Origin of the sequence: Nocardioides bigeumensis (assembly GCF_039531755.1) — a bacterium.
Classification (GTDB): domain Bacteria; phylum Actinomycetota; class Actinomycetes; order Propionibacteriales; family Nocardioidaceae; genus Nocardioides; species Nocardioides bigeumensis.
Window position 1 is genome coordinate 568,126 of the sequence record NZ_BAAAQQ010000002.1, and the last position, 57,671, is coordinate 625,796.

The 57,671-nt window shown below is 72.4% G+C and carries 53 protein-coding genes and 1 pseudogene (1 of these 54 running past the window's edge); 38 read left to right on the forward strand and 16 right to left on the reverse strand.

The genetic code is table 11. The features are described 5' to 3' along the window. A protein-coding gene (locus tag ABD295_RS03995) for a class II 3-deoxy-7-phosphoheptulonate synthase (protein ID WP_344302334.1) crosses the window boundary here: on the forward strand, positions 1-164 show its end. It extends 1,174 nt beyond the left edge of the window; only the last 164 of its 1,338 coding nucleotides appear in the window; its start codon lies off the left edge, out of view; its stop codon occupies positions 162-164. On the opposite strand, the gene ABD295_RS04000 is transcribed toward ABD295_RS03995, so the two are convergent. Beyond that, positions 151-648 carry a mismatch-specific DNA-glycosylase gene (locus ABD295_RS04000; RefSeq protein WP_344302336.1) on the reverse strand — a complete coding sequence of 166 codons (498 nt, stop codon included), beginning with the start codon at positions 646-648 and terminating at the stop codon, positions 151-153. The genes ABD295_RS03995 and ABD295_RS04000 overlap by 14 nt on opposite strands. A 40-nt stretch (positions 649-688) precedes the next feature. On the opposite strand from ABD295_RS04000, the gene ABD295_RS04005 reads away from it, so the two are divergent. Continuing rightward, the gene (locus ABD295_RS04005; RefSeq protein ID WP_344302337.1) at positions 689-1,693 is read left to right on the forward strand and encodes a threonine aldolase family protein; all 1,005 of its coding nucleotides are present in this window, start codon (positions 689-691) and stop codon (positions 1,691-1,693) included. Positions 1,694-1,700: 7 nt separating this feature from the next. On the opposite strand, the gene ABD295_RS04010 is transcribed toward ABD295_RS04005, so the two are convergent. From ABD295_RS04010 to ABD295_RS21140, 6 genes and pseudogenes are all read right to left on the reverse strand, one after another. Further along, positions 1,701-2,579: an NADase-type glycan-binding domain-containing protein gene (locus ABD295_RS04010; protein ID WP_344302338.1), complete on the reverse strand. Its 879-nt coding sequence runs from the start codon at positions 2,577-2,579 to the stop codon at positions 1,701-1,703. 72 nt (positions 2,580-2,651) lie between these two features. Further along, positions 2,652-3,698, reverse strand: a complete 1,047-nt coding sequence (gene aroF, locus ABD295_RS04015; protein ID WP_344302339.1) for a 3-deoxy-7-phosphoheptulonate synthase — start codon at positions 3,696-3,698, stop codon at positions 2,652-2,654. A 72-nt stretch (positions 3,699-3,770) separates the two neighbouring features. Further along, positions 3,771-4,667, reverse strand: coding sequence for a DMT family transporter (locus tag ABD295_RS04020; RefSeq protein ID WP_344302340.1), 897 nt, complete (start codon positions 4,665-4,667; stop codon positions 3,771-3,773). A gap of 34 nt (positions 4,668-4,701) precedes the next feature. Next, on the reverse strand, positions 4,702-4,968 hold the full coding sequence (locus tag ABD295_RS04025; RefSeq protein ID WP_344302342.1) for a hypothetical protein: 267 nt from the start codon (positions 4,966-4,968) through the stop codon (positions 4,702-4,704). Positions 4,969-5,007: 39 nt separating this feature from the next. Next, complete coding sequence (locus tag ABD295_RS21135) at positions 5,008-6,291, reverse strand: Stk1 family PASTA domain-containing Ser/Thr kinase (RefSeq protein ID WP_425573982.1); 1,284 nt, start codon at positions 6,289-6,291, stop codon at positions 5,008-5,010. Next, positions 6,283-7,074: pseudogene (locus ABD295_RS21140) on the reverse strand (protein kinase domain-containing protein); the annotation flags it as partial. The gene ABD295_RS21135 and the pseudogene ABD295_RS21140, both read right to left, overlap by 9 nt. A gap of 240 nt (positions 7,075-7,314) precedes the next feature. Between ABD295_RS21140 and ABD295_RS04035 the strand changes: the two are divergent. Continuing rightward, on the forward strand, positions 7,315-7,707 hold the full coding sequence (locus ABD295_RS04035) for an Rv2175c family DNA-binding protein (protein WP_344302344.1): 393 nt from the start codon (positions 7,315-7,317) through the stop codon (positions 7,705-7,707). Positions 7,708-7,824: 117 nt separating this feature from the next. Further along, positions 7,825-8,259 (forward strand): barstar family protein, encoded by a 435-nt coding sequence (locus tag ABD295_RS04040; protein ID WP_344302345.1) that lies wholly within the window; start codon positions 7,825-7,827, stop codon positions 8,257-8,259. Positions 8,260-8,283: 24 nt separating this feature from the next. On the opposite strand, the gene ABD295_RS04045 is transcribed toward ABD295_RS04040, so the two are convergent. Beyond that, entirely contained in the window at positions 8,284-9,375 is a 1,092-nt protein-coding gene (locus ABD295_RS04045) for a polyprenyl synthetase family protein (RefSeq protein WP_344302346.1), read from the reverse strand. A 99-nt stretch (positions 9,376-9,474) separates the two neighbouring features. On the opposite strand from ABD295_RS04045, the gene metF reads away from it, so the two are divergent. After that, complete coding sequence (gene metF / locus ABD295_RS04050) at positions 9,475-10,365, forward strand: methylenetetrahydrofolate reductase [NAD(P)H] (protein ID WP_344302347.1); 891 nt, start codon at positions 9,475-9,477, stop codon at positions 10,363-10,365. An 84-nt stretch (positions 10,366-10,449) separates the two neighbouring features. Further along, complete coding sequence (locus ABD295_RS04055; RefSeq protein ID WP_344302348.1) at positions 10,450-11,055, forward strand: SIMPL domain-containing protein; 606 nt, start codon at positions 10,450-10,452, stop codon at positions 11,053-11,055. 1 nt (position 11,056) lies between these two features. Here the strand turns inward: ABD295_RS04055 and ABD295_RS04060 are convergent, their stop codons facing one another. Genes ABD295_RS04060 through ABD295_RS04080 form a run of 5 tightly spaced genes read right to left on the reverse strand, consistent with a single transcriptional unit; the run spans position 11,057 to position 17,167 of the window. Beyond that, positions 11,057-12,361: a phytoene desaturase family protein gene (locus tag ABD295_RS04060; protein WP_344302349.1), complete on the reverse strand. Its 1,305-nt coding sequence runs from the start codon at positions 12,359-12,361 to the stop codon at positions 11,057-11,059. Between the two features lie 25 nt (positions 12,362-12,386). Beyond that, positions 12,387-14,456 carry a S8 family peptidase gene (locus ABD295_RS04065; RefSeq protein ID WP_344302350.1) on the reverse strand — a complete coding sequence of 690 codons (2,070 nt, stop codon included), beginning with the start codon at positions 14,454-14,456 and terminating at the stop codon, positions 12,387-12,389. Positions 14,457-14,512: 56 nt separating this feature from the next. Next, the gene (locus ABD295_RS04070; protein WP_344302351.1) at positions 14,513-15,976 is read right to left on the reverse strand and encodes a hypothetical protein; all 1,464 of its coding nucleotides are present in this window, start codon (positions 15,974-15,976) and stop codon (positions 14,513-14,515) included. A gap of 48 nt (positions 15,977-16,024) precedes the next feature. Further along, positions 16,025-16,615 (reverse strand): DUF4126 domain-containing protein, encoded by a 591-nt coding sequence (locus ABD295_RS04075; RefSeq protein WP_344302352.1) that lies wholly within the window; start codon positions 16,613-16,615, stop codon positions 16,025-16,027. 48 nt (positions 16,616-16,663) lie between these two features. Further along, the gene (locus tag ABD295_RS04080) at positions 16,664-17,167 is read right to left on the reverse strand and encodes a YbaK/EbsC family protein (RefSeq protein WP_344302353.1); all 504 of its coding nucleotides are present in this window, start codon (positions 17,165-17,167) and stop codon (positions 16,664-16,666) included. A 46-nt stretch (positions 17,168-17,213) separates the two neighbouring features. Between ABD295_RS04080 and ABD295_RS04085 the strand changes: the two genes are divergently transcribed. From ABD295_RS04085 to ABD295_RS04115, 7 genes are all read left to right on the forward strand, one after another. Next, on the forward strand, positions 17,214-17,660 hold the full coding sequence (locus tag ABD295_RS04085; RefSeq protein ID WP_344302354.1) for a hypothetical protein: 447 nt from the start codon (positions 17,214-17,216) through the stop codon (positions 17,658-17,660). A 177-nt stretch (positions 17,661-17,837) separates the two neighbouring features. Continuing rightward, positions 17,838-18,230, forward strand: coding sequence for a DUF6504 family protein (locus ABD295_RS04090; protein ID WP_344302355.1), 393 nt, complete (start codon positions 17,838-17,840; stop codon positions 18,228-18,230). A gap of 12 nt (positions 18,231-18,242) precedes the next feature. Continuing rightward, the gene (locus ABD295_RS04095; RefSeq protein WP_344302356.1) at positions 18,243-18,692 is read left to right on the forward strand and encodes an SAV_6107 family HEPN domain-containing protein; all 450 of its coding nucleotides are present in this window, start codon (positions 18,243-18,245) and stop codon (positions 18,690-18,692) included. Between the two features lie 15 nt (positions 18,693-18,707). Then, a complete protein-coding gene (locus tag ABD295_RS04100; RefSeq protein WP_344302357.1) occupies positions 18,708-22,658 on the forward strand; it encodes a DNA polymerase III subunit alpha in 3,951 nt (1,316 codons plus the stop codon). Positions 22,659-22,716: 58 nt separating this feature from the next. Next, positions 22,717-23,454, forward strand: a complete 738-nt coding sequence (locus ABD295_RS04105) for a methyltransferase (RefSeq protein WP_344302358.1) — start codon at positions 22,717-22,719, stop codon at positions 23,452-23,454. A 71-nt stretch (positions 23,455-23,525) separates the two neighbouring features. Then, on the forward strand, positions 23,526-24,719 hold the full coding sequence (dinB, locus tag ABD295_RS04110; protein WP_344302359.1) for a DNA polymerase IV: 1,194 nt from the start codon (positions 23,526-23,528) through the stop codon (positions 24,717-24,719). Positions 24,720-24,818: 99 nt separating this feature from the next. Next, positions 24,819-25,265, forward strand: a complete 447-nt coding sequence (locus ABD295_RS04115) for a DUF3040 domain-containing protein (protein ID WP_344302360.1) — start codon at positions 24,819-24,821, stop codon at positions 25,263-25,265. 103 nt (positions 25,266-25,368) lie between these two features. Here the strand turns inward: ABD295_RS04115 and ABD295_RS04120 are convergent, their stop codons facing one another. The 3 genes from ABD295_RS04120 to ABD295_RS04130 form a co-directional block, all read right to left on the reverse strand. Next, positions 25,369-27,891, reverse strand: coding sequence for a transglutaminase TgpA family protein (locus ABD295_RS04120; protein ID WP_344302361.1), 2,523 nt, complete (start codon positions 27,889-27,891; stop codon positions 25,369-25,371). Then, positions 27,888-29,213, reverse strand: a complete 1,326-nt coding sequence (locus tag ABD295_RS04125; protein ID WP_344302362.1) for a DUF58 domain-containing protein — start codon at positions 29,211-29,213, stop codon at positions 27,888-27,890. The genes ABD295_RS04120 and ABD295_RS04125 overlap by 4 nt, the downstream gene beginning before the upstream one ends. Positions 29,214-29,289: 76 nt before the next feature. Continuing rightward, positions 29,290-30,306 carry an AAA family ATPase gene (locus tag ABD295_RS04130; RefSeq protein ID WP_344302708.1) on the reverse strand — a complete coding sequence of 339 codons (1,017 nt, stop codon included), beginning with the start codon at positions 30,304-30,306 and terminating at the stop codon, positions 29,290-29,292. A 325-nt stretch (positions 30,307-30,631) separates the two neighbouring features. Between ABD295_RS04130 and mraZ the strand changes: the two genes are divergently transcribed. The 25 genes from mraZ (at position 30,632) to ABD295_RS04255 (ending at position 57,661) form a co-directional block, all read left to right on the forward strand. Continuing rightward, positions 30,632-31,060 carry a division/cell wall cluster transcriptional repressor MraZ gene (gene mraZ / locus ABD295_RS04135; protein WP_344302709.1) on the forward strand — a complete coding sequence of 143 codons (429 nt, stop codon included), beginning with the start codon at positions 30,632-30,634 and terminating at the stop codon, positions 31,058-31,060. 294 nt (positions 31,061-31,354) lie between these two features. Continuing rightward, positions 31,355-31,513: a hypothetical protein gene (locus ABD295_RS04140; protein WP_344302363.1), complete on the forward strand. Its 159-nt coding sequence runs from the start codon at positions 31,355-31,357 to the stop codon at positions 31,511-31,513. Between the two features lie 9 nt (positions 31,514-31,522). Beyond that, a complete protein-coding gene (gene rsmH, locus ABD295_RS04145; protein WP_344302364.1) occupies positions 31,523-32,509 on the forward strand; it encodes a 16S rRNA (cytosine(1402)-N(4))-methyltransferase RsmH in 987 nt (328 codons plus the stop codon). 3 nt (positions 32,510-32,512) lie between these two features. Then, a complete protein-coding gene (ftsL, locus tag ABD295_RS04150; RefSeq protein WP_344302365.1) occupies positions 32,513-33,124 on the forward strand; it encodes a cell division protein FtsL in 612 nt (203 codons plus the stop codon). 68 nt (positions 33,125-33,192) lie between these two features. Beyond that, on the forward strand, positions 33,193-34,968 hold the full coding sequence (locus ABD295_RS04155; RefSeq protein WP_344302366.1) for a peptidoglycan D,D-transpeptidase FtsI family protein: 1,776 nt from the start codon (positions 33,193-33,195) through the stop codon (positions 34,966-34,968). A gap of 10 nt (positions 34,969-34,978) precedes the next feature. After that, on the forward strand, positions 34,979-36,544 hold the full coding sequence (locus tag ABD295_RS04160) for a UDP-N-acetylmuramoyl-L-alanyl-D-glutamate--2,6-diaminopimelate ligase (protein WP_486348081.1): 1,566 nt from the start codon (positions 34,979-34,981) through the stop codon (positions 36,542-36,544). After that, on the forward strand, positions 36,541-37,980 hold the full coding sequence (locus ABD295_RS04165; protein ID WP_344302367.1) for a UDP-N-acetylmuramoyl-tripeptide--D-alanyl-D-alanine ligase: 1,440 nt from the start codon (positions 36,541-36,543) through the stop codon (positions 37,978-37,980). The genes ABD295_RS04160 and ABD295_RS04165 overlap by 4 nt, the downstream gene beginning before the upstream one ends. After that, a complete protein-coding gene (mraY, locus tag ABD295_RS04170) occupies positions 37,977-39,083 on the forward strand; it encodes a phospho-N-acetylmuramoyl-pentapeptide-transferase (RefSeq protein WP_344302368.1) in 1,107 nt (368 codons plus the stop codon). The genes ABD295_RS04165 and mraY overlap by 4 nt, the downstream gene beginning before the upstream one ends. Then, positions 39,076-40,578: a UDP-N-acetylmuramoyl-L-alanine--D-glutamate ligase gene (murD, locus tag ABD295_RS04175; RefSeq protein WP_344302369.1), complete on the forward strand. Its 1,503-nt coding sequence runs from the start codon at positions 39,076-39,078 to the stop codon at positions 40,576-40,578. The genes mraY and murD overlap by 8 nt, the downstream gene beginning before the upstream one ends. Before the next feature lie 40 nt (positions 40,579-40,618). Beyond that, positions 40,619-41,905: a putative lipid II flippase FtsW gene (gene ftsW, locus ABD295_RS04180; protein ID WP_344302370.1), complete on the forward strand. Its 1,287-nt coding sequence runs from the start codon at positions 40,619-40,621 to the stop codon at positions 41,903-41,905. A 12-nt stretch (positions 41,906-41,917) separates the two neighbouring features. Further along, on the forward strand, positions 41,918-42,997 hold the full coding sequence (gene murG / locus ABD295_RS04185; protein ID WP_344302371.1) for an undecaprenyldiphospho-muramoylpentapeptide beta-N-acetylglucosaminyltransferase: 1,080 nt from the start codon (positions 41,918-41,920) through the stop codon (positions 42,995-42,997). Next, positions 42,994-44,412 (forward strand): UDP-N-acetylmuramate--L-alanine ligase, encoded by a 1,419-nt coding sequence (gene murC / locus ABD295_RS04190; RefSeq protein ID WP_344302372.1) that lies wholly within the window; start codon positions 42,994-42,996, stop codon positions 44,410-44,412. Before murG ends, murC begins: the two co-directional genes overlap by 4 nt. Further along, positions 44,405-45,220, forward strand: coding sequence for a cell division protein FtsQ/DivIB (locus ABD295_RS04195; protein ID WP_344302373.1), 816 nt, complete (start codon positions 44,405-44,407; stop codon positions 45,218-45,220). The genes murC and ABD295_RS04195 overlap by 8 nt, the downstream gene beginning before the upstream one ends. Positions 45,221-45,497: 277 nt before the next feature. After that, positions 45,498-46,778 (forward strand): cell division protein FtsZ, encoded by a 1,281-nt coding sequence (gene ftsZ / locus ABD295_RS04200; protein WP_344302374.1) that lies wholly within the window; start codon positions 45,498-45,500, stop codon positions 46,776-46,778. Beyond that, positions 46,775-47,461 carry a purine nucleoside phosphorylase YfiH/LACC1 family protein gene (locus ABD295_RS04205; RefSeq protein WP_344302375.1) on the forward strand — a complete coding sequence of 229 codons (687 nt, stop codon included), beginning with the start codon at positions 46,775-46,777 and terminating at the stop codon, positions 47,459-47,461. Before ftsZ ends, ABD295_RS04205 begins: the two co-directional genes overlap by 4 nt. Continuing rightward, positions 47,458-48,156, forward strand: coding sequence for a YggS family pyridoxal phosphate-dependent enzyme (locus ABD295_RS04210; RefSeq protein ID WP_344302376.1), 699 nt, complete (start codon positions 47,458-47,460; stop codon positions 48,154-48,156). The genes ABD295_RS04205 and ABD295_RS04210 overlap by 4 nt, the downstream gene beginning before the upstream one ends. A 60-nt stretch (positions 48,157-48,216) precedes the next feature. Beyond that, positions 48,217-48,717 carry a cell division protein SepF gene (locus tag ABD295_RS04215; protein ID WP_344302377.1) on the forward strand — a complete coding sequence of 167 codons (501 nt, stop codon included), beginning with the start codon at positions 48,217-48,219 and terminating at the stop codon, positions 48,715-48,717. A gap of 57 nt (positions 48,718-48,774) precedes the next feature. Beyond that, positions 48,775-49,062 carry a YggT family protein gene (locus ABD295_RS04220; RefSeq protein ID WP_344302378.1) on the forward strand — a complete coding sequence of 96 codons (288 nt, stop codon included), beginning with the start codon at positions 48,775-48,777 and terminating at the stop codon, positions 49,060-49,062. Between the two features lie 160 nt (positions 49,063-49,222). After that, positions 49,223-49,978, forward strand: a complete 756-nt coding sequence (locus ABD295_RS04225; RefSeq protein WP_344302379.1) for a DivIVA domain-containing protein — start codon at positions 49,223-49,225, stop codon at positions 49,976-49,978. A gap of 222 nt (positions 49,979-50,200) precedes the next feature. Continuing rightward, entirely contained in the window at positions 50,201-51,247 is a 1,047-nt protein-coding gene (locus ABD295_RS04230) for a TraR/DksA C4-type zinc finger protein (protein WP_344302380.1), read from the forward strand. Beyond that, positions 51,220-51,813, forward strand: coding sequence for a signal peptidase II (gene lspA / locus ABD295_RS04235; protein WP_344302381.1), 594 nt, complete (start codon positions 51,220-51,222; stop codon positions 51,811-51,813). The genes ABD295_RS04230 and lspA overlap by 28 nt, the downstream gene beginning before the upstream one ends. Further along, positions 51,810-52,748, forward strand: a complete 939-nt coding sequence (locus ABD295_RS04240) for an RluA family pseudouridine synthase (protein WP_344302382.1) — start codon at positions 51,810-51,812, stop codon at positions 52,746-52,748. The genes lspA and ABD295_RS04240 overlap by 4 nt, the downstream gene beginning before the upstream one ends. Continuing rightward, complete coding sequence (locus ABD295_RS04245; protein WP_344302383.1) at positions 52,738-53,448, forward strand: GNAT family N-acetyltransferase; 711 nt, start codon at positions 52,738-52,740, stop codon at positions 53,446-53,448. The genes ABD295_RS04240 and ABD295_RS04245 overlap by 11 nt, the downstream gene beginning before the upstream one ends. Positions 53,449-53,574: 126 nt before the next feature. Further along, positions 53,575-57,123: a DNA polymerase III subunit alpha gene (gene dnaE / locus ABD295_RS04250; RefSeq protein WP_344302384.1), complete on the forward strand. Its 3,549-nt coding sequence runs from the start codon at positions 53,575-53,577 to the stop codon at positions 57,121-57,123. 16 nt (positions 57,124-57,139) lie between these two features. After that, positions 57,140-57,661: a hypothetical protein gene (locus tag ABD295_RS04255; protein ID WP_344302385.1), complete on the forward strand. Its 522-nt coding sequence runs from the start codon at positions 57,140-57,142 to the stop codon at positions 57,659-57,661. The last annotated feature ends 10 nt before the right edge of the window (positions 57,662-57,671 follow it).

The following is a 57,671-nucleotide window of genomic DNA, read 5'->3' on the forward strand; positions in this document are numbered from 1 at the left end:
TGGAGCTGACCGGCGACGACGTCACCGAGTGCGTCGGCGGCGGCGAGCTGCTCGCGGAGATCGACCTGTCCAACCGCTACGAGTCCGTCTGCGACCCGCGGCTCAACAGGGTGCAGTCGCTGGAGCTGGCCTTCCTCGTCGCCGAGATGCTCAGGAAGGCGTAGCCAGCATCGCGAGGTCGCGCCACCACGGCAGCCGACCGACCCGCCCGTCGTAGTCGTGGCGCCGGTTCGCGCCGCTCGTGCCCGGCAGCACGAACACCGCCGTGCCGGCGAGCTCCCAGGACGCCGGCCCCAGGCCGGGACGTCGCTCGCCAAGCGACCGGGCCACGGCGTACGCCGTCGTCTTGCTCGTGAACGCCACCCACTCCGGCTCCCACGAGCGCACCTTGGCCGTGAGCTCATCGAGCGCGTACGTCGAGGCGCCGGTGTGCACGAGGTCGGTGAGCCCGAGCCCGAGCTCAGGCACCGACCCGTCGTCCTCAGGTCCCAGTCGCCGGTCGGTGAGACCGCTCTGGTGGAGCATCTCCCAGAAGTTGTTGCCCGGCGTCTCGTAGTAGTGGTCCCTCAGCTTCGTGCTGAGCACGCTCGCCATCCCGCAGAAGACGATCCGCGGCTCAGGTCCGACGATGTCGGGCAACACCTCCACGTGGTCAGTCTGCCTGCGGGTCTGCTGAGAGGATGACCGGGTGCCCGACCTGATCGACCTGCGTTCCGACACCGTCACCCGACCGACCGACGCGATGCGCGCAGCCATGGTGGCCGCCGAGGTGGGCGACGACGTCTACGGCGAGGACCCCACGGTGCGTGCACTCGAGGAGCGGGTCGCCGGCCTCTTCGGCCACGAGGCGGCCCTCTTCACGCCGACCGGTTCGCTGGCCAACGTGCTGGCGGTGGGACTGCTGGTCGCGCCGGGCCAGGAGGTGCTGTGCGAGTCCGCTGCGCACATCGCGCGCGCCGAGCTGGGCGCGCACGGCGCGGTCTCCGGCGTCACGATGCGCACCTGGACCGACCCGCGCGGCCAGGTCGACCTGGCCGCCATCGAGGCGATGTTCGCTCCGGACATGGGGCCGTTCTTCGTGCCCACGGCGACCGTGTCGGTGGAGAACACCCACAACTTCGCGGGCGGGGCCGTGCTGCCGTACGCCGACCTGGTCGCCCTGCGCTCGTGGGCGGACTCCAAGCCCGTGCGGATCCACCTCGACGGCGCCCGGCTCTGGAACGCGCACGTCGCCACGGGCGTGCCGCTGGCGGACTACGGCGCCGTCGCCGACGTGCTCGCCGTGTGCCTGTCCAAGGGGCTCGGGGCGCCGGTGGGCAGCCTGGTGGTGGGTCCGGCCGACCTGATGGCGCAGGCACGGGTCCGTCGCAAGCGACTGGGCGGGGGGATGCGACAGGCCGGGATCCTCGCCGCCGCCGGGCTGCACGCGCTCGACCACCACCTGGACCGGCTCGCTGACGACCACGCGCACGCACGGCTCCTTGCGGAGGCCTGCGGTGTCGACCCGGCGACCGTGGACACCAACATCGTGGTGATCCCGCACGACGACGCCCCGCGCTTCGTCGCGGCGGCTCGCGACGAGGGGGTACTCGTCTCAGCGGTCGGGCCGCGGACGGTCCGCCTGGTCACCCACCTGGACGTGCCGCGTGCAGCCGCCGAGCGCGCGGCCAAGGTGCTCGCCGCCCTGCGGTGAGCTGGGTTCAACCCTCTAAGCCCGCGAACGCGACGTCACTGATCGCGGTGTAGTCGCGACCGGTCGGCTGGGGACCGGGCGCGCTGACCGAGACGATCCGCAGCTCGATGTCGGTCGCCGCGATGGGCTCGATGTCGATCGATTGCACGTCGGTGGTCTCGGTGAGGGTCTGCGGGAACACCTGCCCGCCGATGATCCACTCGACCTGGAGGATGCGCCGGTTGCCGGCGTACCAGTCGAAGCTGCGTCCCGAACCGTCGACGGACACCTTGGCATAGCCGTTGATCAGCCCGACGCGCGCGACGGTGACCTCCTCCGGGTAGGAGAAGGTCAGCACGCTCCCGGACGCGTTGCCGGCGATGCGCCAGCAGGTCGCGGGGTCGCCGTCGAGCATGTTCTCGGCGTCGAAGGTCACCAGCTCACCCGTGACGTCGTTGTTGGCCGGCGCCGCACCGGGCACCGTCACCGTCGGCCCGACGCCGAACGGCGCGACCTCCTGGGCAGGTGGCTCCTCCTCGGGAGCCTCCTCGACGGGCTCCTCCTCCTCGGCGGCAGCCGGACTGCTCGCGTCGTCGGCACCGCTGGCACCCTCGTCCCGCGTGGACGGCCCGCGGTCGACGGCGGTGGTGCTGTCGCCCGGCGGCTGCAGCGCGAGCCGGGCACCGATGACCGCCGCCGCGACGAGCACCGCGGCGACGACGGCCCAGGCGATCCAGGCAGGCGCAGGCGGACGGGGAGTGCGGGGCCTGTCCTGGGGTGCGGCACCCCGCGGGGGGAGCACTGGAGCCACGGGCTGGGTCGGCTCGGGAGGGACGACGACCGCCGGCCGCTCGGCTGTGTCGGTGCGCCAGGCGCGCCCGGACGACCCCACGGCGTCCTCGTCCATCGATCTCCTCCTGATTCCTCCCGCCGTCATGCTAGACGAGGGCCGGTCTCACGCTGAGGTCGAGACCGAGGGTCAGGCGCGCACCAGCTCGGCGGCGTCCACGCGGCCGACCGCGGGCGGCAGCCGGCGCACGGCGGTCGCGAGGTCGCGCAGCTCCTGCCCGAGCAGCGCCTGCGGGCCGTCGCACAGCGCCTTCTCGGGATCGGGGTGCACGTCGACGATGATTCCGTCGGCGCCGACCGCGATCGCCGCCCGCGACAGGGGCACGACGAGGTCCTTGCGTCCGGCGGCGTGGGACGGGTCCACGATCACGGGCAGGTGCGAGCTGGCCTGCACGACCGGCACCGCGCTGAGGTCGAGGGTGTTGCGGGTGCTGGGCTCGAAGGTGCGGATGCCGCGCTCGCACAGCACGATGTCGAGGTTGCCCCGCTGAGCGATGTACTCCGCCGCCATCAGCCACTCCTCGACGGTGGACGTCATGCCCCGCTTGAGGAGCACCGGCTTGCCGGCCCTGCCGACGGCCTGCAGCAGGCTGAAGTTGGACATGTTGCGGGTGCCGATCTGCAGCATGTCGGCGTGGTCGGCCACGACGGGCACGTCGCGGGCGTCGACCACCTCAGTGACCACCGGCATCCCGGTCGCCTCGCGGACGTCGGCGAGGATCTCGAGGGCGGCGACGCCGAGGCCCTGGAAGGCGTACGGCGACGTGCGCGGCTTGAAGGCGCCGCCCCGCAGCAACGTCGCGCCGGCCGACTTCGCCATCGCCGCGGCCTCCATGGTCTGCTCGGCCGACTCCACGGCGCACGGTCCTGCGGCGAAGGTGAACGTGTCGGGCCCGATCGGCACCTGGTGCCCGGCCGGTCCGACCCACACGGTGGTGCGTTCGGGGTGGTGCTGGCGCGAGACCAGCTTGAACGGGTCGGAGATCCGGTGCACGTCGGCGACCCCGCGAAGGGTGCGCAGGTTGAGGTGGTGGAAGGAGTCGATGTCGCCGACCAGTCCGATGATCGTGCGCACGACGCCCTTGCTGACGAAGGCCTCGCCACCCACGCTCTCGACCTTCGCGACGACGGCGGCGACGTCCTCGTCGGTGGCGTCGGGGGCCATGACCACGACCATCGCTGCGCCCCTCCTCGTGTCCGCTCGTCCGACCCGACGATAGGTGCTGACCCGGAGGGTGTGACGGTCGTCTCAGACCGTGAGGTGCTGGACCTCGGCCTCGATGCGCCGCCGCGGGGCCAGCTCGACCATCAGCATCGCGGCGAGCACCATCGCGCCACCGACGGCCATCCGGCCCGCCACCGACTCACCCCCGAGCAGGACCGCGAAGAGCGCGGCGAAGACGGGCTCCGTGCTCATGATGATCGCGGTGCGGGTCGGTGACAGGTGAGCCTGCGCCCACGTCTGCCCGAGCATCGCCAGGCCGGCGGCGAAGAAGGCCATGTAGAGGATCGAGAGCCAGTCACGCGTGGTCGTGGCCAGCTCGATGCCGCCCGGCGCCGCCGCCCCGAAGCACAGGGCGCTGACCATGAACAGCTGGACGATCGACATGCCGAGCGCCTGGTCCTTCCGCGCCCACGCACCCAGACCGACGATGTGCAGCGCGTAGAGCACCGCCGCCACGAGCGTCAGCCCCTCGCCGTAGCCGACCGAGAATCCGTCGAGGGTGAGGACTGCCAGGCCGGCGGTGGCGAGCAGCACCGCAGCCCAGGTGAGCGGCCCGATGCGGGTCTTGAGCAGCACGGCGGCGAGGAGGGGTGTGCACACGACGTACATGCCCGTGATGAAGCCGGACACGCTCGCCGGCGTGTGCGCGAGCCCCACGGTCTGCAGCACCTGTCCGGTGCCGTAGACCGCGCCCAGGACCGCCGCGTGCCGCCACGAGTCGCGCTCCAGGCGCCCGAGAGCACGCGGGAACAGCACGGTCAGGAACACCCCGGCGATGAGGAAGCGGACGGCGAGGAAGTCCACGGCCGGGACCCGGTCCAGCAGGTCCTTGATCAGGAAGAACGTCGAGCCCCAGCAGGCGGTGACGAGCAGCAGCGTGAGCGATGCGAGGAGCGCCACGCGGCGGGACGTCTCGGGCACCGGCCCAGGGTAGGGCTTGGGTGGGTTGGGTAGGTCAGTCGGTGCCGCCCGAGCCATGGCGTCGGTCGAACGCCCGGGTCCGCTGGTCGGCGTAGTCGTCGCCGGCGTTGAGCGCGATGCCCAGCAACATGCCCGGCAGGCCCATCACGCCGCAGACGAGGCCGAGGATCGCGCCGCGGACTGCCCCGTCTGGCCCACCGAGGAGCAGGCCCACCAATGCGAGCCCGGCAACAGCGCAGGCTGTGATCACGAGCAGTCGGCGACCGAGCCGCAGCCAAGCGCTCCGGCCATTCGGCGACATGCGTCAAGGCTAACCGGCTTGAGGTGGGGTCGCCGTCGCTCAGACCAGGATCAGGGTGACGGTCGAGCCCTTGGGCAGCATGGTGCCGCCGCCGGGGTCGACGTCGATGACGTAGCCGAGTCCGATGTACGCCGGGCCGTTGACGACCGACACCTCGAAGCCGGCGGCCTCGACGGCGGCCTTGGCGTTCTCGACCCCCATCGCGATCAGGTTGTCGGGAACCGCGATCAGCTGAGGCCCGAGGGACACCGTGAGGTCGACCCGGTCGCCGCGGTGCAGCGTCCCGGACGCCGGGCTCTGGGCGAGCACGTGGCCCTCGGGCACCGAGTCGTCGTACTCCTCGTCGACGACCTCGACCTCGAGACCCTTGGCATTCATGGCGTCGACGGCCTCGTCGGCGTCCATGCCGGTCCAGTCCTTGACCTTGATCGGCTGCGGGCCCTTGCTCACGATCAGGTCGACGGCGGCGTCGGGCTTCAGCGTCGTGCCCGACTCGGGGTCGCTGCGGATGACCTCGCCCTCGGGGACCGACTCGTTCCAACGCTCCACGGACTTGCCGAAGCCGAGGCTCGTCTCGGCGAGCGCGTCCTGGGCCTGGTCCTCGGTCATGCCCTTGAGCTGCGGGACGTCGTAGCGCTCCTTGCCCAGCGACAGCACGAGGGTGACGGTCCCCGCGTCGACGACGCGCGAGCCGGGCTCCGGGTCGGTGGCGAGGACCTCGCCGGCCGGCACGGTCTCGGAGTAGGCGGGTGTGCCGTCGCGGGCCTCGAGCCCGGCCTCGGCCAAGGTGGCCTCGGCCTTCGCCTGGCTCAGCCCGATGACACCGGGAGTGGTGGTGTAGCGCGCGACGCCGAACCAGTACGCGCCCGCACCGCCCGCGATGACGAGCAGCAGGGCGAGCACGAACAGGATCGGCCCCTTGCGGGACCGCCGCTGCCGGACCGGCCGGAGCGTGGCCGGACGCTTCGGCAGCGGGGTCGGTGACACGGTGACCGGGTCGTGGTCCCGGAGCACGATGCCGGGCCCAGGCTCCGCCGGCGGCTGAGGAGGTCGCCCAGCGACCGTCTCGAAGCCCCCGCTGCCGAACGAGTCGTTGCGGTAGTTGGCCAGGTCGACCGCATCGAACGGATCGCTCGCGGTGTCGTTGCCGACGGCCGACGACGGCAGGATCACCGGGACCGTCGCGTCGGGCCCCCGGTCCGCGCGCTCCTCGAGATCGAGGTCGCGGACGGGACGAGGGGCGAGGTCGGCGGTCAGCTCGGGGTCGTCGTCGACACCGTCGCGCACGGCCTGGGCGACCCGGTGGATCTGGTGGAGCAGCACGCCCGCGTCAGCGGGGCGCTGGGTGCGGTCGCGCGAGGTCGCCCGCGCGACGAGCGCGTCGACGTACGGCGCGATGCCGGGCACCGCCGCCGACGGTGCCGGGACATCGGTGTGCACGTGCTTGTAGGCGACCGCGATGGGGGACTCGCCCTCGTGCGGCTTGGCGCCGGTCAACAGCTCGTAGAGCATCACGCCGGCGGCGTACACGTCGGCGCGGGCGTCCGCGCGACCGTCGACCACGAGCTCGGGGGCGAGGTAGGAGACGGTGCCGATGAGGACCCCACCGGTCACGGTGTGCTGCGTGTCCGCGCTGACGGCCTTGGCCAGGCCGAAGTCGGCGACCTTGACCCGGCCGCCCGCCTCCGGGTCCTCGATGAGGACGTTCTCGGGCTTGACGTCGCGGTGGATCAGCCCGGCCCGGTGTGCGGCGGCCAGCGCCGACACGACGGGCTCGATGAGGGCCAGCGCCCGAGCGGGCCGCATCGGCGCCTCGGCCCGGACCACGTCGCGCAGGGTCTGGCCGGGGACGTACTCCATCGCCAGGAAGACGACACCGTCGTCCTCGCCCTGGTCGAAGACGCCGACGACGTGAGGGTGCGAGAGGCGGGCAGCCGAACGGGCCTCGCGCACGAAGCGGGCGGCGAACTCGTCGTCGTCGCCCAAGCCGGAGTGCATCACCTTGACCGCGACCAGCCGGTCGAGCCGGGTGTCGGTGGCTTCGTACACGCTGGCCATGCCGCCGCGCGCGATCCGTGCGCCGACGAGATAGCGACCATCCAGCAGCCGGCCGGTGAGGGCGTCGTGACGGGTCGCGTCAGCGACCCCCGCGCCCCGATCTCCGCGCGCGGGTGCGTCTCGGTATGACTGCACAGTCGTCCTCCGATGGCCGGACGGGGAAGGGCCCGGCGGGACCATGGTACGGACCGCGGGTGCCCGGGCCCGTCCACGCGGGTCCGGCGTGGCGTGGCGCGGCAGGGTCCTCCGGATTCCGCGTCGGTGGTCCAGGCTGCCAGAGTGGGAGCCATGCACGAACCCGACGAAGGGCAGACCGCGCCCGCACTCGCCGACGTCGACCTCGCCCGCAGGGTGCCCGCCTGGCTCGACTGGGCGGAGGCGGCCCAGCGGCTCGGAGTCTCGATCTCCAAGGTCCGCCAGATGATCAAGGACCACGAGCTGGCCGGTGCCGTGCCCTCGCCCGGCGTGGGCCAGCGGATCCCGGCCGACTTCATCGTCGACGGACTGGTCGTCAAGGGGCTGCCCGGCCTGCTGACGGTCCTGCACGACGGCGGGTACGACGACCGCGAGGCGATCGCCTGGATCTACGACGACCTCGACCTGCCCGGCCGCCCCATCGACGCGCTGCTCGAGAACCGCGGCGCCGAGGTCAAGCGCCGGGCCCAGGCCATGGCCTTCTAGGAAGCCCCGACGACCAGCGATCAGGTGGTCGTCGGAGGTCGCGCAGCGATCGTCACGAGACCCCTTGCCGATCGACATCCCGGCCGATAGAAGAGAACCCCCGAGGAGAGGACCGAGATGAGCGGACTTGCGGCGGTGCTGGCGAAGCGGACACCTCCCGGGATCTATCGCTGGCACGGCGCGTTCGGCATCTCCGAGGTCCAGCACACCGTCGAGCACGCCGGTTGGCGCTTCGCCTACGTCGACGGGTGGCACGGCGGCACCAAGGAAGAGCTGCTCGCGGCGGTCGGCGAGGCACTCGCGTTTCCCGAGTCCTACCGCGAAGGCGGGGGCGCCAACTTCGACGCGATGGCCGACTCGCTGCTCGACATCCACGACGACACGATCTTGTTGTGGGACGGCTGGGGGCCGCTGGCCCGCACCGATCCGCAGGCGTTCTCGGTCGCGCTGAGCGTCCTCGGCACCAGGGTGAACGCCGAGCGCGAGGGTGCGTTCGCGGTGCTGCTGCGCGGCGACGGCCCCGAGCCGGCAGGGGTCCCCAGCCTCGACTGACCGGTGGTCACGAGACCCCTGGAGTCACAAGCTGCGCTGGGTGACGGCCGTGGCCAGCTCGCGCAGCACCACCCGCGCCCCATCGGCGACGGGCGCCTGGTCGAGCGCGTCGAGGGCGCGGCCCGCGAGGGCGTCGATGGCCTCCTCGACCTGCGCGTGCGCGCCCGAGTCGTCGATCACGGTCCGCAGCCGGGTCACGGCGGCGTCGTCGAGCGACGTGCCCAGGGAGCGGTCGAGGTAGGCCGCGTCCTCCCTCCGTCCGGCGTGAGCCAGCCCGTCGAGGGCGAGCGCGACCAGCACGGTCCGCTTGCCCTCGACCAGGTCGTCGCCCGCAGGCTTGCCGGTCTGGGCGGGGTCGCCGAAGACGCCCAGCAGGTCGTCGCGCAGCTGGAAGGCCTCGCCGAGCGGCAGCCCGAAGGCGGTGAGCCAGGCCAGGGTCGCGCTGTCTGCCCCCGCGAGGGCGGCGCCGACGTGCAGGGGGCGCTCGATCGAGTACTTGGCCGACTTGAAGCGAAGCACCCGCATGGCGTCGTCCACGTCGGCCGAGCCGCGCGCCTGCACCGACACGTCCAGGAACTGACCCGTGATCACCTCCGACCGGCAGCGGTCGAAGAGGTCGAGCGCGGGCCCGACCCGGTCCCACCCGAGCCCGCAGCGCCGCAGCAGCTCGTCGGCCCACGAGAGGAGCAGGTCGCCGAGAAGGATGGCCGCCGCGGCGCCGTACTGCTCGGGGTCCCCGCGCCAGCCGGCCTCCCGGTGCGCGGCCGCGAAGGCGCGGTGGGTGGCCGGCCTGCCGCGCCGGGTGTCGGAGGCATCCATGTAGTCGTCGTGCGCGAGGGCGCTGGCGTGCAGGATCTCCAGGGCGGCCGCGGCCCGCAGCACGGCGCGCTCCTCGTCAGCGGTGGGCTCTGGCCCCTCGAGGTCACGCACGGCGTGATGACCCCAGTAGCAGAACGCGGCCCGGAACCGCTTGCCTCCCGAGACCGCCGCCCGGGCTTCGTCGTGCAGCAGCGACGCGTCCGGCCCGAGGGGAGCGAGCCGGTCGGCCTGCTCGACCAGGAACTCGTCGAGCACCTCCTGGAGATCATCGCGGAAGCGGCCCACGTCCCAGTCCATGGCGCCGACCCTAGGGCCGGGCGGCCGCCCCGGTCGCGGCGGGGCGCGCACGGTGGACGGATTCTCGGGAGGGCCGCGACCCGCCCTAGGCTGTTGCGCATGGCGCGACCAGACCCCCGCGACATCGCGGCGCTGCTCCGGGACGGCGAGCGGTCCTTCTCCTTCGAGTTCTTCCCTCCGAAGGACGAGGACGGCGAGCAGGTGCTGTGGCGGTCGATCAGCGAGCTGGAGCCGCTCCACCCGACCTTCGTGTCGGTGACGTACGGCGCCGGGGGCACCACGCGCGACCGGACCGTGGCCATCACCCGGCGGATCGCGAGGGAGACCTCGATGCTGCCGATGGCCCACCTGACCTGCGTCGGGCACACCACCGACGAGCTGGCCGAGGTGGTCACGGCGCTCACCGAGGCGGGCGTCCACAACGTCCTCGCGTTGCGCGGCGACCCGGTCGGTGGGCCTGGCACCCCGTGGCTGCCGACGCCCGGCGGGGTCGACTACGCCTCGGACCTGGTGGCCTTCCTCAAGTCGCGCAGCGACCTGACCGTCGGAGTGGCCGCCTTCCCGGAGGGTCACCGCGACACCGCCACCCTCGACGAGGACACCCGCGTGCTCAAGGCCAAGCACGAGGCGGGCGCGGAGTTCGCGGTGACCGAGATGGTGCTGCGCGCGTCGGACTACTTCGGCCTGGTCGACCGGGCCGCCGCGGCCGGCGTGGACTTCCCGATCGTGCCCGGCATCATGCCGATCCTGAACCTCGCCTCGATGCGCCGGATGGTCGAGCTGTCCGGTCGCGAGGTGCCCGACGAGGTGCTCGACCGGATCCTGCCGTTGCAGGACGACCCCGCTGCCCTGCGTGCCGAGGGCGTGCGGATCGCCAGCGAGCTCTGCGAGACGCTGCTGGAGGGTGGCGCGCCGGGCCTGCACTTCTACACGCTCAACAGGTCGCGCGCGACGCGCGAGATCTTCGAGGCGCTGCGACTGCCCGTGTGAGCCGTCTGCCCCTGTGAGCCCGCTGCCGTGTGGGTCGTGCCGAGCTCGTCGTGCCGTCCGTCGGGTGAGTCCTAGGCTCGCCGCATGAGCCGTACCGTCACCGTCACCGGCCAGGGGTCCTCGCGCGTCGTCCCGCAGGCTGCCATCGTCCGTCTAGGCAGCGTGCACCGCGCGCCGGAGGTGGACCGGGCTCTCTCGGGTGTCGCGTCCTCCGCGGCGACCGCCGCCGAGGTCGCGCGGCGATTCGTCGACGCACGGCAGGTGTCCAGCACCGACTTCTCCGTGTGGCCGGCGTACGACCAGCAGGGCGCGCCGTCGGGGTTCGAGGCCAGGCACGGGCTTCGGGTCGTGGTGTCGGACGCCTCCGCTGCGGGTGAGCTGCTCTCGGCGCTGGCGGCCGAGATCGGCGACGCGCTGCGCATCGACGGGGTCTCCCTCGAGGTGGTCGACGCCGGGCCGGCCGAGCGCGACGCCCGCGAGGCGGCGTACGCCGACGCCCGCGCCCGCGCCGAGCACCTGGCGACGCTGGCCGGGACGACCCTGGGCGACGTGGTCACGGTCGTGGAGGGGGGCAGCGGCGGCTTAGCCGAGGCGCCCGTGGCCCAGGCGGCGCTCGCCAAGGACGTGTCCTTCGAGCCTGGGGAGCGCGCGCTGACCAGCAGCCTGACCGTGACCTGGGCGCTCGTCTGAGTCAGGCGGGCCCGATCACCTGGGCGACCAGGGCTGCGGAGAGCCCGACGAAGGGGAGGCCGGGTCCCGAGGTCGCGTGTGCTCCGGCGGCGTAGACCCCGGGCACCGGCGTGCGGGGTCCCAGTCGGTCGGAGACGGTGCGGCGGCCCGCCCATCGCACGCCCATTGGCGACCCGCCCCACTGCTCCACGAGGTCGCGCGGCGAGAGGTCGACCCTGGTGACGACGCGATCGCGCACGTCGATGCCGGCTCGTGCGAGGGCGACCACGATGTCCTCGGCCAGCCGGCCGTGTCCGTGGATCGTCCAGGCCTTGCCGCCGTCCGGCGCGCGGCCGCCGGTGCGCAACACCAGCATCGGGTCGCCGTGCAGCACGACCTCGTGGGGGAGGTCGTGACCGGCGTCGCCAACGGCGAGGCCGAGGTGGCTGATCGTCGGCGGGAGCGCCGGCTGGGTGCGCCGCACGTGCTCCGCCAGGACGGTGAGCCGGCGCGGGTCGATGCAGCAGACGACGGCGTCGCAGTCGACGTGTCCCGCGCCGGTCGCCACCGCCACCACGCGACCGCCACGGACGACGACGTCGTGCGCCTCCGCGCCGGTCAGCACGTCGACGCCGCGGGTCTCCAGGCGCCGCCCTAGAGCCGCGCCGAGGGCGGCCAGGCCGCCGGCCACGGTCCAGGTGCCGAGCCGCTGCTCGAGGTGGGTCGTCATGCCCAGCCAGGCGGGCACGTCGCGCGGCTCGTGCCCACCGGCGACGACCTCGTGCGTGGCCACGAGCCGCAGCCGGGGGTCGCGGAGCGCCTTGCGGGTCCGGCGCGAGAGCATCTCGCGGCTGCGCAGCAGCGCGGTCAGCTCACGAGACGCCAGGTCGGGGGAGTAGGGCCGCTCGAACAGCTCACGGCGCACGACCTCCCACACCGTCGTGAACGAGTCGGCGTACGTCGTCCACTGGTCACCCAGCCCGGCGCCGAGACCGTCGAACGCGCGGGCCTGAGCAGACCGGGACCCGACAGGGACGTCGACCGCGGACTTGTCGGCGAACCGGTGCCGCCGGGCGACCTCGAGGGGGAGCAGCTCGAGCTCGCGCTCCAGGGGCCGACCGGTCTTGCGGAAGAGGTCGCGCAGCACGGCTGGCAACAGCGTCGCGGTCGGGCCACCGTCCCAGGTGAAGCCGTCTGCCTGCACCGGCGCCAGCGCGCCGCCGAGTGCGTGCCCGCGCTCGAGCAGGATGACGTCGTGCCCGAGCTTGGCCAGCCGAGCAGCCGAGGCGAGCCCGCCGAACCCCCCGCCGATGACCGCCACGCGCACGGGGGAACACTAGGCGAGCCCGATCTCAGGCCCTGACCACCTTCACCTTCTCCGGTGCCGACGTGGAGCCGAACACCCCGGGCTTGCCCGTGAAGCGCGCGGTGAGCTTGTGCTTGCCCGTCTTCTTGAGCGGCTTCTTGAGCCGCACGACCAGCCTGCCCTTGTCACGCTTGACCAGCTTGGCCTTGCCGACGACCTTGCTGCCGTCGAGGACCACGACCTTGCCCTTGGGCTTCTTGGTGCCGTTGACCTTGACCTTCAGGGTGACCTTGAAGCGCACGCCGGCGCGCACCCGCTTGGGAGCCGCGAGCCTGGTCTTGGAGAGCTTCCCGATCGTCGCGGCCGCTGCGGAGTCGCTGGTGACCGGTGTGAAGGCGCCGGTGGCCGGGCTGCTGCGCAGCACCAGGTTTCCGGGCCGGTCCACGAGGAAGGTCGGGCCGGAGCCGACGACCCGGCCGTCGAGGAGCCAGGTGTAGGCCAGGGGCACCACCGGGCCCGTCCAGGTGCCGGGCGCCGCCGAGACCCGGGCGCCCGCAGTGGGCGAGCCGGCGATCGTGGGGCCGGACAGGGGAGCCGGGACCTGACCTAGGTCGACGACGCCGCTGCCACACACGCCGACCGAGCACTGCGCCCAGTTGGCCACTGCGCTGGTGGGGAACGCGATCACGGCGCTCTTGAGAGCGGTCTCGGCCTGGTCGGGCGTGAAGCCGCCCAGTGAGGCCAGCAGTGCGGCGGCACCCGACACGGCCGGGGCCGCCATGCTCGTGCCCTCGAGCTCCGCATAGCTGTCCGCGGCCGGTGTGGTGAGGCCGGCGTTGTAGGTCGAGAGGACGCCGCGACCGTCCCACGTCGAGTCGCCGCCGGGCGCGGACACGTCGACGACAGGCCCGAAGTTGCTGTAGGCGGCCTTGTCGCCGTACTCGCTCGTGGCGCCGACGGTGACGACGCCGGCGCAGCTCGCCGGGCTCTTGTCGGACGCGCTCGCGTTGTCGTTGCCCGCCGAGACCACGATGGTCGTGCCGCGGCTGCGGGCGACGTCGATCGCGCTCTGGTAGGTCGACGAGCACACGCCCACACCGCCGAGCGACATGTTGACGACGCGCGCCGGCGTGGCATTGGCCGGGAGGCCGGGGACGGCGGCCCCGCTCGCCCATGCGATGCCGGCGGCGATGTCGGAGCTGAAGCCGCCGCACCGGCCGAGCACCCGGACCGGCTGGATCTTCACCCCCGGTGCCACGCCGGCGACCCCGAGCAGGTTGTCGGCGGCGGCCGCGACGGTGCCGGACACGTGGGTGCCGTGCCAGGAGCTGTTCTCCGCAGGGGCGCCCGGACCGCACAGCCCCGCCGTGACCCAGTCGCCCGGGTCGGTCGGGTCGGCGTCGCGGCCGTCCCCGTCGTTGGCGGTCGTGAGATCGGCGACCATGTCGTAGCCCGCGACCAGCTGTGGGGCCAGGTCGGGGTGCGGCCGGACGCCGGTGTCGAGGACCGCGACGACCACCGACGGGGCGCCCTTCGTCGCCGTCCACAGGGCCGGGGCCTTGGTGCCGTAGCCCCCGGCGGGCCAGGCTGACGGCGCCTTCGCGGCCACCTCGGGCGAGGTCGCGTCGCGGTTGTCCCAGACGTTGTAGAGCGACCCGAAGAGCGGATCGTTGGCCGCCACCGGTGGCAGCGCATCAGCCCCTTGGTCGGGTGGGTCGGGCAGCTCGTCGGTGTGCATCAGCAGGTCGGGCTCCGCCCAGGCCACGTCGGCACGCTCGGCGAGCTCGTCGGCGAGGGCCTGCGCGTCGGCGGCGCTGATCAGGCCGGTGCGCAGCGCGGTGACACCCGGCAGCACGGCCTGGCTGCGGACCCGGCCGCCCACCCGGTGGGCGAGGTCGGCTGCCACGCCGCGCACGACGGCACGGCCGCCGAGCCTCCGGGCTTCTGAGCCGCGGGTGTGGACGATGACGCCTCCGGCCATGGCGGGGCGCGCCGCGACCGCGACGAACGCCGTCCGGTCACCATCGCCGGGCGCGACGCCCGACGCGATCGCCGACGGTGCCGAGAGGACGCCCGCTGTGAGGGCGAGGCTGACAAGTGCGATGGAGCGCTTCAACGAAGGTCCCCCATGATCGGGCGCCGGCCCGATGCCCCGCGCTTGCGGGCAAGAGACTAGGTCGTCCCGCTGACATCCGCACCGAAAAGGCCACCGAGAAGGCGGAGCCGGCGTACGTCGGGGGCCGCCTCGTAGTCCGCGAGGCCGAGGCGCGCCGCGGCCGGGAGCTCCTCGGCGAGCAGGCGCAGGAGGGCGACCGTCGCGTCGGCCACCCGGGCTCCTGGCGCGACCAGGGTCTGCGGCTCGATGCGCGCGAAGGTGCCGGACGGGGTGTGGGCCAGCTCGACGAGGTACGGCGCCGGCTCGGTCGCGACCCTGGTCAGGCGCCCCCCGTCCCAGTCGAGCGGGAGCCGGTCGACCTCGCCCACGCCGAGGTCCTCCAGGAGTGCCATCGGCTTGCCGACCGGGCGCGCGTCCACCAGAGGCAGGATCGACTCGAGCTCGGTGACGCTCACCCCCGGATCCCGCCCGAGCAGGAGTGTGGTCTGCAGGATCGCGAAGAACGCGCGGTCGACCTCGGCGATAGCGGTCAGTCCCGCGGACATCCGGCTGTTGAGCTCGGTGGGACGGAAACCCTCGGCGGTCAGCACACCGTCGATGCCGAACGCACCCCGGTAGCCGTGGGTGCCTCGCAGGTGCTCGCCCACGCGCCTGGCGACCCCGCGCATCTCCTCGCGGTCGTCGGGCGGTGCGTCCCACGTCGTCGACAGGCCACCCAGCAGGAAGCGGCGACGGACGGGATCGCGCACGACTCCGATCTCCACGGGGCGGAACGCGGCGGTGCCGTCGGGCAGCACCATCCCGTGGATCGAGCAGGGCACTCCTTCGAGGAAGGGCAGCACCCGCACCTGGTCGCACCGCGGTGCGAAGAACGCGAACGCTGCGGCGGCGTCCCGCTCGTCGCGCACCCAGCGCACGAAGTCGCCGCCGCCGTTGAAGCCTCCCCGGTTGTCGCCCGACCACACCGTGCCGAGATCGGAGGCGAGCTCGTCGGAAGCCGCCGCGAGCGCGGCACGCTCGACCGGCACGACACGCGACGCCGCGGCGGTGACACCCGCCGCGGCCCACACCTGCTCGGCCAGGAGCTTGTCCTCGAGGGCGAGGAACGCGCCCGGGCGGCCGCCGGTCACCGGCCTGCCGAGGATCGGTTCGTCGGACGTCACGAACGGGGTGCCGATCCAGAGCGCCTCCCGGTCGGGGTCGAACGCCTCGATGGCGGCCACGGCGTCGTCCGGGAGCGTGCGGTAGAGACGGTCGTGCGTGCGCAGCTCTTCTGTCGCGCTCGCGGCTGCTGGCGCGGGGACCTCGACGACGACGGTGTCCCCTCCGGGCAGAGTGCCCGCGCCCCGGGTCGTGCAGACCACCATCACCCGGCACCCCATCCCGCGCAGCCAGGTCGCCACCGAGGTCGCGACGGCCAGCACCCCGAACGCGAGGATCACCGGGCGGGCGGCGTACAGCTGCGAGAGGCGCGTGGTCACCGCCGCCCGCTCGTCGTCGTCGGCCAGGTCCACGCCCATGTCCTGACGCTAGATGCTCAAGGCACTGGTCCCGAGTGTTTTGGGGCGTCAGCCGGGCGCAGGCGTGGGGGAGCGTCCCTTCCACCGGCGCCAGCCGCGGCGGACCAGCTTGGCGGCGAAGTAGAGGATGACGAGGCCGAACACGAGGAGCACGGCGGCGACGGCCGCGGCGGCGCGGGGATACTGGACGGCGAGGGCCACCACCGCGAGCACCGCGACGTCCTCGGTCAGGCTGGCCACGATGTTGGTCACCGGCTCGGGCGAGGCGTTGATCGCCAGGCGGGAGCCGGCCTTCACGGAGTGGGAGGCCAGTGCGGTCCCACCTCCGACGACACCGAGCACGGCCTGGTCGAGGCTCGAGGCGTCCCCGGCCAGCAGCACGCCGATCACGGCGCCCGCTGTCGGCCGGATCGCGGTGGACACCGCGTCCCACGTCGAGTCGATGTAGGGGATCTTGTCGGCCACGAACTCCATCGCGTAGAGGAAGCCGGCGACCGCCAGCACGTCGCCACGACCCAGAGCGTCGGGGATCTGCGCGACGTCACCGACCCGGTCGGCGACACCGAGGACGAGGACCACGAGGTAGGCGTTGATGCCGCTGGCCCAGCCGCTCGAGAACGCCAGCGCGAGTCCGTCCACGCTCCCGAGGGTATCCGGGCGCCGACTGACCGCCCGTCCGCCGGGCGGTCAGTCGGCGACGTCGATCTCGACCGCGCCCGTCATGGCCAGCAGCTCGTCGTACGTCGTGGAGTAGACGGCTGCGGGGTGTCCGGCCGCGGCCCAGATCTCGTCGTAGCGGCGCAGCCAGGTGTCGAGGTACGTCGGCACGGGGGCAGGGTGCGCGATCGGCGACACCCCGCCGATGACCTGGCCGGTATGGGCCCGCACGAACTCGGGGGTGGCCCGCTTGAGCTTGTCGACACCGATCGCAGCCGCGACCTTGGCGGTGTCGACGCGGTGGTCGCCGGAGGTGAGGATCAGCACGGGTCCGCCCACGGCTGCCTGCTCCGCGGGGCCGGCTGCCTCGAAGAGCAGGCTGTTGGCGATCGCGCCGACCGGGCAGCCGAGCGCCTCCGCGGCGAGGGCCGCGGTGTGCACCGAGTCGGGAAGGGTGATGATCCGGCCGGTGCCGCCCCGTAGGGTGTGCGCATCCCGGAAGCGGGCGATCGCGGGATGGTCGCTGGTCGTCATGGAGGGGACATTAGCTCCGGCCGGGCAAGGATCCCGCCGAGCACCCGTGGCCGATGGCTCCGGGTCCGAGACCAAGGAGGGTGCGGTGCCGGCGTCGGTGCGCGCGACCATCTCGCTGCTGTGGGGGCTGGTCCTGCTGTGCGGGCTCACGATGGTCCTCGCCATCGTGCTGCGCGACGACCTCGTGGCGACCTGGCGGGTGGGCAAGTCCGAGGAGCTCGACCCTCCGGCGTTCGTTCCCGTCTCGATCACGATGTTCGTGGTGATCGCGATGCTGGCCTGGGTGCTGGCGGTGATGTTCCGCGCCGGCCACGAGTGGGCGCGCTGGTCGATCGTCGGTCTGGCCGTGCTGATCGGGTTCGCCGCCGTGGTCGGGCTGCCGCTCGACCTGCCGCTGGCCTTCACCGTGGTCAGCGTCGCCGCGCTCCTCGTGGACGCTGCTCTCGTGGTGGCCGTGCTGCATCCGCGGACGCACGCCTTCTTCCGGAGCTGAACCGCCCTTCTCCCCAGGACGCCGCAGGGGTCTTGACGCGATGTCGGCGCGGGGTTGTACCTTGGTCCTTGTTCGAACACGTGTTCGATCGACCGGTGGAGGCGACCTCGACCCCCGCCTCCACCGGTCCCCGTGCCTGCGTCTTGGGCGGGGTCGATGAGTGGTCGGAGGTGGGCGATGCGCAAGTACGACGATCCCGTCGAGGTGCGACGCGGGCAGGTGGGCGGGCTCCGGGACGGGGAGTCGGGCCAGGCCGAGCTGGTGGGGGAGGCGCCCGAGCAGTTCCTCTGGCACGGGCGGCTGTGGAAGGTGCGCACGGTGCTGGCGCACTGGGTGGAGACGGGTCCGTGGTGGCAGTCCGCCGGCGTCCGCGCGGTCGTCGGCACCGAGGTCTCGACCGAGCTCGACCACCGGGAGCGACCAGTCGAGACCATGACCGGCGACCTGCTCGCCGAGCGCGAGCTGTGGCGGGTGGAGGCCGGCCGGGGCGCGGGCGACAGCGGTGGCGTCTTCGACCTGTCCTTCTCGTGGGACGACGGTCGCTGGCAGCTCGTCGGTTGCGCGGACTGAGGGGTGGACACGATGACCTTCCCGCTGTCCTTGCCGGCGACGACCCACTCCTACCTCGGTCGCGCCGCCGAGTCGCTCCGCGAGGCCATGACGTCCACCGACGTCCCCACGCGCTACGCAGGCGCCCACGTCGCCGCCCTGCAGGCCGCGGCGGCGCTGCTGTCCGCCCGCGCCCGCCCGGTCGCCTCGGGGCGGCGGCGCCGGCAGAAGAACGCGTGGGTCCTGCTCGCCGAGGTGGCCCCGGAGCTGGGTGAGTGGGCCGGCTTCTTCGCGGCCGGCGCCTCCAAGCGGGCGGCCGCCGAGGCAGGATCCACCCGCGCGGTCACCGCCCGTGAGGCAGACGACCTGATCCGTGACGCCGACCGCTTCCTCGGCGTGGTCGAGACCGCGCTCGGCCTGACCCCGCACCTGCCCGTGGGGCAGCGACTGCCGGTTCCGGGCCGCACGACCGGCGCGGCCTGATCGGCGGGGTGCCCTGTGTCCGACCCGTTCGTCCACCTCCACGTCGCCTCGGGCTACTCCCTGCGCTACGGCGCCTCCCACCCGCACGTGCTGGTCGAGCGGGCCCTGGAGCAGGAGATGGACACGCTGGCGTTGACCGACCGGGACGGCACCTACGGCGCGGTGAAGTTCGCCACCGCTTGCCTCTCGGCCGGCATCCGCCCGGTGCTGGGGGTGGAGCTGGCCTACCGGCACGCCGATCTCGCGACCGGCTTGACGAGCGGGTCCGCCCGCGCCGGCGGTTCGCGTACGCCGGTGCGCGGCGGCGCCTTCCGTGACCTCGCCCCCGAGCGGGGCGGTCTGCCGCGGGTGACCGTCCTGGCGCACGCTGGTGGGCCCGGAGGCGGACGTGGTGGCTGGGCGGCGCTGTGCCGGTTGGTCTCCGCGGTCCGGCTGGCGGGCGAGCGCGGCAGTCCGGTGCTCGACCTCGACGAGCTGGCCGACCAGGTGGGTCCCTTGCTCGGCGGAGGTGACCTGGTGGTGATGCTCGGTCCGGCCTCCGCGCTCGGCACTGCCGCCACCCGGCGTCGCGACGACCTGGCCCTGGCCGCGCTCGCGCCGTGGCGGGTGCTGGTCCCGAGCAGCCACCTCCTCGTCGAGCTGGTCTCCCACCGGCTTCCCGGCCACGCCGGCGACTGGGGACCCGGCACCTCCGCCCACGCCGCCCGGATGGCCGGCGTCGCCCGGCAGGCCGGGCTCGAGCCGGTGCTGACCAACGCGGTCCGCTACGCCGACCGCCTCGATGCCCCCACCGTCGATGTGCTCGACGCCGCCCGGCGCCTGGTCGCCCTCGACCACCGCCACCTCGATCGCGGCAACGCCGAGGGTTTTCTCAAGTCCGGCAAGCAGATGCACGAGGTGGCCGAGGAGATCTGCCGGCTCGCCGGGCTCGGTGGGTGGGATGCTGACCGGCTGGTGGCCGGCACCCGCCGGGTGGCCGACCGGTGCGCGCTCGACCCCCGCGCCGACCTGGGCCTGGGTGAGGTGCACTTCCCCGAGTTCGAGGTCACGGGGGCCAGGGGAGCCTCGGCCGACGGCTCCCTACGAGCCCGCTGCGAGGGAGCGATCGGGGATCGCTACGGCTCCGCCCCCCGTCAGCGCATCTGGAAACGGCTCGACGACGAGCTGCAGATCATCGGCGGGCTCGGCTACGCGTCCTACTTCCTGACCGTCGCCGACGTCACCGACCTGATCAAGGAGATGGGGGTGCGCTGCGCTGCCCGCGGCTCGGGGGCGGGCAGCCTGGTCAACTACCTCCTCGGCGTCTCGGGGGTCGACCCGCTGCGGCACGGCCTGCTGATGGAGCGGTTCCTCTCGCCGCTGCGCCAGGCGCTGCCCGACATCGACGTCGACGTCGAGTCCGCGCGCCGGCTCGAGGTCTACGAGGCGATCCTCGACAGATACGGAGGGGAGCGCTGCGTCTGCGTGTCGATGATGGACACCTACCGGGTCCGCCACGCCGTCCGCGACGTCGGCGCCGCGCTCGGGATGCCGCCCGGTGAGACCGATGCGATCGCCAAGGCGTTCCCGCACATCCGCGCCCGCGATGCCCGGGTGGCGCTGCGCGAGCTGCCCGAGCTGCGCGCCAGCGGTCTCGGCGAGGAGCGTCTCGACCTGATGTTCCGCTTGGTCGAGCGGCTCGACGGGCTGCCCCGCCACGTCGCTGTGCACCCCTGCGGGGTGCTGCTCTCCGACGCGACGCTGCTCGACCGGACGCCGGTCGAGGCGAGCTTCGCCGGCTTCCCGATGAGCCAGTTCGACAAGGACGACGTCGAGGACCTCGGCCTGCTCAAGCTCGACGTGCTCGGCATCCGCATGCAGTCCTCGATGGCCCACGCGGTCGCCGAGATCAAGCGGGTCGACGGGGTCGAGCTCGACCTCGACGACGAGGCCCAGGTCCCCTTCGACGACGAGACGACCTACACGATGATCAGCGAGGCGCGCACGCTCGGCGTCTTCCAGATCGAGTCGCCCGGCCAGCGCGAGCTGGTCGGCAAGTCCGGCATCGGCTCGTTCGGCGACATCATCACCGACATCTCGTTGTTCCGGCCCGGACCGGTCAAGAGCGACATGGTCACCCCCTACCTCGACGCCAAGCAGGGCTGGAAGGAGCCGCTCTTCCTGCACCGTGACCTCAAGCCGATCCTCGAGGAGACCCAGGGTGTGGTGGTCTTCCACGAGCAGGTCATCGAGATGATCTCGACCCTGGCCAAGGTCGACCTGGCCGAGGCCGACGAGAAGCGCCGTGCTCTCGGTGACCGCGAGGGGATGGCCGAGACCAAGCGCTGGTTCTTCCCCCGGGCGATCGACGCGGGCTACTCCCTGCCGATGCTCGAGGCGGTCTGGAAGGTGATCGAGGCGTTCGCGTCGTTCGGCTTCTGCAAGGCCCACGCCGCGGCGTTCGCGCTGCCGACCTACCAGTCCGCCTGGCTCAAGGCACACTGGCCGGCACACTTCCTGGCCGGCGTGCTCACCCACGACCCGGGCATGTACCCCAAGCGCCTTCTCCTCGACGACGCCCGCCACTGCGGCATCGAGATCCGCGGTCTCGACGTCAACGCCTCGCAGCAGCACTACGTCGTCGAGCCGTCGCCCGACGCGGAGGTCGGCTACGCGATCAGGCTGGCGCTCGCCGACGTCAAGGGGGTCAACGAGGGCGAGATCGCCCGGGTGGTCGCGGCCCGGCCCTACCACTCGCTGACCGACTTCTGGCACCGCGCGCGGGTGTCCCGGCCGACCGCCGAGCGGCTGGTGCTGACCGGGGCCTTCGACACCATCTACGGCATCGGGGCGCCCGACGACACCGGCGTACGCCGCCGGCGCCGGGTCACCCGGCGCGACCTGCTGCTCCAGGTGGCCGAGCTCGACCGGTTCGCCCGCGGCGTCGACAAGGCGGCCTCCAGCGGCCGCAGTCGCGGTCTCGGCGCGGGACGCCGGGCGCGCTCTGGTGGACCTGGCGCGACCCGGCCGGCGGACCAGCGGGCCGCCGACGCCGCCGCCCGCTGCAGCACCGACCCCGCGGTCCGCGAGGAGGCGCTCCCGACCGAGCGGCACGCGCTGGCCTCGGCGGGGGTGTGGGCCAAGGCGGCGGCGCAGTCCCGGGCGACCGCACCGCCGCCACCGGTCACCTCGGTCCAGCTCGCCCTCGACCTCGGCGACGAACCGGGGGAGGGAGAGATCTCCGGGCTGCCCGAGCTGAGCGCCGAGGAGCGGATGCGCGCGGAGCTGGAGATCCTCGGTCTCGATGCCAGCCGGCACGTCGTCGACACCTACGCCCCCTTCCTCGACGCGCTCGGGGTGGTGCGCTCCCACGACCTGTTGCGCCAGCGCAGCAAGTCCGACCTCCTCGTCGCCGGCGTCAAGGTCGCCACCCAGACCCCGCCGATCAGGTCCGGTCGCCGGGTCGTCTTCCTCACCCTCGACGACGCGACCGGACCGGTCGACGCGACGTTCTTCGAGGACGCGCAGGGTCCCTACGCCGCCACGGTGTTCGGCTCCTGGCTGCTGGTGGTGAGGGGGGAGCTGCGCCGTACCGGCTACAAGGGCGTCTCCCTGCGCGGCACCGGCGCGTGGGACCTGCCCACCCTGCACGGGCTGTGGCAGCGCTCCGGTCTCGAGGCCGTGCGCGAGGTGCTCGACACGGTGCCTGAGGGATTCGCCGAGGTGGGGGTGCAGCTGGCCTCGGTGAAGGGGGCGGCCGAGAGCCGGTCGACCCGGCCGGTCATGGCCGCACCCCCGACGTTCGGGGAGCACGACGACGACGCGCGCAGCACCGCCGGCGGCATGGGCCAGCGTCGCGTGCTGGTGCACTCCAGCGGGTTCAAGCTCTCCCCCTATGCCGACGTCAAGCCCGCCGGTGACCCAGCCGACTCGGTCAAGCAGGTGGCCCGCAAGCTGTGGCACCGCAGCCAGGGAAGTCCGGGATGAGCGGCCCCCGGATGAGCGAGCACGGGAGAGGGCGTCGGGCCCCACTAGGGTTGGCGCCATGTCCGCCCGCACCGCCGTCGTCTGGGCAGCCGTCCAGCGAGTCCTCGAGCAGTCGGGCAGCGACGCCGGCCCCGCACGGATCCTCGACATCGGCGGCGGGACCGGCGGCTTCGCGGTCCGGCTGGCCGCCCTCGGTCATCGCGTCACCGTCGTCGACCCCAGCCCCGATGCCCTCGCCGCTCTCAGCCGCCGGGCGGCCGAGAGCGGGGTCACCGACCTGGTCACCGGCATCCAAGGAGACCTCTCCGACCTGGGAGCCGGGGTGGGGAGCCTGGTCGACGAGTCCGTCGACGAGCCTCTCGACCTGGTGCTCTGCCACGGCGTCCTCGAGGTGGTGCCCGACCCCCGGGCCGCCCTCACCACGCTCCGAGACGTGCTCCGCCCCGGGGGCAACCTCAGCCTGCTGGTCGCCCAACGGCACGCAGCCGTCGTCGCCCGGGCGATGGCTGGTCACTTCCAGCAGGCGCTGGCCCTGCTCGAGGGCCACGACCCCGCCTCGCGGACCGGTCGCCGGTTCACCCGTGAGGAGCTCGCGGGCGCTGACGGACTGCTCGCGAATGCCGGCTTCGAGGTCGCCGAGGTCCTCGGCGTCCGGGTCTTCGCCGACCTGGTCCCCGGCTCGCTGCTCGACCTCGAGCCCGGCGCCACCGCCGCCCTCGTCGAGCTCGAGCAGGCCGTCGCCAGGCGGTCGGAGTACCTCCCGCTGGCGACCCAGCTCCACCTCCTCGCCCACTGAGCAAGGACAGGGTGGGTGCTGGTCAGGCAAACCCCCCGTGGTGCTGCTCTGTCAGGGGTTGCGGTGGTCACATGGCTGACTACTCGCACGACTGCCCGATCCTGCATGTCGACATGGACGCGTTCTATGCCTCCGTGGCGCTCCGCGAGCACCCAGAGCTCGTCGACGTCCCGGTCATCGTGGGTGGTGCCCAGCGCGGAGTGGTGCTGTCGGCCAACTACCTCGCGCGGGCCTTCGGTGTCCGGTCCGGGATGCCGTCCACCCGCGCGCGGCGACTGTGCCCGCAGGCGGTGACGCTGTCACCTGACTACGACACGTTCACGGCCGTGTCCTCCTCGGTGATGGAGACCTTCCGCCAGGTCACCCCGCTGGTCGAGGTGGTCTCGCTCGACGAGGCCTTCCTCGACGTCCGGGGGGCGACCCGCCGGCTCGGATCACCACTGGAGGTGGCCGAGCAGCTGCGCGCCACCATCCACGACGAGCAGGGCATCACCTGCTCGGTCGGGCTGGCCGGCTCGGTGACCCTGGCCAAGATCGGCAGCCGCCGGGCCAAGCCGGACGGGGTCGTCGTGGTGCCGCCGTCGGCGGTGACGACCTACCTGCACCCTCTCGACGTCGGCGAGCTGTGGGGGGTGGGGGAGAAGACCCAGGCGATGCTGCACCGGCTCGGTCTGGTCACCGTCGGCGACATCGCGCACACCCCGCTGCGCACCCTCCAGCGCGCGATCGGCGTGGCTCTCGGCCAGCACCTGCACGGTCTTGCCTGGGGCGACGACCGGCGCGAGATCACCCCCCGGCACGGCGCGTTCGAGGCGGACAAGTCGATGGGGGCCAACGAGACCTTCGGCAGGGACACCGACGACCGCGAGGTCATCGTGCGCGAGATCCTCCGGCAGACCACGCGGGTGACCAACCGGATGCGGGTCGCCGGCGTCGCCGGGCGCACCGTGACCCTGACGGTGCGGTTCGCCGACTTCACCACGATCACCCGCTCGCGCACCCTGCCCGAGGCGACCGACGTGACCCAGGAGGTCTACCGCACCGCCACCCGCCTCTACGACGCCCTCGGACTGCAGCGTGCCCGGGTGCGGCTCGTGGGAGTGCGGGTCGAGGGGTTGGTCGCGCGCACAGCCGTCCACCGCCAGCTGCTCCTCGGGGAGCGGGAGCACGGATGGTCCGACGCCGATCGGGCCGTCGACCGGGCGACCCTGCGCTACGGCACCGCGATGGTGGGTCCGGCGAGCCTGCTGACAGCCCGGCCATGACCCTCCGTCCGACGAAGGTCGTACGAATTTTCACCACCCGCTACCGCGCCGCCCAACGCCTGCCTAGACTTGTCCCACCAACAGGCGCAGGGAGGTAACGTGCCGCTCTCGGAAGAGGAGCTCCGACTGCTCGAGCAGATGGAGCGCGCCCTCGTCCAAGAGGATCCCAAGCTGGCGTCCACCCTTCGTGGCACCACCTTCCGGCAGAGCGCCCGCCGCCGTGCCATCCTCGCCGGAGTCGGCTTCGCCGTCGGCGTCGGCGTCCTCATCGCGGGTGCCTACTTCACCCTCACCGTCCTCGGCATCGTCGGCTTCGTGATCATGCTGGGCTGCGCCACCTTGGCCCTCAGCTCGCTGCGCGGCCAGTCCGCGGCACCCGACCCCCGTCAGGGGAGCGACCCCGCCGGCAAGGGCGGCTTCACCCTCATCGAGGGTGGCCGTGCCCGCAAGCGTGGTCCGCGGATGCGCCACACCTCCTCCGGCTCCTTCATGGAGCGCATGGAGGAGCGCTGGCGCCGTCGCCGCGACGAGCGCGGCGGGTACTAGCCACCTCAGCCTCACGCCCAGTCGGCGCCTCGTCGACTGAGGGAGAGCTCGGTCGGCGCCTCGCCGGGCAGTTCGTGAGACTCAGCGCCGACGCGGCGGGCCGCTAGCCAACGTGGTCGACCACGACACCGTGGTCGACGGTCGGTGCGTTGTCCGCTGATCCCGCGCGCGGCCTGACCTGACCGCGGCGGAACAACGAGCGCGGCCACCAGCGGGCCCGGCGCCGCGTCGGCGGCGTCGCCCCACCCGCGAGCGCGGCCGCGCAGGCCTCCAAGTCGAAGCGCAGGCCGCGGGTCTCAGGGGTCCCGGGTGACCGGGAGTAACGCAGCAGCTCCACCTCGCGCACGATCCGGTCGAGCGCCTCGACCGCGCGGGGGTTGGCGTCCGGCCCGCGCGCCGGCCGCTCGGGCACGCCGGCCACGAGCTCGGCGCCGAAGTGGTCGACGAGGCGGTTGCGCATCGCCCGGGGCGAGAGGCCGGCCCGCCACACGATGCCGAGGTCGACGGCGGTGTCGCGCAGCTCGTCCCAGGCCGCCTGGGCTCCACCCGTGCGCCAGCGGCGCTCGCGGCGCGCGCGGCGCACGAGCTGGGGGACGAAGGCCAGGCCGACCAGCACGCCCAGCCCGGCGACGATCAGCAGGGCCCAGCGCACGGCAGGAGAGAGGCCGGCGCCGCTCTGGTCGGCGGCGGTGTCGTCGGCGGCGGCGTCCGCACTCGGGCGATCGCTGCCGCGGCTGGGCAGCTCTTCCGATGCCTGGCCGGACGACGGCTGCAACGAGGGTGTGGGCAGGTTCTCGATGTCGACCTGGGTGTACGCCGGCGCCACGGTCTCGATCGAGGAGTCCTGGGGCCCGGCGCGGGGCGTCGGCTCGAACCTGACCCACCCCGAGCCCGGGAAGAACAGCTCGGGCCAGGCGTGCATGTCGTGGGAGGAGTACTGCCAGCGGTTGACACCGACCTCGGTCGGCTGCAGGAAGCCGACCGCCACACGGGCGGGGATGCCGAGGGTGCGGGCCATGATCGCCATGGCGGAGGCGAACTGCTCGCAGTAGCCGACCCGACCGTCAGGGCCTTCCTCGAGGAAGCTGAGCAGGTCCTCGGTGCCGCTGCCGCTGGTGTCGAGGGAGTAGCGGAAGCCACCGTCCTCGCGGAACCACTTCTGCAGCACCACCGCGCGCTGGTAGTCGTTGCCGATGCCCTCGGTCACCGCGCGGGCGATCTCCTGCACCCGTGCCGGGGTGTTCGGCGGGACCAGCGTGAACTCCGGCGAGACGGCCGTGGTCGTGTCCGGAGCGTTCACCAGCTCCTCCGCGGAGTAGTCGAGCCGGATCTTGGTGAAGGAGTACGACGTGCCCGCGGTGTCGTTGGCACCGGCCAGGAAGTCCATGGTGTCGTCGTCGAAGCGGAAGTCGCCGGGCGGGAAGATGCGGGTGAGGTTCTGGGCGGTGGGCAGCCACCGCGACTTCAGCGAGTCGGAGACCTGGACCTGATAGCTGAACTGCTGCTCGGTGCTGCGGTCCATCAGCGCCGTGCTCACGCCGGTCAGCCGCGGCAGGTCGCCGCTGACGTAGTTCTCCTCGGGGACCTGCCGGTTGCCGGCGCTCCAGCTGTCGTCGTTGAGCCGGGTGAGGACCGCGATGCGCAGGTACGTCGGGTCCCGGTCGGCGGTGGTCAGGGTGAGCAGCGGTGTGTCCGCGCCGCGGTCGAGGTCGCGTCGCAGGTCGGTGACGGGGTTGGTGATCTCGAGGTCGTCGCCGGCGCCCTCGCCGAAGCCTCCGGAGAACAGGCTCACCGACAGCGTCGGGATCGCAAGGGGGAGGAGCAGGGCGACCGCCGTGGCCAGGGCTGCGATCCCGGCCGCGCTGCCACGGACGTCGCCGGTGCGTACCCCGAACGCCGAGGGGTCCGCGGCCGCGCTGTCCTGGCCGAGGGTCCGCCCCCACCGGGAGAGGTGCTCGCTCTCCTGGAGGTAGAGCATGGTCGCGAACCCGGCCGCGGTCGCCACGAAGACCCACCAGGAGACGCCCGAGCCGGTGACGCTGACCGGCACGGTGTAGATGGTCAGCAGCGGCAGGCCGGCCAGCGAGACGCGGCGCAGCGAGCAGGCGAGGAAGTCGACCAGCAGCAGGCAGACCAGCCCACCGAAGATCAGCAGCGGCTCGACGCCGGGGGCACTGGTCGGGACCGGCGCCATGAACGACTGGGCGGTCTCGATCCCGGCGGAGAACCGCACCTGGAGGTCGTCGAGACCAGCGGGGCTGGGCAGCGCGCGCCCGGTCACCAGGGCCTGGGCGGCCAGGAAGCCCGCCACGACCTGGGCGAGCAGCACGACGACGACGGGCAGCCTGGCCAGCCGGAGGGCGATGCCGAGTCCGCCGACCACGAGCGCCAGCAGGAAGAGAGGCCCCATAAACAGCGCCGGCTGGGTGGTGAAACCGCGCCACGCCAGCATGGCGGCCCACGTGGTGCCCATCGCCGCCGCGGTGAGGGCCAGGATCTGCGGGGCGCCGCTGCCGACCCGGCCGCTGATCCGGTGGGACAGCGGCTGGCGGGGCGCACGCCCGGTCGGAGTGTCGGGGCTCGCCGACGTCCCTGCGGCGGGCGGCGGGGTCTGGGTGGCGGTCACGACGGCGCTCGCATCTGTGGTCCGGAGCTGCCCACCGCCGCGCCGGACGCGAGCTGGATGCGCTCGCGATCGGCGAGGCGTGCGTTGCGAGCACTGCTGCGGCCGAGCTCCTGCCACACGCTGTCGAGGCGGTCCCCGGGGCGCAGGTCCACGGCGCGCCAGCCCTGCCGGCCGAGCTGCGCGGCGTTCTCGACCTGCTCGCGGCGCCCGCCGGACTGCCACTGCTCGACGTCGAGGGCGATCGCGAGGGCCGAGCCGGCGTGGTGGAGCATCCGCCGCAGCACCGGCTGGTCGTGCGCGTCGACGGCGCCGAGGATCGCCACGACGAGCCCGCCGTGGGCCGACTCCGCCAGCCAACCGGTGTCGAACTGCACGTGCGCCGTCGGCTGGACGACGGCGAGCGCCTCGAGCAACGGGCCGGTGTTGAGCTCGGCGTCGCGGGAGTGCCACACCGTGCCGGCGTCCTCGCCGGTGGCGGTGACCAGCCGGACGGTGAAGCCGCGTTGGCTCAGGTGCACGGCGATGGACGCGGCCGCCGACACGGCCGCCTCGAGCGACGACGCGATGCCCTGCCCGCGGTGCGCGCGGGTGCGGTTGTCGAGGAAGACGGTGGCACGTGACTGCCAGGGCTGCTCCTCGCGGCGCACCATCAGCTCGCCGACGCGCGCCGAGCTGCGCCAGTGCACGCGGCGGAGGTCGTCGCCGCGGCGGTACTCCCGCACGGTCACGTCCTCTGCCGACCCCGACGCGAACGAGCGGGGGCGGTTGTCGCCGGACCCCGTCCAGGCACCGCCCATCGGGATCGTGGGCAGGGGCACCGTGCGGGGGGTGACGGTGAGGGGCACCGACGTGCGGAAGCTGCGGCCGAGCTCGACCAGCCCGAACGGGTCGCTGACGCGCACGCTCATCGGGCCGATCTCGAAGCGCCCGCGCACGTCCGAGCGCACCTGGTAGGTCACGTGGCGGCGCCAGCCGTGACCGATGCCCTCCAGCACGAACCGCGGCCGGGCGCCGAGCACGTAGGGCACCTGGTCCTCCAGCAGCAGCAGCCCGCTCGGGGTGCGGCCCTCGTTGGTGAGGGCCAGCCGGACCAGCGCGGGCTGGCCCGCGGCGACCAGCTGGGGGGTGACGGTGCGGACCAGTGCCAGGCGGTAGCGGCTGCGCGCGATGAAGGCCGCGGTGACCAGCGGCAGGGCGGCGACCAGGACGCCGACCCGCGTGAGCGAGTCCTCACCCAGGGCGATGGCGCAGATGATGGCGCTGATGCCCGCCGCGAGGAAGGCCCGCCCGCGGACCGTCAGTCCTGACAACGCTTCGCGCACTCCGCCCCCTCCCGCCTGTCGCGACCGGTCTGCCTGCAGGTCAGCCTGTCGATCAGCCTGTCGATCAGCCTGTCGATCAGCTTTGGCCGCCGTCGGGGACCGGCACCGATGCCACGATCCCGTCGAGGATGGCGCTGGTGCTGCGACCGGTCATGGCGGCCTCGACGCTGGGCAGCAGCCGGTGCGCCAGCACCGGGCGCGCCAGGTCGTGGACGTCGTCGGGGAGGACGAAGTCGCGACCGGCGATCGCTGCCACGGCCTTCGACGCGCGGATCAGGTGGAGGGTCGCGCGCGGCGACGCCCCCAGCATCAGCTCACCCGACCGCCTCGTCGCGGTGGTCAGCGCGACGGCGTACCGCTGGACGGCGGGGGAGACGAAGACCTGGTTCACGATGCCGACCAGCTTGCGGATCTCGGCGGCGTCGGTGACCGACTCGAGGTCCTCGAGCGGGTTGTGCAGCGTGTGGGAGTTGAGCATGGCGATCTCGGCCGCCTCGACGGGGTAGCCCACCGACACCCGCGCCATGAAGCGGTCGCGCTGGGCCTCGGGGAGGGCGTAGGTGCCCTCCATCTCGATGGGGTTCTGCGTCGCGATGACCATGAACGGCGCCTCTAGCTCGTACGTCGTCCCGTCGACGGTGACCTGCCGCTCCTCCATGCACTCGAGGAGCGCGGACTGGGTCTTGGGCGAGGCGCGGTTGATCTCGTCGCCGACGACGATGTTGGCGAAGATGCCGCCCGGCCGGAACTCGAACTCGCGGGTGTCCTGGTTGAAGACCGAGACGCCGGTGACGTCGGAGGGCAGCAGGTCGGGCGTGAACTGGATGCGCCGGACGGTGCAGTCGATCGAGCGGGCCAGCGCCTTGCTCAGCATGGTCTTGCCGACTCCCGGGACGTCCTCGATCAGGAGGTGACCCTCGGCGAGCAGGACCACGATCGCCGAGGACACGACGTCGGGCTTGCCCTCGATGACCTTCTCGATGTTGTCGCGGACCCGGCGGGTCACCCGCTGCACAGTCTCGAGGTCGGCGCCCGTCTCGTGCGTCGACGGCCCTGTCGCCGGTCTTGTCGACCCTGTCACTGACCCCGACATCGACATCGACTCTGTCACGCCTGTCCCTCCAGGGAGCTCCTCGTTCGGACCCCGCTCATTCCGAACCGATCTTGATGTGGCCCAACCGTAAGCGGTCCCGGCAACTTACGCGGCCGGTGTCTCCCAGGTTCCTCCCAGGGGATCACGAATCGGTATCGGAATGCCGGGCTGGGCGCGCCGGATGTGCGCGCTGGGCCACCGCCCGGTGACACGGGGGGAGACCAGTGGCGAATCAGGGGTGAATGTGGTTGACGGTGGGGGAAAGTGGCGTACAGTGGGGCGAAGTGGAGGACGGGAGAGTCCTTGTGGAGAAGCGGGGGTGGCCGTGTTCGTCGGCACCTACACCCCCAAGCTCGACGACAAGGGGCGGCTCTTCCTCCCGGCGAAGTTCAGGGACCAGCTGGAGGAGGGGTTGATGGTCACGCGCGGCCAGGAGCGCTGCCTGACGGTCTACTCACTCGCCCAGTTCGAGGTGCTCACCGCGAAGCTGCGGGAGGCGTCCCTCACCAACAAGGCCACCCGCAGCTATGTCCGGATGCTGTCCTCGGGGGCCTTCGACCAGACACCGGACAAGCAGGGCCGCATCGGCATCGCGCCGCTCCTGCGCGAGTACGCCGGTCTCCGCAAGGACGTCGTCGTGATCGGCGCCCTCGACCGGGTCGAGATCTGGGACCCGGCCAACTGGGAGACCTACCTCCAGTCGGAGGAGGAGCAGTTCGCCGATCTCAGCGACGAGATCCTCCCCGGCGTCTGACGCCCCACCCCGCCCCACCGCACACCCAAGACAAGTCAAGAACGCATCGCAGGGCCAGGTCTCGGGCCCGCTCTCCAGCCGACTCCTTCTGGGGCACCTTCCCCGGTTCCAGACGGACCGTCACCGACATGGACGTGTCGGCAACCTCGCGGCCGTGCCCCGGACTCGTCCGGGCCGGCTTCCCCCGTGTGGTCCCCCACGGGGAGCGGGCAGGGACCTGACCCGGCGATGCGCACGCGCTCCACCCCGCACCACCCTTCCCCGCACCACCCTCCTTCCTCTGGGGTCGACATCATGAGCATCACCACGATCGACGAGCTCGCAGCCGCCGTGCCGCGGGTCCGGCGGGTCCGGCACCAGGCCCGTGAGACGGTCGCGCTGATGGCCTTCTCGGCCGTCGCCTCCTCCGGCGCCGCGGTCCTGCTCCTCCTCGTCGTCAGCCTCGGGCGCTGAGAGGCGGGGATGGTGAGCCCGTCCCACGTCCCGGTCCTCCTCGACCGGGTCGTCGCTCTGCTGGCGCCCGCGCTCGACCATGACGGCGCCGTGCTGGTCGACGCCACTCTTGGCCTCGGCGGCCACAGCGAGGCCGTGCTCGCGAGGTGCACCCTCGCCCGGGTCGTGGGCATCGACCGAGACCCCGACGCGCTGGCCCTCGCCGGCGAGCGGCTCGCGGCGTACGGCGACCGCTTCACCGCGGTCCACGCCGTGTACGACGAGATCCCCGAGGTGATGGCGGACCTCGGTCTGGCCCAGGTCGACGGGGTGCTCTTCGACCTCGGGGTCTCCTCGCTGCAGCTCGACGTGAGCGAACGCGGCTTCGCCTACCGCACCGACTCCCCGCTGGACATGCGCATGGACGGCACGACCGGCACGACCGCGGCCGACGTCCTCAACACGTACTCCGCCGGAGACCTCGCACGGATCCTCAAGGAGTACGGCGAGGAGCGGTTCGCCCGCCAGATCGCCCGCGCCGTCGTCAAGGCCCGCGAGAGCGCGCCGTTCACGACCTCGGCCCAGCTGGTCGAGCTGTTGTACGACGTCATCCCGGCACCCGCCCGGCGTACCGGAGGGCACCCCGCCAAGCGCACCTTCCAGGCCCTGCGGATGGAGGTCAACGACGAGCTGGCTGTGCTGCGCCGCGCGGTCCCGGCGGCGATCGACGCGCTGGCGGTGGGCGGCCGGGTGGTCGTGGAGTCCTACCACTCCCTCGAGGACCGTCTGGTCAAGCGCGCCTTCGTCGAGGCCACGCGCAGCGACGTCCCCGAGGACATGCCGTTCGTGCCCGAGGGGCACGAGCCGCAGTTCCGCCTGGTCACCCGCGGCGCGGAGCAGGCCGACGCCGCGGAGGTGGAGCTCAACCCCCGCGCCGCGAGCGTGCGCCTGCGCGCGCTCGAACGAGTGAGCGCCCGAACGTCCCGGCCCACCTTCCCCGACACAGGAGCCGCGTAAGACATGAGCACTCCCCAGCTCAGCGACCCCGGGCCCGGCCCGCTCCGCAAGCAGGCGCCGAGGCTGCCCCAGATACCCGGACGCGCGGTCGCCAAGGCGCGGCTCAGGGTGGTGCCGCGCCGGCGGACCCGGACCCCCCGCGTCCCGTTCGTGATGCTGGTCTCCCTCGTCCTGGTCGCGGGCGTCGTGGGACTGCTGCTCTTCAACACCTCCATGCAGCAGGCGAGCTTCGCCGCGTCCGGGCTCGAGGAGCAGGCCCGCACCCTGACGGCCCGCCAGCAGACGCTGCAGATGGAGCTCGACGACCTGCGCGACCCGCAGCGGGTGGCCGAGCAGGCCCAGGCGCTCGGCATGGTCCCCGCGGCCAGCCCGGCGTTCCTCCAGCTGTCCGACGGCAAGGTGATCGGCGTGGCGACTCCCGCGACGATCGACAACGGCCTCCGGATCCGGCCGCTCCCGCCGCGCAAGCCCGCCAGCCTGACGCCGGACCCGATCATTCGCGAGGAAGTGGCCGACACGGGCGCCGGGAGGCGGGGAACCGGGGCCGGCGACCGTGAAGATGGCAAGAAGCGCGACCGCCAGGACCGCCAGGACCGCCAGGCGCGCCGCAACTAGCCGCCACCGCCCACGACTCCGGAGAAGCCCAGCCCGTGCCCTCAGCATCGACTCGACGCCGGCGCAGCGTGCGCTCCAGGCGCGGCTCGCCGCACGTGCGGTTGCGGGCCGGCTTCGTCGTCATCGCGATGGTGCTGTCGTTCTTCGGCGCCCGGCTGGTGCAGCTGCAGGCCATCGACCCACAGTCCTACGCCGACATGGCGGCCGCCGAGGGCTCGGTGGAGGTCGTGCTGCCCGCCGAGCGCGGCGAGATACTCGACCGCAACGGCATCGCGCTGGCCGGGTCGATCGAGGGCGTGATGATCGTCGCCGACCCGCTGTGGACCGCGCCCGACGCGAAGCCGCTGGCGCAGCTGCTGTCGACGAGCCTGGGGATCGACTACTTCGAGACCCTCGAGGCGTTGCGGGCCGACAGCCGCTTCGAGTACGTCGCGCGGCGGGTGCCCTCGACCCTGGCCAACGACGTCCTCGACGATGCGGAGGCCGAGGGCTACAAGGGGCTCTTCACCCGGCGCGACCCCGCCCGCGACTACCCCGCGCGTGACGTGGCGGCCAACCTGATCGGCTTCCTCGGGACGCCCGACCCCGAGGAGGGGGCTCGTCCACTGGCCGGCTTCGAGCTGACCTTCGACAAGCTCCTGTCCGGCAAGGACGGCTCCGCGCACTACCAGGTCAGCGGCGGCAACCGGATCCCGCTCGGCGTCAACACCATCGAGAAGGCGGTCGACGGCGACGACCTGCACACCACCATCGACCTCGACCTGCAGTGGTACGTCCAGCGCGTCCTCCGGCAGACCGTCGAGGACGCCGGCGGCTCGAGCGGCGTGGCCGTCGTGATGGACTCGCGCACCGGCGAGATCACCGCCCTCGCCGACTTCCCGACGTACGACGCCACCGAGCCCCTCGAGTCGCCCAAGTCGGCGTACGTCTCGCGCGCGCTGGCCGACGTCTACGAGCCGGGCTCGGTCGAGAAGGTGCTGACCATGTCGTCGCTGATCGACGCGGGCAAGGTGACGCCGCGCACCAAGCTGACGGTGCCGCCGCGGCTGTTCCGCCAGGACCGGCCGATCAAGGACTGGTTCCCTCACGACACCATCCGGCTCACGCTCGCTGGAGTGCTGGCCCAGTCGTCCAACATCGGCACGGTGCTGGCGGCCGACCAGTTCAGCCCGGCGGCGCTGAGCCGCTACCTGCACAAGTTCGGGCTCGGGAGCACGACGGGGATCGGCGTGCGCGGCGAGACCGCGGGCATCATCCCGGCCGGTCCGCTGCTGACCTCGCAGACCAAGGACCGGATGGCGTTCGGCCAGTCGCTGTCGGTCAACGCGATCCAGATGGCCGCGGCCGTCAACACCATCGCCAACGGTGGCGTCCGGGTGTCGCCGAGCATCATCGCGGGCGCGGCGACGACCGACGACGGCGTCGAGGTCGGCACCGACACCACGACGACGCGCCAGGTGATCAGCGCCGACGCGGCGAAGCAGACCATGAAGATGATGGAGAAGGTCGTCGACCCGGAGGACGGCGTCGCGCCCAGCGCGCAGGTGCCGGGCTACAGGGTCGCGGGCAAGACCGGCACCGCGCAGCGCGTCGGCAAGGAGTGCGGCTGCTACGACGGCACGTTCACGGTCTCCTTCGCCGGCTTCGCGCCGGCCGACGACCCCCGCTTCACCGTCTACGTCGTGGTGCAGGACCCCAAGAACGGCGGCGGTGGTGGCTCGGTCGGCGGTCCGGCGTTCAGCAAGATCATGAGCTACGCGCTGCGTCGCTACGCCGTCCCGCCGACGGGCACCAAGCCGTCCGACCTCCCCGTCGAATGGGGTCGGCCCACAGCCGACCAGTAACGTCCTGGCCGTGCCCGAACTGCCCGACGGAACAGTCCGGCCGGAGCACCCACCGCGTACGCCGCTGCGGGTCCTGGTCGATCGGCTGACCGATCGACCGGAGGTCGCTGCCGCCCTCGAGGGTGACGCCGAGACGTCCGTCACCGGCATCTCGCTGAGCTCGCAACGCATCCGCCCGGGCGACCTGTACGCCGCCCTCCCGGGCTCGCGCGCCCACGGCATCGCCTACCTCGACGACGCCGTCGCGGCCGGGGCGGTGGCGGTCCTGACCGATCCCGAGGGGGCGGCCGCGCTCGGGGGCCGGCGACCGGCCGTGGTGGTGGATCGGCCGCGCGACGTGCTTGGCCTGGTGTCGGCCGAGGTCTACGGCCACCCCACGGAACGGCTGCGCACGATCGGCGTCACCGGCACCCAGGGCAAGACGACGACCACCCGCCTCCTCGAGAGCGGGCTGCAGCGGGCGGGCGTCCCGAGCGCCGTCATCGGCACGATCGGCACGCGCGTGCTCGGTCATGACGTGAAGACCGCGCTCACCACGCCCGAGGCGCCCGACCTCCACGGGTTGTTCGCCCTCATGGTGGAGCGCGGTGTCGAGGCGTGCGCCATGGAGGTGTCCAGCCACGCCCTGGTGATGGGGCGCGTCGACGGCGTGGTCTTCGACGTCGCGGTCTTCACCAACCTCGGCCGCGACCACCTCGACTTCCACGCCGACGTCGAGGACTACTACCGCGCCAAGGCGTCGCTCTTCACGCCCGCGCGCGCCCGCCGGGCGCTGGTCAACTCCGCCGACGACTTCGGCCGTCGCCTGGTCGAGGAGACCGTCCTCCCCGTCCGCACCTACGCCGTCGGCGCCGACGCCGACTGGCAGGCCGTCGACGTCGTCCTCGACCCGTCCGGCTCGACCTTCACGGTCGTCGCACCCGACGGCGCCCGGATCGAGGCGGCCTGTCCGCTCCCAGGGGCGTTCAACGTGGAGAACGCACTGGCGGCCGTCGCGGCCGCGGGCGAGGCGGGGCTCGATGCGGCAGCGGTCGCCGCCGGGATCGCCGCCGGCGGTGGCGTCCCGGGGCGTCTCGAGCCGATCGACGAGGGGCAGCCGTTCCTGGCGGTCGTCGACTACGCCCACAAGCCCGACGCCGTCGAGGCGGCGATCCTCGCCCTGCGACCCCTTACCAGGGGACGCGTCATCGTCGTGCTCGGAGCCGGGGGCGACCGCGACCCCGGCAAGCGGCCGCTCATGGGGGAGATCGCCGCCCGGCTCGCCGACCTGCTGGTCGTCACCGACGACAACCCGCGCAGCGAGGACCCCGCGGCGATCCGTGCCGCGATGGTCGAGGGCGCGCGCGCCGCCCGGGCGGAGATGGCCCGGGCGGACAAGGGGAGCGTGGTCGAGGTGGGAGACCGGCGCGCGGCGATCCGGCACGCCCTGGCCGAGGCCCGGCCCGGCGACGTCGTCCTGGTCGCGGGCAAGGGGCACGAGACCGGCCAGGAGGTGGCCGGCGTGGTGCACCCCTTCGACGACCGCGACGTGGTCCGCACGGAGCTGGCGCGGCTGGCGTCCGGGGGCCCGACGTGATCGCCCTGACGCTGGCCGAGATCGCCGCGGTGACGCAGGGCGAGGTGCACGGCGATCCCGACGTGGTGGTCGACGCTCCGGCCACGCTCGACAGCCGGGCCGTCGAGCCGGGCGGGTTGTTCGTCGCCATCGCGGGAGAACGGGTCGACGGACACGACTTCGCCGCGGCTGCCGCGGACTCCGGGGCTGCCGCGGTGCTCGGGACCCGCGCGACGTCCGCTCCCACCGTGGTGGTGGCCGACGCCACCGAGGCCCTCGGTCGCCTGGCCCGGCACGTGCTGGGCCGGCTTCCTGGCGTGACCGTGCTCGCCCTCACCGGTTCGCAGGGCAAGACCGGGACGAAGGACTACCTCGCCGCCGTGCTCGCCGACGCCGGTCCGACCGTCGCCACCCAGGGCAACCACAACAACGAGCTCGGCGTCCCGCTCACCGTGCTGCGCGCCACCACCGACACGGCGTACCTCGTCGTCGAGATGGGCGCCCGTCACCGCGGCAACATCGCCTACCTCTGCGAGATCGCGCCCCCGCGCGTGGCCGCCGTGCTGAACGTCGGGACCGCCCACATCGGAGAGTTCGGCAGTCGCGAGGCGATCGCCCTCACCAAGGGCGAGATCGTCGAGGCGCTGCCCCCCGACGGGACCGCGGTGCTGTACGCCGGCGACCCGGTCACCCGGGAGATGGCGTCCCGCACCCGTGCCCGGGTGCTCACCTTCGGCCGCTCCGGAGCTCAAGGGGGAGACCACGGGGACGTGAGGGAGGAGGACGCGGAGGTCGACGAGGCCGCACGCTTCTCCTTCCGGCTCACCCACGGGGACGACTCCGCACCGGTCCGACTCTCCATGCCCGGCCACCACCAGGTGCTCAACGCGTGCGCCGCCGCAGCGATGGCGCTCGCCGTCGGCGTACCTCTCGACGCGGTCGCCGCCTCGCTGACCGCCGCCCGTCCGGACTCCCGGTGGCGGATGGAGATGACCGACCGCGCTGACGGGGTCACCGTCGTCAACGACGCCTACAACGCCAACCCCGACTCGATGCTCGCCGCGCTGGAGACCCTCAAGCTCATGGGTGAGGCCGGACGTCGGACCGTGGCCGTGCTCGGCGAGATGAAGGAGCTGGGGGAGCGGCACGGGCCCGAGCACCGTGCGGTCGGCCGGGCGGCGGCCCGCACCGGCGTCGACGTCCTCGTCGTGGTGGGGACGACGGCCTCCGGGATCTCCGAGGGCACCCGTGAGGGCCCCGAGTGGGACGGCGAGCTGGTCGAGGCGGCGGGGCGCGACGAGGCCCTGGCCTGGCTGCGCAACAATGTCCTGCCGGGCGACGTGGTGCTGGTCAAGGCCTCTCGAGGAGTCGCCCTCGAGCACGTCGCCGAAGGCCTGCTCGACGCCCCCGACAGCCCCGACAGCACTGCCGCCACGGAAGGAGCAGCCACGCCGTGAGAGCGATCCTCTTCGCCGGCGGCATCGCGCTCCTCATCTCGCTGCTCGGCACCCGCGTCGCGATCAACGTGCTGTCCAAGCGCGGCTACGGCCAGGAGATCCGCGAGGACGGCCCCACGACCCACCACACCAAGCGGGGCACGCCCACCATGGGCGGCATCGTGATCATCTCGGCGACGATCGTCGGCTACTTCGCGGCCAACCTGCTGACCGGCGGCTCCATCAGCGCATCGGCGCTCCTGCTCCTCTTCCTCTTCGTCGGGCTCGGCCTGGTCGGCTTCCTCGACGACTTCATCAAGATCGTGATGCAGCGCAACCTCGGGCTGCGCAGCGCGGCGAAGATGATCGGCCAGACCGTGATCGCCCTGGTCTTCGGTGTCCTCGCGCTGTCGCCCTGGCTGGAGGACGAGCACCACCGCCGGCCGGCGTCGCACCACCTGTCCTTCCTCAAGGACGTCGGCTGGGAGCTGCCGACCATCGTCGTGCTCGTCCTGATCTGGTTCTTCGTGACCGGCTTCAGCAACGCGGTCAACCTGACCGACGGCCTCGACGGTCTGGCGACCGGAGCCTCCGCGATGGTCTTCGGCGCCTACACGCTGGTGAACATCTGGCAGAACAACCAGTCGTGCGAGTCGCTCCCCGGCCCCAACTGCTACGAGGTCCGAGATCCCCTGGACCTCGCGATCGTGTCGGCCGCCATCATGGGCGCCTGCTTCGGCTTCCTGTGGTGGAACGCGTCGCCGGCCGCCATCTTCATGGGCGACACCGGGTCGCTGGCCCTCGGTGGCGCTCTGGCCGGGCTCGCCATCCTCACCAGGACCGAGCTGCTCCTTCTGGTCCTCGGCGGGCTGTTCGTCGTCGTCACGCTGTCGGTGATGATCCAGGTCAGCGTCTTCAAGGTGAGCCGGGGGAGCGCGCTGTTCCGCAAGGTCTTCCGGGTGAAGCCGGGCCATCGGGTCTTCCGCATCGCACCCATCCACCACCACTTCGAGATGATCGGCTGGGAGCAGGTCACCGTGGTGATCCGCTTCTGGATCATCACGGGGCTGTGCGTGGCCGCCGGTCTCGGCATCTTCTATGCGTCGTGGGTGGCGAGTGCCTGATCTCGAGCGCCTTGGTCAGCGCGACTCCTGGAACGGTGTCCGTGCGGTCGTGGCCGGCTTCGGCGTGTCCGGGTTCGCCGTCGCCGACACGCTGACGCACCTGGGTGCGTCGGTGGTCGTGCTGGGGGAGACGGAGTCGCCCGAGATCGCGGAGAGGGCCGAGCTGCTGCGCATCCTCGGCGCCGACGTGCGACTCGGCCCGGGTGTCGCCACGGCGCTGCCGGCCGACGCGGGCCACGTCGACCTGGTCGTGGTCTCCCCGGGCTTCCGCCCCGACGCGCCGCTGCTCACCGAGGCACGCGCAGCAGGGATCCCGGTCTGGGGCGAGGTCGAGCTCGCCTGGCGGCTCCGCGACACCGCGGCAGCTGGCGGCGCGGCCCCCTGGCTGTGCGTCACGGGCACCAACGGGAAGACCACGACGGTGCGGATGCTCGACGCGATCCTGCGGGCCGCCGGGCTGCGGAGCGATGCCGTGGGCAACGTCGGGCGACCGATCGTGGAGGCCGTCATGGATCCCGAGCCCTACGACGTGCTGGCTGTCGAGCTCTCCAGCTTCCAGCTCCACTACACCGACTCGATGGCCGCCGAGTCCGCTGCCGTCCTCAACATCGCCGAGGACCACCTCGACTGGTACGACGACATGGCGTCGTACGCCGCCGACAAGGGCCGGATCTTCGAGCGCGTGCGCCGCGCCTGCGTCTACAACGTGGACGACCCCGAGACCGAGCGGCTGGTCCGTGAGGCCGACGTCGAGGAGGGCGCGCGGGCCATCGGGTTCACGCTGGGCATCCCGTCGGTCGGGATGGTCGGTCTCGTCGACGACGTGCTGGCCGACCGGGCCTTCGTCGACGAGCGGCACAACAGCGCCGCCGAGCTCTGCACCCTGGCGGACCTCGACTGGGACGGGCGGGCGGGTAGATCGGGAGGCCCGGCCCCGCACGTCGTCGCCAACGCGCTCGCGGCTGCGGCCCTCGCCCGTGCGCACGGCGTCTCGCAGCAGGCCGTCCGCGACGGGTTGCGGGGCTTCCGGCCGGACGGCCACCGGATCAGCACCGTCGCGACGAACGAGGGCGTCACCTACGTCGACGACTCCAAGGCCACCAACCCCCACGCCGCCAGGGCCTCGCTGCAGGCCTACGACCCGGTCGTCTGGATCGCTGGCGGGCTCGCCAAGGGGGCGGTCTTCGACGACCTCGTCGCGTCGGTGCGGGACCGGCTGCGCGGCGTCGTGCTCCTTGGCCGCGACCGCGACGTCATTGCGGGCGCGCTTTCGCGACACGCGCCCGATGTGCCGGTCATCCTCCTGGACGACGGTGAGACTGGCCCTGATCAGTCACAACCAATGGACCGTGCCGTGAACGCCGCGCGCCGGCTCGCCCAGCCGGGCGACACCGTGCTCCTGGCGCCGGGGTGCGCGTCGATGGACATGTTCAGCGACTACGCCGCCAGGGGCGACGCGTTCGTCGCGGCAGTGCAGAGGACCAAGGGCCACTAGGCAGGATCCAGGGGCGACGGGAGAGGGGCAGCGGGAGCCGATGACGACGGCCGACACCGAGCGTCCCACCAGCACCCCCGCTCCGGACAACGGCGCCGGGCCGCGCGCCGCGCTCGGCCCGATCCAGTCGCTGCGCGCCGCGCAGGCTGCCGTCCAGCACGCGCTCGACCGGCCGCTCACCTCTTACTACCTCCTCCTAGGCTCCTCGGCGCTGCTGCTGACCATGGGCCTGATCATGGTGCTGAGCGCCTCGAGCGTGTACTCCTTCAAGTTCCACGACGGCAACAGCTATGCCGTCGTCGTCCGCCAGCTCACCTGGGTGCTGATCGGCCTGCCGTGCGCGTGGGTCGCCTCACGGATCCCGCACCGCTGGATCCGGCGCCTGGCCTGGCCGGGCTACTTCGTCTCCCTCTCGCTGCTCCTGCTCACCGCGTTCATCGGCGTCGAGCGCAACGGAAACCAGAACTGGCTGGCCTTCGGACCGGTCCAGATCCAGCCGTCCGAGATCGCCAAGCTGGCGCTGATCCTGTGGGCGGCGCACGTCTACGCCCACAAGGACCGCCGGCTGCGCAGCCTCCACGAGACGATGTTCCCCGTCGTCCCCGGCATGCTGCTGGCCACCGGGCTCGTGGTCTTCGGCAACGACCTCGGCACCGCCCTCGTGCTCTTCGCCATCCTGCTCGGCATGTTGTGGGTGGTCGGGGCCCCGGCGAGGTTCTTCGGGCTGTGCCTGAGCATCATGGCCGTGCTCGCCTTCGCCCTGGCCCGCACGAGCAGCGAGCGCATGGAGCGGATCCTCACCTTCACCGACCCGTTCCGCGACTTCCACGGGAGCGGCTGGCAGCCCGCGCACGGCCTCTACGCGCTCTCCAGCGGCGGCTGGTTCGGCGAGGGCATCGGCGCCAGTCGGCAGAAGTGGGGCGACCTGCCCGAGGCCCACACCGACTTCATCTTCGCGGTGCTCGGTGAGGAGCTCGGCCTGATCGGCACCCTGCTGATGATCGCGCTGTTCCTCACCGTCGCGTACGCCGCCGTGCGGGTCGCCCAGCGCAGCAACGACGCGTTCACCCGCTACATGACCTTCGGCATCGTCGTGTGGCTGCTCGGCCAGATGATGATCAACGTCGGCATGGTGCTGGCGCTGCTGCCCGTGATCGGCATCCCGCTGCCGCTGGTCTCCTACGGCGGCTCGGCCCTGGTGCCGTCGCTGGTCGCGCTGGGCCTGCTCGTGGGCTTCGCCCGCCGCGAGCCGCAGGCAGCCGCCGCGCTCGCCGCGCGGCGCCGCAACCGCTCGGCCGGCCTCAGCGCGGGGCGTCTGCCCAACTAACCTTCTACAACGATGCGCGTCCTCTTCGCCGGCGGCGGTACCGCCGGCCACACCTCCCCGCTCCTGGCGACCGCCGACGCCTTGCGCCGGATCGACCCGACCGTCGAGATCACCTGTCTGGGCACCCCTCGTGGTCTCGAGAACAGGGTGGTCCCCGCCGCTGGCTACGCCCTCGAGCTGATCCCGCCCGTGCCGCTGCCGCGACGGCCCTCGGGCGACCTGCTGCGGGTGCCCGGACGGCTCCGGGAGGCCGTCCAGGCGACGTACGACGTCCTGGACCGCGTCCGCCCCGACGTCGTCGTCGGCTACGGCGGCTACGTCTCGATGCCGGCGTACCTCGCGGCCCGGCGGCGCAAGCTGCCGCTCGTCGTTCACGAGCAGAACGCGCTGCCCGGCCTGGCCAACAAGGCCGGTGCCAGGTTCGCCACGCGCGTGGCGGTGAGCTTCCCGGGCACGCCGTTGCCGAAGGCGGAGTACGTCGGCCTGCCGATCCGCACCCTGATCTCGGGGCTCGACCGTGAGGCGTTGCGCGGCGAGGCGCGCGCGCACTTCGGGCTCGACGCCGATCGACCCACGCTGCTGGTGACGGGCGGGTCCCAGGGAGCCAGGCGGCTGAACCAGTCCGTCGCCGGCGCTGCTGCGGCGCTCACCCGGGCCGGGGTGCAGGTGCTGCACGTCGCCGGCCCCACGGGCGAAGCGGTGCCGGCCAACCCCGAGCCCGGCGTGCCCTACGTCGTGGTGCCCTTCGTCGAGCGCATGGACCTGGCGTACGCCGCCGCCGACCTCGTCGTGTGCCGGGCCGGTGCGTCCTCGGTCACCGAGGCCGCGGCGGTGGGCCTGCCCGCCATCTTCGTCCCGCTGCCGATCGGCAACGGGGAGCAGGCCCGCAACGCGCGACCGGTCGTCGAGGCCGGGGGAGCGCTGCTGATCGACGACGACGACCTGACCATCACGTGGGTGTCGGGCACGGTCCCGGGCCTCGCGACCGACGCGGCCCGGCTGCGCCGGATGGGCGCCCGCGCCGCCGGACTGGTGCCGCGCGACGCCGACGAGAAGCTCGCCCGCATCGTCCTGGAGACGGGGCACCCGTGAGGATTCCTGTGCCCGACGTGCTGCTGCCCGCCGACCAGCTCGGGAGGGTGCACTTCGTCGGCATCGGCGGCGCCGGCCTCTCCGCGATCGCCCGCATCATGGCGGCCCGGGGGATGCCGGTGACGGGCAGCGACGACCACGACACTCCTTTCCTGCCCGGCCTGCGCGAGCTGGGGGTGCCCTGCCACCTCGAGTACGCCGCCGACCACCTCGGCGCCGCGGACTCGGTGGTGGTGACGACGGCGGCGCGGGAGGACAACCCCGAGGTCGTCGAGGCCCGCCGGCGCGGCCTGCGCCTGCTGCCCCGCTCGGCCGGGCTCTGGTCGGTGATGGCCGGGAGCCGGGTCGTCGCGGTCGCAGGCACCCACGGCAAGACCACGACGACGTCGCTGCTCACCTCGGCGCTCGTCGCGGCCGGCGCGGACCCGACGTACGCCGTCGGCGGGATGCTCACCGCCACCGGCCGCAACGCCGACGCCGGCGCGGGCGACCTCTTCGTCGCCGAGGCCGACGAGAGCGACGGCGCCTTCCTGGTCTACCGGCCCTACGCCGCCGTCGTCACCAACGTCGCGGCCGACCACCTCGACGTGTGGGGGACCGAGGCGGCGTACCGCGCGGCCTTCGACGACTTCGCCGCCAGCGTGGATCCCGACGGCTTCCTGGTCTGCTGCATCGACGACCCCGGGGCACGCGCCCTCGCGGAGTCGTCCCGCGCCGCCGGTCGCCGCGTCGTGACGGTCGGGGAGGCTGGCGACGCCGACGTCCGCGCCACCGACATCTCCTTCGTCGGCTCGACGTCGACCTTCACGGTCCGGCGCGACGGTGCCGACGGGACGACCGTCCGCCTGCGGATCCCCGGCCGGCACTACGTCGTCGACGCGCTCGCGGCCCTGGTGATGGGGCTGGAGCTCGGCCACGACGTCGAGGGCCTGGTCTCCGGCCTCGAGTCCTTCAGCGGCTCCGGCCGGCGGATGGAGGCCAAGGGCGAGGCCGGCGGCGTCCGCGTCTACGACAGCTATGCCCATCACCCCCGCGAGATCGAGGCCGACCTCGAGGCCGCCCGGGCCGTGGCCGGCTCCGGTCGGCTGCTCGTCGTCTTCCAACCGCACCTGGTCTCCCGCACCCGCGTGTTCGGCCCCGACATGGGCCGTGCGCTCGGCGCAGCGGACGAGGTGGTCGTGCTCGACGTCTACGTCGCACGCGAGGAGGGCGACCCGGCGGTGACCCGCGCCCTCGTCGTCGACGCCGTGCCGCTGCCCGGCACGCACGTGCACCTGCCCGGCTCGCTCGACGAGGCCGCCGAGGTGGTGGCCGGACTGGCCGGGCCGGGTGACCTGGTGCTCACCCTCGGCGCCGGCGACGTGACCACGGTCGGCCCCGCGGTCCTCGCCGTCCTCGGGGGTGCGCGTGGCTAGCCTCCTCGGGAACCGTCGCGCCAGGGCCGGCAAGTCAGGCAGGGCCGCCGACGTCCCCAAGCCCGATCCGGCGGACGTCGAGGCGGCCCGGACCCGGCGGCGGTTCGCCCGCCGTCAGTGGCGTCGCAGGTGGCTCAGCTGGAAGCCCGTCCTCGCCGTCGTCCTCGTCCTGGCGCTGGTGGTCGGCGGGGTCTGGCTGGTGTTCTTCAGCCGCTACCTCTCCGTGCAGTCGGTGCAGGTGACCGGCACCGGACTCCTCACCGCCGACGACGTCCGTCACGCGGCGCGGGTCGCCCAGGACGAGCCGCTCGCCCGTGTGGATGTCGCCGCCGTGGAGCGACGCGTCGAGTCGCTGGCGCCCGTGGCCGACGCCACGGTGACGCGGCAGTGGCCGGACTCGGTGCGCATCTCCATCACCGAGCGCGTCGCGATCGCCGTCGTCGACATCGGCACCCGCATCCGCGGCATGGACGCGGACGGAGTCGTGTTCCGCGACTTCCCGCGCGCACCGCGCAACCTGCCGCTCGTGCGGACCAGCGGCAGCACGGGCGGAGAGGCGCTGCGCGAGGCCGCTCTCGTGGTCTCGGCCCTGCCACCCGCGCTGGCACGTCGCGTCGAGCACCTGCAGGTGGTCACCGTCGACCAGATCACCCTCGTGCTGCGCGACGGCCGGGAGGTGCTGTGGGGGAGCGCGGCCGAGTCCGACGCCAAGGCCGAGGTGCTCGTCGCCTTGCTGAAGGAGCAGGCGAAGTCCTACGACGTCAGCGTCCCCGGCGCGCCGACCACCTCCCAGCAGCCCCTCTCCTGACCCGGGGGTGTCGGAAATCTTTCGGGAAGCGCTCGTCGTCCCGCGTGTCTGCACGGGCTGGGGCGGCGGCGTCCCTACTGTCGTCACCAACAACAGGTTGACATAACTATAACCCTCAACCTCACGGTTAGGGTTCCCGGTCCGACACGGGGTGTGGCAGCCGACCAGCAGCACCTCGGGTGACTTCCCCGCACCCACCGCCGGTCACCGGCATCGAACCGATCAGGGTGACAAGGCACCGAGACCACTCGACACCAGCAGCGAAAGGCAAAGGACCGTGGCAGCAGCCCAGAACTACCTGGCCATCATCAAGGTCGTGGGGATCGGTGGCGGCGGCGTGAACGCCGTCAACCGGATGATCGAGGTCGGACTCAAGGGCGTCGAGTTCATCGCGATCAACACCGACGCGCAGGCCCTCCTCATGAGCGACGCCGACGTCAAGCTCGACATCGGCCGCGAGCTCACCCGCGGCCTCGGTGCGGGCGCCAACCCCGAGGTCGGCGCCAAGGCCGCCGACGACCACGCCGACGAGATCGAAGAAGTCATCAAGGGCGCCGACATGGTGTTCGTGACCGCTGGCGAGGGCGGCGGCACCGGTACGGGCGGCGCGCCGATCGTGGCCCGCATCTCGCGTTCGCTCGGTGCGCTGACCATCGGCGTGGTGACCCGGCCGTTCGCCTTCGAGGGCCGGCGCCGGGCCAACTCCGCCGAGGAGGGCATCGCCCAGCTGCGCGAGGAGGTCGACACCCTCATCGTGATCCCGAACGACCGGCTGCTCTCGATCAGCGACCGCAGCGTGTCGGTGCTCGACGCCTTCAAGCAGGCCGACCAGGTGCTCCTGCAGGGTGTCTCCGGCATCACCGACCTCATCACCACGCCCGGCCTGATCAACCTCGACTTCGCGGACGTGAAGTCCGTGATGGCCAACGCCGGCTCCGCCCTCATGGGCATCGGCTCGGCACGCGGGGAGGACCGGGCCGTGGCGGCCGCCGAGCAGGCGGTGTCGAGCCCGTTGCTCGAGGCCAGCATCGAGGGCGCGCACGGCGTGCTGCTCTCGATCGCGGGCGGGTCCGACCTCGGTCTTTTCGAGATCAACGAGGCAGCGGCGCTGGTGTCGCAAGCCGCCCACGCCGAGGCCAACATCATCTTCGGTGCGACCATCGACGACGCGCTCGGCGACGAGGTGCGGGTGACGGTGATCGCGGCCGGCTTCGACGGCGGCATGCCGCGTCGTCGCGACGAGGGCACGGTGCTGCGACGCCAGCCCCCGCCGCAGCAGACGCAGGCCGAGACCAAGGCGGCGGCGCAGCAGCTGGCCGAGCACAAGCAGCCGGTGTCCGTCGGTGCACCGCAGCAGAGCCAGTCCGGGCAGCAGCACCACTCCAATCAGTCAGGCCAGTCGGGCCAGTCGGGCCAGTACCGGGAGTTCGAGCCGTCCGGACCTGCTGGAGCAGCCACCGGCCCGGCCAAGGGGCAGCCTGCGCCGGCCCCGCAAGCCAAGCCTCGGCAGGTGCAGTTCGACGACGACGAGCTGGATGTGCCTGACTTCCTCAAGTGAGGTTCCTCTTCCGCGACTCGATGCAGGTCGGCAGCGGCAGCGTGCAGGTGGGATTCACCGACGCGCTGTCGCTGATCGACGACCTGGCCCTGGCCCGACGGACGGCGCTTGCCGAGGTCGCGGACGCGACCGGGAGCACGCCCTACGTCATGCACCAGGTCCACGGTGCCGACGTGCACCTGGTCGACGACGATCCCGTCGACGGTCCGCCGCCACGTGCTGACGCGATCGTGACGACGCGACGTGACGTGGCCCTGTTGACGCGCGCCGCCGACTGCGTGCCCGTGCTGCTGGCCACTGCCGAGGGCACGGTCGCCGCTGTGCACGCGGGCCGCCTGGGTGTCCAGCTCGGCGTCCTCCCCGCGGCCCTCGCCCGACTCCGTGCGCTGGGCGCCGGCGACGTCACCGCCTGGGTCGGTCCGCACATCTGCGGCGGCTGCTACGAGGTGCCGGCCGACCTGCGCGACGAGGTCGCCGCAGTGGTGCCGGCGACCCGCGCGACCACGACGTGGGGGACTCCCGCGCTCGACCTGGGCGCCGGGGTCCGCGCGCAGCTCGAGGCGGGCGGCTGCCGGGTCGTCGAGGTCGGCCGCTGCACGCGGGAGGACACGGCGCTGCCGTCGTACCGCCGCGAGGGCGCAGCGGCCGGTCGCCTCGCGGGCGTCGTCTGGAGGACCGGATGACACGCGCGCAGGAGATCGAGACGAACCTGACCACGGTCCGGGACCGCATCGAGCGCGCGTGCGCCGCTGCCGGCAGGGACCCCCGAGAGGTCACCCTCGTCGTCGTGACCAAGTACTTCCCGGCCGCCGACGTCCGCGCCCTCGCCGACCTGGGTGTCACCGACGTGGGTGAGAACCGCCACCAGGAGGCCGAGGCCAAGGCCGCGGAGTGCGCCGACCTCGGCCTGCGCTGGCACTTCATCGGGGGGCTGCAGAGCAACAAGGCAGCGGCGGTGGCGGCGTACGCCGACGTCGTCGAGTCCGTCGACCGCGCGAAGCTCGTCAGTGGCCTGCAGCGCGGCGCCCACGACCGCGCGCGCCCGCTCGACTGCCTGCTCCAGGTCAGCCTCGACCCGCCAGGCGCCGAGGGACGGTCGGGCGCCGACCCTGCCGACCTCGACGCCCTGGCGTCCCTGGTCGAGCAGCAGGGGATGCTCTGCCTGCGTGGGCTGATGGCCGTCGCCCCGCTCGGCGCGGACCCCGCCCTGGCCTTCGCGCGGCTGGCCGAGGTGCGGCGCGAGTTCGTGGCCACCTGGCCGCAGGCCACCGTGCTGTCCGCGGGCATGAGCGCCGACCTCGAGCCGGCCGTCGAAGCCGGCGCGACACACGTGCGCATAGGCTCCGCGGTCCTCGGTCCGAGGCCTCCAGCCGGGTAGGGTCGCGCACAGACAGCAGCGCCGGAGAACCACCGGTGCCGGATCTCCTAAGGACCAGTCATGGCGAGCGCGATGCGCAAGATCGGCGAGTACCTCGGCCTCCTCGAGGACACCGGCCGGTTCGACGAGTACGACGACTCCTACGACGACTACGACGAGGCCCGCGACGAGCGCCAGCCGCGCTCGGTCGAGCGAGCGGAGCGGCGTCGCGACGGGCGTCCCGCGCCGGTGACCGATCTCGCCGAGCGTCGCCAGCGCCCGGTGCAGAGCACCGTGGCCGAGCTGTCCCTGATCACCACGCTGCACCCGCGCACCTACAACGAGGCGCGCACCGTCGGCGAGCACTACCGCGACGGCACGCCGGTGATCATGAACCTCTCCGAGATGGACGACAACGACGCCAAGCGCCTGGTCGACTTCGCCGCCGGTCTGGTCTTCGCCACCCGCGGCACGATCGAGCGGGTGACCAACAAGGTCTTCCTGCTGTCGCCGCCCAACGTGAGCGTCGCCGCTGAGGACAAGCGACGCATCGCCGAGGGCGGGTTCTTCAACCAGAGCTGACCGGCAGCGGTCCACCTCCTTGATCACGCGCTTGGTCACGTCCGACAGACTCACGCCATGAGCGTCGTCTGGCAGGTGCTGCACGGCCTGCTGTGGTTCTTCATCGCCTTTCTGTGGGTGCGCTTCGTCTTCGACTGGGTGCAGGTGTTCGCGCGCAGCTGGTCACCGCGAGGGCCGCTCCTGGTGATCCTCGAGGTCGTCTACTCGGTCACCGACCCACCGATCAAGGCGCTGCGGCGCTTCATCCCCCCGCTGCGCATCGGGAACTTCGCCCTGGACCTCAGCTTCATCCTGGTGCTCGTGGCGGCCTACATCCTGCTTCAGGTCACGGCGTCCTTGATCTGAGCGTCGCGGTTCGAGCGAGGCAGAAGGTCGCGCCGGTCGAGACCTCCGGGGGAGACCGGACCCACAGGGGGTCGGTGGCTCGGACCCCCCACCAGCAGGCGCTATTGTTCGGCGGTAGGTATTGATGGAAGCACGACACGACGACTGAATGGGTGAGGTCATGCCGCTGACGCCTGAGGACGTGAGCAACAAGCGCTTTACTCCCGTCCGGCTCCGTGAGGGCTACGACATGGGGGAGGTCGACCAGTTCCTCGACGAGGTGGAGGCCGAGCTGGCGCGGCTCACGAAGGAGAACGAGGACCTGCGGGCCAAGCTCTCCTCCGCCCAGGCCGGCGCACCGATGGCCGCGCCCGCCCCCGCTTTCGAGGAGCGCGCGGCCGAGCCGGAGCCCGAGCCGGAGCCGGAGCCCGAGCCAGAGCCGGAGCCCGCACCTGTGGCTGTCGCCGCGCCGGTCGAGACGGTGCGCGTCGAGACCGTGCCCGAGGCCTCCAACGCGGCGGCCCGGCTCCTCGAGATCGCCACGCGCAACGCCGACCAGCTGGTCGACGAGGCCAAGAACGAGGCCGACCGCATCGTCGGTGAGGCCCGCACCAAGGCCGAGCGGCTCGAGTCCGAGGCCAAGACCAAGGCCGACAAGCTCGAGGCCGACGCCCGCACCCGCTCGCAGATGCTCGACAGCGAGACCTCCGAGCGCCGCAAGCAGATGTTCGGCGCGCTCGAGCAGGAGAGGGAGAAGCTCAACGGCGAGGTCGAGAGCCTGCGCTCCTTCGAGCGCGAGTACCGCTCCCGCCTCAAGAGCTACTTCAGCCAGCAGCTGGAGGCCCTCGAGACGACGCACGAGGCACCCAGCCCTGAGGGGGTCGGCGCGCCGGCTCCGAAGCGGCTGCGGTCCATCCTGGGCGAGGACGAGGTCTGAGCCTCACCCCTGGGGAGGGGCTCGCGCTCACCCCTAGGTAGATGCCGTACGACGGCCGGCCCCACTCGGGGCCGGCCGTTCGGCATTTCCTGGGCTTTCGCGGCCTGACCAGCGCGTTCGCGGAGTGGCGCGGCGGTTTGAGTAGGCCTCCGGCAGCGGCTACGCTCCCCGCGTCTGTGGCACCGGCCGCAGGCTCTCGGTAGCAGGAGGGTCTACTTCTCCATGGTGCGCAAGACAGCCCGATCGACAGCAGGGGCGCTGGCGGGCTCGGCCCGCGCCGCGGCCAAGAAGGTTCTATCGCGGGGCTCCTCGACTGCCAAGAAGGCGGCCCCGGCGAAGAAGGCGGCCCCGGCGAAGAAGGCGGCCCCGGCGAAGAAGACAGCCCCGGCGAAGAAGACAGCCCCGGCGAAGAAGACAGCCCCGGCGCCGGCCAAGAAGGCGGCCCCGGCCAAGAAGGCGGCCCCGGCCAAGAAGGCGGCCCCGGCCAAGAAGGCGGCCCCGGCCAAGAAGACGGCGCCGGCCAAGAAGGCGGCCCCGGCCAAGAAGGCGGCCCCGGCCAAGAAGGCGGCCCCGGCCAAGAAGGCGGCCCCGGCCAAGAAGGCGGCCCCGGCCAAGAAGGCGGCCCCGGCCAAGAAGGCGGCCCCGGCCAAGAAGACGGCCCCGGCCAAGAAGACGGCCCCGGCCAAGAAGACGGCCCCGGCCAAGAAGGCGGTCCCGGCCACCGCGACTCCGACCAAGCCCGTCAAGACCGCCACCACGAAGAAGGCTCCTTCCCCTGTGACCAAGGCTCCGCAGACCTCCACCAGCCCGGCCGCGAAGGCTCCCGCCAAGAAGTCGACCCCGCCCGCCAAGGCGGTCGGCAAGAAGGCCGCCCCCAGCGCGCTCGTCGTCAAGGAGGGCGAGGAGCGGTGGTCCAAGGCCGAGCTCGACGAGGTCCTGCACGACCTCCACGAGCACCGCGACCGCCTCACCGTGCTGCTGCACGAGCAGGAGGACGACCTGGCCGCGCTGATGCGCGACGCGGGTGACGGCGCGGGCCACGACCAGGCCGACATGGGCGCGACGAGCTTCGAGCGCGACCAGGAGCTCGTGGTCGTCAACAACGAGCGCGAGATGCTCGCCCAGATCGAGCGTGCACTGGCCCGCATCGACGACGGCACCTACGGCGTCTGCGAGTCGTGCGGCAGCCCCATCGGCAAGATGCGGCTGATGGCGTTCCCGCGTGCCACACTCTGCCTGACATGCAAGCAGCGCGAGGAGCGTCGCTGAACTCCAGCGCCGCGGCCGACGGGGCCGACACCGCCGCAGCAGGGGCGACCGGTCGCCGCTACCGGCTGATCTTCGCGAGCGTCTTCCTGACCGCGTACGCCGCCGACGTGCTGAGCAAGGTCTGGGCCGTCGAGGCGCTCGAGACCCGCACCATCGACGTCGTGGGCGAGTGGTTCCAGCTGCACCTCGTGCGCAACCCCGGAGCCGCGTTCAGCACGGCCACGTCGCTGACGCCGGCGCTGAGCACGCTCGCGATCGCGGCGGCCTGCGTCGTCCTCTTCGTGGCGCGCCGCGTCGGCAGCACACCCTGGGCCTGGAGCCTCGGGCTGCTCATGGCGGGCATCACCGGCAACCTGACCGACCGGCTCTTCCGGGACCCCGGTCCGATGCGCGGGCACGTCATCGACCTCTTCATGGTGCCAAACTGGCCGGTCTTCAACGTCGCCGACATCTGCATCAACGTCGGGGCGGGCCTGGCGCTGCTCACGACTTTCCGCGGGTTCGCCGTCGACGGCAGCCGCGTGGTCGACAACAAGGCCGAGGACCCCGCGGAGCCGGGCTCGTGACCGGGGCGGTCGACCACCGCACGGTGCTCGTCCCCGAGGGGCTGGCGGGCGAGCGGGTCGACGCTGCCATCGCCCGGATGTTCGGTGTCTCGCGCAGCCGCGCGGCGGAGCTCGTGAGCGAAGGTCACGTCCACGTCGACGGCGCGCAGGTGGCCAAGAGCCATCGGGTGCACCCCGGGACGACCCTCGACGTGACGATCCCGAGCCTGGCCGACCCCCTCGAGGTCGTGCCGCAGATCGTCGAGGGGATCCGGATCATCCACGACGACGACTCCATCGTGGTCATCGACAAGCCCGTCGGCGTCGCCGTGCACCCATCTCCCGGCTGGCGCGGGCCGACGGTGGTCGGTCACCTCGTCGCCGCGGGGTTCCGCATCGCCACGAGCGGTGCCTCCGAGCGGCAGGGCATCGTCCAGCGCCTCGACGTCGGCACCTCGGGCGTCATGGTCATCACCAAGTCGGAGCACGGCTACTCGATCCTCAAGAACGCGTTCCGCCACCGCACGGTCGACAAGACCTACCACGCGCTGGTCCAGGGGCACCCCGATCCGTTCGAGGGCACGATCGACGCGCCGATCGGCCGGCACCCGGGCGCCGACCACAAGTTCGCGGTGCTGGCCGACGGGCGGCCTTCGGTGACCCACTACAAGACGCTCGAGGCCCACCGGTTCGCCTCGCTGCTCGAGGTGCACCTCGAGACCGGTCGCACCCACCAGATCCGCGTGCACATGGCCGCCCTCAAGCACCCGTGCGTGGCCGACCTGCACTACGGCGCCGACCCTGTGCTGGCGCAGCGGCTCGGCCTGCGTCGTCAGTGGCTGCACGCAGTCCGGCTGGGTTTCGTGCACCCCGACTCGGGGGAACACGTCGAGTTCGAGTCCCCCTATCCCGACGACCTCGCTGCGGCGCTCGAGATCATCCGTGATGCCCACTGAGCTCTCGTTGCGTCCGGCACGTGAGGACGAGGCGGACGCGGTCGCGGCCGTCTACCTCGCCGCTCGTCGCGAGGCGGCGATGCCGCCCGGCATCCACCCCGAGCACGAGGTCCGCGCCTGGCTCGCGGGCCGGCTGCGTGACGACGAGGTGTGGGTCGCGGAGACTCCCGAGACGCAGTCGGGTCGGCTGGCGGCGTACGCCCGGATGACCGAGACCTGGCTCGACGACCTGTACGTCGCGCCGGAGCACGCCCGGCAGGGCATCGGGTCGGCCCTGCTCGACCTGGTGAAGAGCCGGCGGCCCGACGGCTTCTGCCTGTGGGTCTTCGAGATGAACGTCCCTGCGCGAGCGTTCTACGCCCGGCACGGCCTGGTCGAGCTGGAGCGCACCGACGGCGAGGGCAACGAGGAGAAGGCGCCCGACGTCCGGATGGCCTGGCCGGGACAGGATCCGCTGGCGTTCTTCCGGGGCCTCATCGACGACGTGGACGACCAGCTCGGCGACCTGCTCGCCCGGCGGGTGGCGCTGACCCGCGAGGTCCAGCTGCTGAAGGCCGGAGGCGGCGCCGAGCCGCGCGACCCCGAGCGGGAGCGCCAGATCGCGGCCAGGCTGGCCGTTCGGGCGCCGGAGCTGGGGGAGGAGCGGCTCGCGTGGATCGTGCACGCGATCGTGAGCGCTTCGCTCGACGCCACACGGTGACTGTCGGCGGTTGCTGTCACGCTGGGCGACGCCCCTCGCGTAGGCTGACGGCTCTTCCCCTTCCGGCCGCACAGCCTGCGGCAGTTCCCGTGTGCCCGCCCGACCCGTTGGGAGAAGACGCGTCCCTTGTCCGATCGCCGCGACTCTGACTTCGTCCACCTGCACGTCCACACCGAGTACTCCATGCTCGACGGGGCGGCGCGGCTGGGCGACCTGGCCGGGCGGGTGGCGGAGCTGGGGATGCCTGCGGTCGCGATGACAGACCACGGCAACGTCTTCGGGGCCTACGAGTTCTACCGCAAGGCCACCGACGCCGGGGTCAAGCCGATCATCGGCATGGAGGCCTACTTCACGCCCAACACCAGCCGCTACGACCGCAAGCGGGTCAACTTCTACAAGGGCGGTCCCGACGACGTCTCCAACCGCGGCGCCTACACCCACATGACGTTGCTCTCGGAGTCGACCGAGGGCATGCACAACCTCTTCCGCATCTCCACGGGCGCGTGGCGCGACGGCTTCTTCCAGGCGGCGCGCGCCGACCGCGAGCTGCTGGCCCAGCACAACCGCGGCATCATCGGGACGACGGGCTGCCCGAGTGGCGAGGTGCAGGTGCACCTGCGCCACGGCCAGTACGACGCGGCGCGGCGGGCCGCGGGCGACTTCGTCGACATCCTCGGCCGCGACAACTACTTCGTCGAGCTGATGGACCACGGCCTGCCGCTCGAGACCAGGGTCCGCGACGGGCTGCTCAAGCTGTCCAAGGACCTGCAGATCGGCCTGGTCGCCACCAACGACTCCCACTACGTCCTCCAGTCCGACGCTCCGAGCCAGGAGCACCTGCTCTGCATCAACTCCGGCTCCACGATGGACATCCCGGCCGGTGACGGCCCTGGGCAGCGGTTCGCGTTCAGCGGCACGGGCTACTACGTCAAGACCGCGGCCGAGATGCGCGAGCTGTTCCGCGACGTGCCCGAGGCCTGTGACAACACGCTGCTGATCGCCGAGCGCTGTGACGTGAGCTTCACCGAGGGAGTCGGCACCTACATGCCGAAGTTCCCCTGCCCTCCGGGGGAGACCGAGGAGTCCTGGCTGGCCAAGGAGGTCGTCCGCGGTCTCGCGGTCCGCTATCCCGCGGGCGTCCCTGAGCGGGTGCGCACCCAGGCCGACTTCGAGATCGGCGTCATCACCCAGATGGGCTTCTCGGGCTACTTCCTCGTCGTCGCCGACTTCATCAACTGGGCCAAGAACAACGGCATCCGCGTCGGTCCGGGTCGCGGCTCCGGCGCCGGCTCGATGGTCGCCTACGCGATGCGGATCACCGACCTCGACCCGCTCGTGCACGGCCTGATCTTCGAGCGGTTCCTCAACCCCGACCGCGTGTCCATGCCCGACTTCGACATCGACTTCGACGAGCGCCGGCGCGGCGAGGTCATCAAGTACGTCACGGACAAGTACGGCGACGACCGCGTCTCCTACATCGTCACCTACGGCACCATCAAGGCCAAGCAGGCCGTCAAGGACTCCAGCCGCATCCTGGGCTACCCCTTCGCCATGGGCGACCGCATCACCAAGGCGATGCCGGCGCCGGTGATGGGCAAGGACGTCCCGCTCAAGGACATCTTCGAGCCCACCCACGGCCGCTACTCCGAGGGTGGGGAGTTCCGCTCGCTCTACGACAGCGAGGCCGACGTCAAGCGCGTCGTCGACACCGCGATGGGCATCGAGGGGCTCAAGCGCCAGTGGGGTGTGCACGCAGCCGGCGTGATCATGTCCAGCGAGCCGTTGCTCGACGTCATCCCACTGCTGAAGCGGCCGTCCGACGGCGCGATGATCACCCAGTTCGACTACCCGACCTGCGAGTCGCTCGGGCTCATCAAGATGGACTTCCTGGGGCTGCGCAACCTCACCGTGCTCGACGACGCCCTGGTCAACATCCGGGTCAACCGCGGCGAGGAGGTGGTGCTCGAGGAGCTCGAGCTCACCGACCCGGCGACGTACGCCCTGCTCCAGCGCGGCGACACGCTCGGCGTCTTCCAGCTCGACGGCGGCCCGATGCGCGCGCTGCTGCGCTCGATGCGTCCCGACAAGTTCGAGGACATCTCCGCGGTCGGCGCGCTCTACCGGCCCGGTCCGATGGGGGCCGACTCGCACAACAAGTACGCGCGCCGCAAGACCGGTCGCGAGGCGGTGGACGCCATCCACCCCGAGCTCGCCGAGCCGCTGGCGGAGATCCTGGGGGAGACCTACGGCCTGATCGTCTATCAGGAGCAGGTCATGGCGATCGCCCAGAAGGTCGCGGGCTACACGCTGGGCCAGGCCGACCTGCTGCGCCGGGCGATGGGCAAGAAGAAGAAGTCCGAGCTGGACAAGCAGTTCGAGATCTTCTCGGCCGGCATGCAGTCCAACGGCTTCTCCATGCGTGCCGTGCAGACGCTGTGGGACATCCTGCTGCCGTTCTCGGACTACGCCTTCAACAAGGCGCACTCCGCGGCCTACGGTCTGGTGTCGTACTGGACGGCCTACCTCAAGGCCAACTACCCCGCCGAATACATGGCGGCCCTGCTCACCAGCACCCGCGACGACAAGGACAAGTCGGCGATCTACCTCAACGAGTGCCGGCGGATGGGCATCCAGGTCCTCCCACCCGACGTCAACGAGTCGCACGCCAACTTCACGCCGGTGGGCCACGACATCCGCTTCGGCCTCACGGCCGTGCGCAACGTCGGTGCCAACGTCGTCGAGCGCATCGTCGAGGCACGCGAGAGCGGCGGCCGCTTCGACAGCTTCAACGACTTCATGGACCGCATCCCTGTCCTGGTGTGCAACAAGCGCGTCATCGACTCGCTGGTCAAGGCCGGTTCCTTCGACGAGATGAAGCACCTGCGCCGTGCGCTCAACCTCGTGCACGAGGAGGCCGCGGAGCGCTACGCCGAGGCCAAGCGCAACGACGACGGCGGCCAGGACTCCCTGATGGCGATGCTCGGCATGGAGGAGCAGGGCGGCGCGGCCCTGCACGTGACCATCCCGGAGGTCGAGGAGTGGGACAAGATGACCCTCCTCGGCCACGAGCGGGAGATGTTGGGCCTCTACGTCTCCGACCACCCGCTGATGGGACTCGAGCACGTCCTCGCCCAAGGGACCGACGCCACCATCGGCCAGCTGCTCGTCGACGAGGAGCGCGGCGACGGCTCGCCGGTCACCATCGCCGGCCTGGTGACGTCGGTCCAGCGCAAGGTCAACAAGCGCGGCGACACCTGGGCGATCGTGACGCTGGAGGACCTGGACGGCGCGATCGACATCCGCTTCTTCGCCTCGTCCTACCAGCTCGCGAGCACCTACCTCACCGAGGACGCGATCCTCACCGTGAAGGGCAACTTCAAGCGCGAGGACGACCAGGTCTCGCTGATCGGCCAGAGCATCAGCGTCCCCAACCTCAGCGACGGCCCGACCGGCCCGGTCGTGATCAGCCTGGCGGTCACGCGGTGCACCCCACCGGTGGTCGCGCAGCTCAAGGACATCCTGGCCACCCACCCAGGCATGACCGAGGTGCGCCTGAACCTCCGGGCCCGCGAGGGCACCAAGGTGCTCAGGCTGCCCGACCGGCGGGTGTCCCCGAGCCCCGCGCTCTTCGCCGACCTCAAGCAGCTCCTCGGGCCGGGGTGCCTGACCGGGTGAGCGCCTCCTGATGTCCGTGGGTCGACGCCTCGCGCGACTGCTGGTGGTGCTGGTCGCGTTCGCCGTGTCCGGCGTGCTCGCGGGCGTGGTGTGGCACGCGCTCTGGACGCCGCCGAGCGGCGTGTACTACCACGACGAGTGGGTCATCGACGCCGCGGGCGCCCCGCAGGACGTGGGCGGCACAGCGCTCTACGTCGTCGTGGGCCTGGTCGCGGGCCTCGTGGTCGGCTTCGCAGTCACGCTGACCAGCCGTCGCGACGAGATGCTGGTGCTGGCGGCTGTCGCCGTCGGCTCCGGGGTCGCGGGGGCGCTGATGGCGATCACCGGCCATGCGTTGGGCCCGCCCGACCCGCGCCCGCTCGCTGCCGGCCAGAAGGACTTCACCGCCGCCGATGCCGACCTGCGCGTGGAGGGCACGTCGCCCTACGTCGCCTACCCCGCGGGCGCCTTGAGTGCCGCCACCGCGTCCTTCCTGCTGCTCAACGGGCCGCGCCGGAGGGATCCGGAAAACCGCTTCGAAGCGGAACCCGACGAGTAGTCTCGTCGTC

Excerpts from the sequence above, each read along its gene's own strand:
- ABD295_RS04010 (WP_344302338.1), bottom strand. The coding sequence starts at position 2,579 with ATGGACGAGGACGCCGTGGGGTCGTCCGGGCGCGCCTGGCGCACCGAC.
- aroF (WP_344302339.1), bottom strand. The coding sequence starts at position 3,698 with ATGGTCGTGGTCATGGCCCCCGACGCCACCGACGAGGACGTCGCCGCC.
- ABD295_RS04025 (WP_344302342.1), bottom strand. The coding sequence starts at position 4,968 with ATGTCGCCGAATGGCCGGAGCGCTTGGCTGCGGCTCGGTCGCCGACTG.
- ABD295_RS04035 (WP_344302344.1), top strand. The coding sequence starts at position 7,315 with ATGCACGAACCCGACGAAGGGCAGACCGCGCCCGCACTCGCCGACGTC.
- ABD295_RS04040 (WP_344302345.1), top strand. The coding sequence starts at position 7,825 with ATGAGCGGACTTGCGGCGGTGCTGGCGAAGCGGACACCTCCCGGGATC.
- ABD295_RS04045 (WP_344302346.1), bottom strand. The coding sequence starts at position 9,375 with ATGGACTGGGACGTGGGCCGCTTCCGCGATGATCTCCAGGAGGTGCTC.
- metF (WP_344302347.1), top strand. The coding sequence starts at position 9,475 with ATGGCGCGACCAGACCCCCGCGACATCGCGGCGCTGCTCCGGGACGGC.
- ABD295_RS04055 (WP_344302348.1), top strand. The coding sequence starts at position 10,450 with ATGAGCCGTACCGTCACCGTCACCGGCCAGGGGTCCTCGCGCGTCGTC.
- ABD295_RS04070 (WP_344302351.1), bottom strand. The coding sequence starts at position 15,976 with ATGGGCGTGGACCTGGCCGACGACGACGAGCGGGCGGCGGTGACCACG.
- ABD295_RS04080 (WP_344302353.1), bottom strand. The coding sequence starts at position 17,167 with ATGACGACCAGCGACCATCCCGCGATCGCCCGCTTCCGGGATGCGCAC.
- ABD295_RS04090 (WP_344302355.1), top strand. The coding sequence starts at position 17,838 with ATGCGCAAGTACGACGATCCCGTCGAGGTGCGACGCGGGCAGGTGGGC.
- ABD295_RS04095 (WP_344302356.1), top strand. The coding sequence starts at position 18,243 with ATGACCTTCCCGCTGTCCTTGCCGGCGACGACCCACTCCTACCTCGGT.
- ABD295_RS04105 (WP_344302358.1), top strand. The coding sequence starts at position 22,717 with ATGTCCGCCCGCACCGCCGTCGTCTGGGCAGCCGTCCAGCGAGTCCTC.
- dinB (WP_344302359.1), top strand. The coding sequence starts at position 23,526 with ATGGCTGACTACTCGCACGACTGCCCGATCCTGCATGTCGACATGGAC.
- ABD295_RS04130 (WP_344302708.1), bottom strand. The coding sequence starts at position 30,306 with ATGTCGGGGTCAGTGACAGGGTCGACAAGACCGGCGACAGGGCCGTCG.
- ABD295_RS04140 (WP_344302363.1), top strand. The coding sequence starts at position 31,355 with ATGAGCATCACCACGATCGACGAGCTCGCAGCCGCCGTGCCGCGGGTC.
- rsmH (WP_344302364.1), top strand. The coding sequence starts at position 31,523 with ATGGTGAGCCCGTCCCACGTCCCGGTCCTCCTCGACCGGGTCGTCGCT.
- ftsL (WP_344302365.1), top strand. The coding sequence starts at position 32,513 with ATGAGCACTCCCCAGCTCAGCGACCCCGGGCCCGGCCCGCTCCGCAAG.
- ftsW (WP_344302370.1), top strand. The coding sequence starts at position 40,619 with ATGACGACGGCCGACACCGAGCGTCCCACCAGCACCCCCGCTCCGGAC.
- murG (WP_344302371.1), top strand. The coding sequence starts at position 41,918 with ATGCGCGTCCTCTTCGCCGGCGGCGGTACCGCCGGCCACACCTCCCCG.
- ABD295_RS04210 (WP_344302376.1), top strand. The coding sequence starts at position 47,458 with ATGACACGCGCGCAGGAGATCGAGACGAACCTGACCACGGTCCGGGAC.
- ABD295_RS04215 (WP_344302377.1), top strand. The coding sequence starts at position 48,217 with ATGGCGAGCGCGATGCGCAAGATCGGCGAGTACCTCGGCCTCCTCGAG.
- ABD295_RS04220 (WP_344302378.1), top strand. The coding sequence starts at position 48,775 with ATGAGCGTCGTCTGGCAGGTGCTGCACGGCCTGCTGTGGTTCTTCATC.
- ABD295_RS04225 (WP_344302379.1), top strand. The coding sequence starts at position 49,223 with ATGCCGCTGACGCCTGAGGACGTGAGCAACAAGCGCTTTACTCCCGTC.
- ABD295_RS04230 (WP_344302380.1), top strand. The coding sequence starts at position 50,201 with ATGGTGCGCAAGACAGCCCGATCGACAGCAGGGGCGCTGGCGGGCTCG.
- lspA (WP_344302381.1), top strand. The coding sequence starts at position 51,220 with ATGCAAGCAGCGCGAGGAGCGTCGCTGAACTCCAGCGCCGCGGCCGAC.
- ABD295_RS04245 (WP_344302383.1), top strand. The coding sequence starts at position 52,738 with ATGCCCACTGAGCTCTCGTTGCGTCCGGCACGTGAGGACGAGGCGGAC.